We start from the raw sequence: 57,443 nt of genomic DNA, 5'->3' as shown, positions 1-57,443 counted from the left end.
TGTCGGAACGCTCGTGCAGCCTGTGCTCGCGCCCGTCGCCGAGGTCGTCCGCGACGTCGGCGGGGGTGGCGTCGCGCTGCCGGCCGTGCCGGGACTGCCCGGCGCCGGCGGAACCGCGGTTCCGGCCGAGCCCGCGAGCCCGGCGCCCGCCGTCGACACGGCCACCCCGGCCGCCGCCTCCGTGAGCGGCGCGACGAACCTGAAGCTCGCGCCAGTCTCCGCGGCCGCAGCCGGATCCGGCGCCGCCGACGCACCGCTGCTCGACCCGGCCGGCCTCGACATCCACGGCTCGCCCGCCGCCCTTCCCGGCGGCTCGGGCAGCGTCACCGTCTCGGCTGCCGGCGGCGCCTCCGCCGCGACGATCGCCGACTTCTCCGCTTCGGCCCGACTGGTCCTCCTCGACCTCGGCGCCCGCTACCTCGACGACGACGACCTCCCGTCGACGCCGAACTTCGACACCGACTCCTCGCCCGACTGATACCCGGCGGCAGCCGCGCCACGTCCCACTCTTCGCGGCACGCGTCCCCTCATCAGTCATGCACGGAACCCCTCATCTGGGATGCGGGTTCCGGCTAGGCAAGGAGCTGTATCTCCATGAACAGAATCGTCTCGAGAGGGCTCATGGGAGTCCTCTTCACCGGAGGCCTGATGGCCCTCGGCTGCGGCGTCGCGAACGCCGCGGAACAGCCCTCCACCGACGGCACGGGCAGTGTCGCCGGCGGAACGCAGGCCCTGATCAACGTCGATCTGCCGATCGATCTCTCGGGCCTCTCCCTCTCCGTGCTCGGCGACTCGTCGTCGACCGGATCCACCAGCGCCCCGGCAGCTCCGGCGGCCCCGGCGGACCCCGCTCCGGCTGACCCGGCTCCGGCCGCTGACCCGGCCCCGGCCGCTCCGGCGCCCGCCGCCCCGGTCACCTCCGGCAGCGACTCGCTGCTCGGCGGAACGCAGGCGCTCGTCAACGTGGGCGTGCCGATCACCGTCTCGGGCAACAGCATCAGCCTCGTCGGCGACTCCGCCTCGAGCGCCGCCAGCACGGTCCCCGCACCCGCCCCGGTTCCGGCCGCGGCGAGCACGGACGGCAGTGACGGAGCCGCGTCGGGAACCCAGGCGCTCGTCGGTCTGAACGTGCCGATCACCGTCTCGGGCAACGCGATCAGCCTGCTCGGCGACACCGCATCCACCGGCTCGACCACGGGCGCGGGATCGGCTCCGGCGGCGGGCGAGCCCGCTGACGCGAGCGGCACCGCGGCCGGCTCGGCCCCGACGACCTCCGGATCGGACGGCATCGCGGGCGGCACGCAGGTCGTGCCGAACGTCGCCGCGCCGGTCACGGTCGGCAGCAACGCGATCAGCCTGCTCGGCGACAGCGCCGCCAGCGGTTCGGCGACCTCGGTCGGCTCCACGACCGCGGGATCCGGCGCAGACACCGCCGCGGCTCCGTCCACTTCGGGTGTGGACGGCATCGCGGGCGGCACGCAGATCGTGCCGAACGTCGCCGCTCCGGTGACCGTCGGCGGCAACGCGATCAGCCTGCTGGGTGACAGCAGCACGAGCGGCTCGACGGTCGGCTCCACGACCGCCGGCGCCGGGTCGGGCACGGCCGCCCCGACCACCTCGGGCTCGGACGGCATCGCGGGCGGCACGCAGGTCGCGCCGGACGTCGCCGCTCCGGTCACGGTCGGCGGCAACGCCATCAGCCTGCTGGGCGACAGCACCGCGACCGACTCGTCGACCGCGGTCGGCACCGGATCGGGATCGGATGCGGCTGACGCGACCGGCAACGCCGGTGGCGCGGTCAGCACCTCGGGTGACGACGGCATCCTCTCCGGCACGCAGATCGCCGGCGACGTCGCGGCTCCCGTGACGGTCGGCGGCAACGCGATCAGCGTTCTCGGCGACAGCGCCACGAGCGGTTCGACGGTCGGCTCCACGACCGCCGGCGCCGGATCGGGAGCGGCCTCGGCCGGCCCGGCCACCTCGGGTGCCGACGGCACTGCTTCGGGAACCCAGGTCGCGCCGAACGTGGCCGCCCCGGTGACCCTCGGCGGCAACGCGATCAGCGTCCTCGGCGACAGCGCGGTGACCGACTCGGCCACGACGGTCGGCACGGGCTCCGGCTCGGGCGCGACCGACGGAACCGACACGACGGCCGGCACCGGCGCATCCACCTCGGGTGACGACGGCCTCCTTTCCGGCACGCAGGTCGCCGGCGACGTCGCGGCTCCCGTGACGGTCGGCGGCAACGCGATCAGCGTTCTCGGCGACAGCGCCACGAGCGGCTCGACGGTGGCCAACACGACGGGAACCGGCACCGCCGGAACCGCGGGTGAGGGCACCGGTTCCGCCGGCGGCCCGACCACCTCGGGCTCGGACGGAACCGCCTCGGGCACGCAGGTCGTGCCGGAGGTCGGCCTGCCGATCACCGCAGGCGGCAACGCGATCAGCGTCGTCGGCGACAGCACCTCGACCGGCTCGGACGTGACCGGCGGCATCCCCGCCGGTGACGGCAGCACCGAGGGCGCGACCACCGACGGCACCGACGGTGTCGCTGGCGGAACGCAGATCGCGCCGTTCGTGCGATTCCCCATCCTGATCGGCGGCAACGCCATCTCGGTCGTCGGCGACTCCACCACGGAGGACACCACGACGACGACCCCCGGCGTTCCGGTGATCCGCATCCCCGTCATCCCGACGGACCCGACGGACCCGGGCACCCCGGTCGATCCGGGAACCCCGACGGTTCCCGGTGACGGCGGCAACGGCGGCGGCAACGGCGACGGATCCGGCAACGGCGGCGGCATCGTCGCCCAGGCCGACGGCGGCGTGCGTCAGCTCGCCTCCACCGGCGTCAGCGGATCCGAGATCGCCCTGACCGCGGTGGCCCTGCTGCTCGGTCTCGGCACGATCCTGCTGATGGTGGGCATCGCCCGCCGTCGCAGCGCCTGATCCGAGCGGATGCCGGGTCGGCCGCGCGGGGGTCTCCCCTCGTGTCGGCCGGCCGGCATCCCTCACCGCAGACACACCACGTCGCGGGCCATCGCGCCCGTGACGTGGTTGCTCGCCCGACCGCCTGGGAGTGGTCGGGTCAGTCGCGGCGACGGATCTGAGGGGACTCCAGCCGCGGCTTCGGGGGAGCGCCGCCGGGCAACACGGAGCGGGTCGACGATCGGCCCGTGAGCCCGGCGGCGCACTCGGAACCACGACGAGCACTCGGGGGAGTGCGAGTCATCCGAATCCCACGCGCTCGGGGGAGTGCATCCATCGGCACCGCAGCTCCGCTCGGGGGAGCGGATGCGGCGCCGCCCGCGCTCGGGGGAGCGCACGAAGAGGATCTGTGGAAAGGGCATCCGGCGGCGCGCCGCACGCGAAGAGGGCATTCGCGGCGCGTCGGCCGGACCCCTCCCCGCAGATCGGGATCGGCCGGGTCGACCGGATGCGCGGGGGCGCGACGGTCGGCTCGGCCGATCGGCGTGCCGCCTTGTCGCTGCGCGCGCGGCGCTCGTCGTCGCGCGCGCAGCCTCGGTGGCCCTCGGGAGAGCGGATGCGTCACTCGGGCACTTCGTATACGATCTGTAATACGAAATCGAGCGAAGGGGCTCCGGGATGAGTGCGACGTCAGATCAGACGATCGGCAGCGGCGAGAGCGCGCCGGATGCCAGCGCGGCCGACGCCGACGCGCCTGCGGTCGACACGGTCGATCCCCGCTTCGCCAGTCTGCCGCAGCGGCCCGGCAAGATCATCGCCGTCCACCTCAGCTACTCCTCGCGGGCCGATCAGCGCGGCCGCCGCCCCGCCGATCCCTCCTACTTCCTCAAGCCGTCGAGCTCGGTCGCCGCCTCGGGCAGCGCGATCGAGCGTCCTGCCGGCACCGAGCTGCTCGCCTTCGAAGGCGAGGTCGCGCTCGTGGTCGGCACCGAGGCCCGCGACCTGAGGCTCGAGAACGCCTGGGCGCACATCGGCTGGATCACCGCCTCGAACGACTTCGGCGTCTACGACCTGCGCGGCAACGACAAGGGCTCGAACGTGCGGTCGAAGGGGCGCGACGGCTTCACCCCGATCGGCCCCGAGCTGATCGACGCCCGCGCGGTCGACCCCGCCGCCCTGCGCGTGCGCACCTGGGTCGACGGCGAACTGGCGCAAGACGACACGACCGTCGACCTGCTCTTTCCGCTCACCCAGATCGTGGCCGACCTCTCGCAGCACCTCACGCTCGAGGTCGGCGACGTCATCCTCACCGGAACCCCCGCCGGCTCGTCGGTCGTCGCACCCGGTCAGGTCGTCGAGGTCGAGGTGGATGCGCCGGGCGCGCCCGGCTCGCCGAGCAGCGGCCGGCTGGTCACCCGAGTCGTCGCGGGCACGCACGAGTTCGACGCGAGCCTCGGCTCGCTCCCCGCGGTCGATGACACGCAGCGTGCCGAGGCCTGGGGTTCGCGGGAGGCTGCCGGGCTGCCGGCCGAGCAGCCGGCCCCCGCGACGGCGGGCGCCGAGGCGAGCGCCGCATCCGCTCGCCCGACCCTCGACCCCAGCCTGCGCGAGCGCCTCGAGCGCACCCCCGTCGCGGCCCTGTCGGGCCAGCTGCGCCAGCGCGGGCTGAACAACGTCACGATCGACGGGGTGCGTCCGCTGCACCCCGGCGCGAAGCTCGTCGGAGTCGCGACGACGCTGCGCTTCGTGCCGAATCGCGAAGACCTCTTCGCCAGCCACGGCGGCGGCCAGAACGCGCAGAAGCGCGCCTTCGACGCCGTCGGCGCGGGCGAGGTCATCGTCATCGAGGCGCGCGGCGAGGCCGGCTCGGGCACTCTCGGCGACATCCTCGCGATCCGCGCGCACGCCCGCGGCGCCGCCGGCATCGTGACCGACGGCGGCGTGCGCGACATCGACGCCGTCACGGCGGTGGGCATCCCGGTCTACACGCGCGGCGCGCATCCCGCCGTGCTCGGCCGCAAACACGTGCCGTGGGATGTCGACATCACGATCGGGGTCGGCGGCACGACCGTGCAGCCCGGCGATGTGATCGTCGGCGACGCTGACGGCGTGATCGTCATCCCGCCCGCTCTCGTCGAGGAGGTCGTGGATGCGGCCCTCGCGCAGGAGGACGAAGACGCCTGGATCGCGGCGCGCGTCGCCGAGGGGCATCCCGTCGAGGGCCTCTTCCCCATGAACGCGGACTGGCGCGCGAAGTACGACGCCGCCGTTCTCCGCGAGAGTACGCACTTTGCGCCCGCCGAGACCGCGGATGCACCGCAAAGTGCGTACTTTCGCGGAGCCCCCGAGAACGGAGACGCCCGATGAACAGCGCAGCCCCCGCCGAGGTCGGCAAGTCGGAGACCGCCTACCGCTGGCTGCACGAGCGCATCTCCCGTCACGAGTACGGCCCCGGCTACCGTCTCGTGCTCGCGCCGATCGCCGACGAGCTCGGCATGAGCGTCGTGCCCGTGCGCGAGGCGATCCGCCGGCTCGAGGCCGAGGGCCTCGTGACCTTCGAGCGCAACGTCGGCGCTCGCGTCGCGGTCGTCGACGAGAGCGAGTACGTGCACACGATGCAGACGCTCGGACTCGTCGAGGGCGCCGCGACCTCGCTCTCCGCGCCGAGCCTGACGAGCGCCGACCTCGACCGCGCCGCCGAGGTCAACGACCGCATGCGCCACCTGCTCGACCACTTCGACGCGCACACCTTCACCGTGCTCAACCAGCAGTTCCACTCGGTGCTGTTCGAGCCCTGCCCGAACCCGCACATCCTCGACCTCGTGCACCGCGGCTGGTCGCGGCTGTCGGGCATCCGCGACTCGACCTTCGCCTTCGTGCCCGGTCGCGCGCAGCACTCCGTCGACGAGCACGAGGTGATCCTCGACCTCATCCGGCAGGGGGCGGATGCGCTCGAGATCGAGCTCGCCGCCCGCAACCACCGCTGGAAGACCCTCGACGCCTACCTCGCGGCCCGCCGGGCCGCCCACTGATTCGTCTCACCCGCCAGGAGCTCTCATGACCGACACCGCATCCGCCACGACCTTCGTGCACGTTCCCGCCGACCTGCCGACGCGCATCCAGCACTACATCGACGGATCGTTCGTCGACAGCGTCGACGGCGACACCTTCGACGTGCTCGACCCGGTCACGAACGAGACCTACCTGCAGGCCGCCGCCGGCAAGAAGGCCGACATCGATCTCGCGGTCGCCGCCGCGCGCCGTGCTTTCGTCGAGGGCCCGTGGCCGAGGATGCTGCCGCGGGAGCGTGCGAAGGTGCTGCACAAGATCGCCGACCTCGTCGAGTCGCGGGATGCCCGCCTCGCTGAGCTGGAGAGCTACGACTCCGGCCTGCCGATCACCCAGGCGCTCGGCCAGGCGCGTCGCGCGGCCGAGAACTTCCGCTTCTTCGCCGACCTGATCGTCGCCCAGGCCGACGACACCTACAAGGTGCCCGGTCGCCAGATCAACTACGTCAACCGCAAGCCGATCGGCGTCGCCGGGCTCATCACGCCCTGGAACACGCCCTTCATGCTCGAGTCGTGGAAGCTGGCCCCGGCGCTCGCCACCGGCAACACGGTCGTGCTGAAGCCGGCCGAGTTCACGCCGCTGTCGGCATCCCTCTGGGCCGGCATCTTCGAGGAGGCCGGGCTGCCGCAGGGCGTGTTCAACCTCGTCAACGGCCTCGGCGAGGATGCGGGCGACGCCCTCGTCAAGCACCCCGACGTGCCGCTCATCTCGTTCACGGGCGAGTCGAGCACCGGGCAGCTGATCTTCGGCAACGCCGCCCCGTTCCTCAAGGGCCTCTCGATGGAGCTCGGCGGCAAGAGCCCCGCCGTCGTGTTCGCCGATGCCGACCTCGACGCCGCGATCGACGCGACCATCTTCGGCGTCTTCTCGCTCAACGGCGAACGCTGCACGGCCGGCTCGCGCATCCTCGTCGAGCGCCCCGTCTACGACGAGTTCGTCGAGCGCTACGCCGCGCAGGCGAAGCGCGTGAAGGTCGGCCACCCGCAGGACCCGACGACCGAGGTCGGCGCGCTCGTGCACCCCGAGCACTACGACAAGGTCGTCAGCTACATCGAGATCGGCAAGACCGAGGGCCGCCTCGTCGCCGGCGGCGGACGCCCCGCGGGCTTCGAGACCGGCAACTACGTCGAGCCGACCGTCTTCGCCGACGTCGACAAGGATGCGCGCATCTTCCAGGAGGAGATCTTCGGCCCGGTCGTCGCGATCACCCCCTTCGACACCGAGGAGGAGGCGCTCGAGCTGGCGAACGGCGTCAAGTACGGGCTCGCCGCCTACATCTGGACCAACGACCTCAAGCGGGCGCACAACTTCTCGCAGGCCGTCGAGGCCGGCATGGTCTGGCTCAACTCGAACAACGTGCGCGACCTGCGCACCCCCTTCGGCGGCGTCAAGGCCTCCGGCCTCGGGCACGAGGGCGGCTACCGCTCGATCGACTTCTACACCGACCAGCAGGCCGTGCACATCACGCTCGGCAAGGTGCACAACCCCACCTTCGGCAAGCAGAGCGACGCTGCTCACTGAGCGGCGCATCCGGCCTCCCACCTCGAACCACCCCGACCCAAGGACTCACCGATGAGCAACCACGCGGGCAAGACCCTCACCTCCTCCGGCTTCTACGTCAGCCAGGAGGCGCCCATCCACTCCGAGAACCCGATCGCGATCCCGACCGCGGAGGCGCCCGACATCCTGCGCTGCGCGTACATGGAGCTCGTCGTCACCGACCTCGCCGCGTCGCGCGAGTTCTACGTCGACATCCTCGGCCTGCACGTCACCGAAGAAGACGACCAGGCGATCTACCTGCGCTCGACCGAGGAGTTCATCCACCACAACCTGGTGCTGCGCCTCGGCCCCGTCGCCGCGGTCGCCGCGTTCTCGTATCGGGTGCGCACCCCCGAGGATCTCGACCGCGCCGTCGCGTTCTACACCGAGCTGGGATGCCGGGTCGAGCGCCGCGAGGGTGGCTTCACGAAGGGCATCGGCGACTCGGTGCGCGTGACCGACCCGCTCGGTTTCCCCTACGAGTTCTTCCACGCCACCGAGCACGTCGAGCGGCTGTCGTGGCGCTACGACCTGCAGATCCCGGGCGAGCTCGTGCGGCTCGACCACTTCAACCAGATCACGCCGGATGTGCCGCGCGCGGTCGGCTTCATGCAGAGCCTCGGCTTCCGCGTGACAGAAGACATCCAAGACGGCGAGGGCGTCGTCTACGCGGCGTGGATGCGGCGCAAGCCCACCGTGCACGACACCGCCATGACCGGCGGCGACGGCCCGCGCATGCACCATGTCTGCTTCGCGACGCACGAGAAGCACAACATCCTCGCCATCTGCGACAAGCTCGGCGCCCTGCGCCGCTCGGACGCGATCGAGCGCGGGCCCGGCCGCCACGGCGTGAGCAACGCGTTCTACCTCTACCTGCGCGACCCCGACGGGCACCGCGTCGAGGTGTACACGCAGGACTACTACACGGGCGACCCCGACAACCCGGTCGTCACCTGGGATGTGCACGACAACCAGCGCCGCGACTGGTGGGGCAACCCGGTCGTGCCGAGCTGGTACACCGACGGCTCGCTCGTGCTCGATCTCGATGGCGAACCGCAGCCGGTCATCGCCCGCTCCGACAGCTCGGAGATGGCGGTCACGATCGGCGCCGACGGCTTCTCGTACACGCGGGCCGGCGACGAGAAGGATGCGCTGCCGGTGTGGAAGCAGGGGGAGGGGGCGGGCGCCGCGGCGGTCTCGGGCTCGGACTCCGCTCCCGCAGCTCCGGCTGCGCCCCAGGAGTTCAAGCTCGGGAACCAGCTCTGACATGGCCGGCGCGCTGAACCCCGAGACGCTCGCGCAGATCGCCGACGAGCTGGCCGCCGCCGAGCGCGACCACACGCTCATCCCGCGCATCACGGCCCGCTGGCCCGAGGCGACGATCGACGACGCCTACGCGATCCAGGGTGCCTGGCGCGACGGACGCCTCGCCGCCGGACGCCGCCTCGTCGGACGCAAGATCGGCCTCACCTCGAAGGCGATGCAGGCCGCGACCGGCATCACCGAGCCCGACTACGGCGTCATGTTCGACGACACGGTCTGGCAGAGCGGGTCGGTCGTCCCCTTCGACGACTTCTCGAACGTGCGCATCGAGGTCGAGCTGGCCTTCGTGCTGAAGGCGCCGCTCGAGGGGCCGGATGTCACGCTCTTCGACGTGCTGCGCGCGACCGAGTACGTGACCCCGGCGCTCGAGGTGCTCAACTCGCACATCGAGCTCGAGGAGCGCACGATCGTCGACACGATCAGCGACAACGCGGCCTACGGCGGGCTCGTGCTCGGCGGCGCTCCGGTCGCGCCGGACGCGGTCGACCTGCGCTGGGTCTCGGCGCTGCTGTTCCGCAACGAGACGATCGAGGAGACCGGCGTCGCCGCGGGCGTGCTCGGGCATCCGGCCTCGGGCGTAGCGTGGCTCGCGAACAAGCTGCACCAGCACGGAGCGCGCCTCGAGGCGGGCGAGATCATCCTGGCCGGGTCGTTCACCCGGCCGGTGTGGATCTCGCGCGGCGACAGCGTGCTCGCCGACTACGGACCCCTGGGGACGATCTCATGCCGCTTCCTCTGACCTCGCTTCCCGCGACCTTCCGCGAGCGGCTGGCTTCGGCTTCGACTTCGGCTTCGGCCGGCTCGGCCGGCTCGGCCGGCTCGGCTGGCGACGGTCGTGCGCTCGCGGGCATCTGGGTCTGCTCCGGCAGCCCGCTCGTCGCCGAGATCTGCGCCGGATCCGGTCTCGACTGGACGCTCATCGACATGGAGCACTCGCCCAACGGCCTCGAGTCGGTCGTGGCGCAGCTGCACGCGGTCAGCGCGTATCCGATCACCCCGGTCGTGCGCGTGCCCGCACTCGATCCGGTCGTGATCAAGCAGGTGCTCGATCTCGGCGCGCAGAACGTGCTCGTGCCGATGATCTCGACGCCGGCCGAGGCCGCGCGGGCCGTCGCGGCCGTGCGCTACCCGCCCCGCGGCATCCGCGGTGTCGGCAGCGCGCTCGCCCGCTCGGCCCGCTGGAACCGCGTCGACGACTACCTGCAGAACGGCGACGAGCACGTGTCGCTGTTCGTGCAGATCGAGACGGCGGCGGGCGTGGATGCGGCGGCCGAGATCGCCGCGGTCGACGGCGTCGACGGCGTCTTCGTCGGGCCCAGCGACCTCGCCGCGTCGCTCGGTCTGCTCGGCCAGCAGACGCATCCGGATGTCGTCGCCGCGGTGACGCGGACGTTCGACGCCGTGCGCGCGGCCGGCAAGCCGGTCGGCGTGAACGCCTTCGTGCCCGAGCAGGCGCAGGACTACGTGGATGCGGGCGCGAGCTTCGTTCTCGTCGGCGCCGACACGGCGCTGCTCGCCCGCGCCTCCGAGGCGCTCGCCGCGCGCTGGTCGCCCGCCGGCGGCGGCGACGCCGCTTCCCGCGCGTCGTACTGAGCGACGCATCTCGCGATCGATGTCCGAGAGACGCTGCTGAACGCTCACTGCGACCTTCTGGGGCGAATCGACGACGCCTCGTGCCGTGTCAGCGCTGGTGAGCGGGCGATATGGACGCGACGCCCTTGTCGGACCTCCACCCGGTGATGAGCGCGGCATCTGTCAGCCTCTGCAAGAACTCCAACGGGGGAGCGGGCTCGAGGATCACGGTTGGGGAAGTGGCGGACGCCAGCTCAGACCAGGGCGCGCCCAGGGCCGACAGGCCTTCGAGCAGACGCGCATCAGATGTCGTCGCTGCCAGATAGAGCAGGGCGTCACGCCCTCCCGACGAGGCAGCGAGCAGACGGGCTTCGGAATCCAAGCTGGGTGACGTTGGCCAATCGCGCGCGGCCCGGAGAAGCGAATCCGCGCTCTCCATGTCAAGGGGCGCGGCGATCACGCCGACGTGCTCCATGAGTGGTCTGCGTAATCTCCGCCAGTTCGATGTCAGCAATCATGGTCAGGAGATCGGCCGGCGCCAGCTCGAACTCTTGCGGAGACCGTGCGAACGTCGTTGATCTCGCCAGGAAGGTGCGGCGGGACTCAGCGTCCGGAAGACCCGCGAAGCTTTTCGCCCCGTCGTCGAGTTGGCCGGTGGCGAGCAGCTCGTCGACGATCTCCGCCGCTTCAGAGGCGATCTCAGCACCTCGAATCGGGATGCCGGAACGTATGCCGAGAAGTGCGACGACTCGTTCGTGCGGTGTGAGCCGACCGCTGTTCAGGACACGAACGGCGAAAGCGTGGCGCGCGGTTGCGCCGACCTCCTCGATATCGAGCGGCCGAGTGGCCCGCAGCCGCTGTGCGAGAAGCTCGTCGACGCCATACCGGGTCGAGTAAGCCATCCAGTTGGAAAGCGTCTCGTTGACCCGCCCAGCAGACAATAGCTCCGACCACGAGGAGGGGACGGCGGCCTCGAGTTCGTGAAGCCTCGCTGCCGGGTCGGCCTTGAGCAGCAGCGGAAGCACCGCCGCGGGAATGATCGTCGTGATCCTCTCTGCCCATCCGTCGAGCGGTTCTTGGGCGATCGTAGGCACGGATGAAGGCAGAACATCGAGGTACTCGGCTCAGCGCGTGATCAGCTGGACCGACAGCTCAGTCGAACGAAAAGGAAGTAGATCGAGCGACCAAAGGGACGTATCCGCGCCAAAAGCCGTCGTGAAGTTCTCGACCGTGAAGTCGAAGCCACCGGATCCCGCGACGATCTGGCGAAGCGGGATCGACAGGTCGGCGAGACGAGGCACGGTCGTCCCCGACGCCCGCAGGAAGCGGGCGAGTGCAGGTGCCTGCGAAGGCTCGTGGTCGCGCAGCGCGCGTAGCTGACCGATGCTGGTCTCCAGCGTGGATCGGACGGCCGGTCCCACGCTGTAATGGCTCTCTTCGCTGAGTGCGCGCAATCCCAGATCCAGCAACGTGTTGATCTGCGCGGGCGGCAGGTCTCCGGATGCGGCTACGAACTCGAAGAACTCCGGCCATCGCGGCACAAGCAACTCGATAAGCCGGGGCAGTCGAGACCCGCGGAGCAGGTATGCCCTCAGGAACGCGTGGCCATCCTCTGCGTCCGACGTAATCCGCTGCAGGACCGGATCCAATCGCGCGTCGTCGAGAAGCGCGTCGACAAGGGCGATGTTGAGTGCGCTGCGGGTGCTCAGCAACTGGGGCCCCACTTCTCGCAACAGTGCTTCCGCGCCCTCGCGGCCATTCAGCGGAGCATCGAAATCGACGATGCCGGGCTGCGCCACATGCATCGCGAAGTTCAGCACGGCCGGAGCGGAGGATGCGCCGAAGTAGCGCGACGCGTACAGGCTGAAGTTCTGGTCGATGAAGCCGCCGATTATCAGGTCGACAGCTAGCGGAGACGGGAGCGCCGAAGCAATCGAGCTTTCCAAGTTCGCCGATCCGACTACCCCATCGATCCTGAGCAGCTCGGCGAGACTGGCTGATGCGACCCGATCGCGCTGCGTGTCGATCGCGGAGACTTCGTCGGCGGGTTGCTGAAGTCGACCCGGGATGACCCGGCGGAGCTCGGTGACCGTGACGCCCAAGATCGCTTCGAGGTCGTCGGCGGTCACATGAGCGATCTGCCCTTCGACATCGACGAAGAGACCTTCAGGCGCCTGAGCGAGATGCCACCAGAACATCAGGCCGGTCGCATCGTCACGCGAGTACGCGATGTCGCCGATCACGAGGGTGAATGACGGTTGCATTTCGCCTCGAGCAATGCGGAACGCCCGGTCGAGTCCAGAAAGAAGAGATGCGCCGAGCGCGGCTGACTGCGCATGACGGTCGCTCTCATAGCTGCCCCGCGAAGCGATGCGTCGGGCGCGATCGTCGAGTTCTTCGACGGTCGCCCTGATGGCTTCGCGACGGAGTGCCTCGACCGCGTCCAGGCAGCTGTCGCCTGATCGAATGCGTTCGAATTCTGCGGGATGCACGGCCTTGAACGCCATGAGTGCGAGGAGGGAGTCGTCGCGCAAGCGCAGGGGATTGCCGACGGTGCGAGCGGCCGCGAACACCTCGAATTCGTAGCAGATCGACCGAATCACCCTCATGTCTTGGATATACGTCGCAACCAGGGCGACGACTTCTACTGGCAATGAGACGCCCTGACGGCGGAGCTCGCGCTCCCAGAGGTCGAGTGCTGTGCGTCGTGTCGCGAACGGCACGACCGGGATGATCAGGTCGAAGAACTTTGCGCGCATGGACGCTGCACGCATCATCTGGTTCTCACCGGGGTCGCCTGCCGGGGTCGAATGGATCTCGAAGAGGCTGTCTCGCAGGGCGTATACGAACCGGAGAGGGCTCGTGATCTGCTCCGACGCGTTGAGCAACCCGTTCAGGTCGCGAAGCTCCTCGAAAATCTCGATTGCATCGAAGCGGTCTAGGTCCTCGAAGACGACCAATGTGTAGGCATGGCTGGCGAAGAAGTGGATGATCTCGTCCAGATGATGGTCGAAATAGCCCTCATCGGCTCCAGTCAGTTCGATCTTGGTCTTGCCAGACGAGAGTGCCGCTATCCGCACGCGGTTGTGGAAGAGGACTTGCACCGCGAAGGCGAGCGCGCCGACCACGGCGAAGGCGGAGATCCCAACGGCGGTTAACTTGATCGGGGATCCAGCTGCGAACGCTTCAAGACGCGACGAAGCCCCGGTGAAGAACGCGATCAGCAGCACGACGATGCTGGTCAGGGCAGCGAGGATGACGGCTCGCCATTGGTTGATCGTCTCCGAGCGACGAAACTGAGACGAACCGAGTACCGCCGGGCGGCGCACGTAGAGCAGGTGCTTGACGATCTCCTTCTGCAGCTCGTTCGACGTCTCGGCCTTTGCCGCGGCGGTGTCCGGTGAGGCGCTACCCCGTACGAACGAGCTGACCGAGATGCGCAGTGCCTGCTTCTTTGGGTATTCGGCGACAACTTGGTTGATCACGCTGCTCTTGCCGGAACCGTAGGACCCGGTCAGAGCGATATTGCGGGCCGGGGAATCTGGCCGAAGCGCCTGGGCGAGCCGCTCGACATACCCACGATGCTCGGACTCGACGAAATCCGCCGTGAGATACGGCGCATCTGGCCGGGTATCGGGCGACTTCACGTTCGCATTGTGGCAGGCGGCACAACGTCTCGCGCCGGCAAATTCTGGATCGTTTCGATTACACCTCTCCAGACCGTCGTGAGAGGAGGACGCTGGTGCCGATCTGCGGAGTTCCACGCACGCAGAGCCCGTGCGACGCTCGTCATATCCAATAGAGGAGTCGCGATGACGCACTACCTGATCTCGTTCCCCGGCTCGGCGATGCAGATCGCCGAGGAGGACTTCCCGACCGTGGTCGAGGAGTCGCATGCCGCGGTCGCCGCGGCGCGGGAGGCGGGTGTGCTCGTCTTCGCCGGCGGGCTGGATGAGGCGTCGCTGCTCGTGCGCGTCGCCGCCGACGGCAGCGAGCAGCTGGGCGCCTACCCGCAGACCGGATCCCTCGCCGGCGGGTTCACGGTGATCGACGTGCCGACCCGAGAGGATGCGGTGGCCTGGGCCGCGCGCATCGCCGCCGCCTGCCGCTGCGACCAGGAGCTGCGCGTCTTCGCCGACGGCTCCGCGACCTGAGGCGCGCAGCGCCTTCCTCCCAGACCTCAGACGCGGTTCCTGTCTCGCTCGCGCACGCGCGGGGCGGTCGCGCCCAGCGCGCATCCACGGCAGGGCGGGAGGATCGGGGCATGACGCTCTTCGACGTGGAACCCCGCACCCTCCCGATCGCCGGTGACGGCCCCTCGGCCACAGCCGAGCGCTTCCCGGTGCGGCGCGTCTACTGCGTCGGGCAGAACTATGCCGACCACGCGCGCGAGATGGGCTCCGACCCCGACCGTCAGGCGCCGTTCTTCTTCAGCAAGCCCGCGGATGCCGTCTATGCAGCGAGCGAGGGCATCCCCGCCGCCGAGGGCTTCGACGGCGTCGAGGCGGGCACGGCGCCGTACCCGCCCCTGACCGCCGACTTCCACTTCGAGGCCGAGCTGGTCGTCGCGATCGGCGCCGTCGCGGATGCGGTCACGCCGGAGTCGGCGCTCGACGTCGTGTGGGGCTACACGGTCGGCGTCGACCTGACCCGTCGCGACGTGCAGGGCCAGGCGAAGACGAGCGGGCGGCCGTGGGATCTCGCGAAGGGCTTCGACGCGTCCGGTCCGGTCGGCGAGCTGATGTCGGTCGAGCGCATCGGGCAGCACCCGGTGAGCGGACGCATCCACCTCGACGTCGACGGCGCGACCCGCCAGGACGGCGACCTCGACCAGCTCATCTGGAGCGTGCCCGAGCTCATCTCCCGCCTCTCGCAGGAGGTCGTGCTGCGCCCCGGCGACCTGATCTTCACGGGCACCCCGGCCGGCGTCGGCCCGCTTGAGCGCGGTCAGGGCGTGCGGGCCGAGGTCGCCGGCGTCGGGGCGCTCGAGTTCCGCGTGGTCTGAGCCGCCTCACTCACCAGGGGACGACGCCCGCATCCTCGAAGAAGCCGCCGCGCGGGCCGTCGTCGGGCAGCGTCGCCAGGCGGACCGCGGTCGCGGCGCCCTGCTCGGGCGTGCGGTCGCCGGCGAAACCGTTGAAGTCGGTCGCGACGAGTCCGGGGCAGGCGGCGTTGACGATGATGGGCGTGTTCTCGAACTCTCGGGCGTACTGCACCGTGAGCGAGTTGAGGAACGTCTTCGTCGGCGAGTAGAGCGCCATGATCGGGCCGGGGCGGCGCTCGAGCGAGCCCATGCTGCTCGAGGCGTTGACGATGCGCGGATGCGGCGCTCGCCGCAGCAGCGGCAGCACCGCGTTGGTCACGCGGATCACGCCGTAGACGTTGACGTCGACGACGCCGCGCAGCTGATCGAGGTCGACCGCGGTCGGGTCCTGCTGCCAGGTCGTCGGGTCGAAGGGACCCGAGATGCCGGCGTTGTTGACGAGCACGTCGAGGCGGCCGAAGCGCTGCTCGATCTCGGCGGCCGCGGCGGCGACGCTCTGGTCGTCGGTCACGTCGAGGCGCACGCCCTCGGCATCCAGCCCGCGCTCGCGCAGCCGGGCGACCGCCGCGTCGCGGGCCGCGTCGTCGCGGGCGCCGACGATCACGCGCAGCCCCTGGTGGCCGAGACCCTCGGCGATCGCGAAGCCGATGCCCTTGTTGGCGCCGGTGACCAGGGCGACGCGGGCGTCGGCGGTGGATGCGTCGGATGCACCGGTGGCGCCGGGCGAGTCAGCGGCGGGGGAGCTGGACGCGGATGCTGCGGGGGACGGGTTCGTGCTGTCGTTCATGCGCTCATGCTCTGCCCGGCGGGCGTCCCGCGTCCAAGACCGATCGAGTGCGCGCCCATACCCCACGGGTATCGACCCGGCGCGGAGCCGGTCGCCGGGGCTAGCCTCACGGCGTGCACGATCTGGAGACCCGCGAGCTGCGCTACTTCGTCGCCGTGGCCGAGGAGCTGAATGTCACGCGCGCCGCCGAGCGACTCGGCATCGCGCAGCCGCCGCTGTCGCGGGCGATCCGCCAGCTCGAGCAGCGGCTCGAGGTGCAGCTGATCGACCGGGCTCCGGGCGGCATCCGCCTCACGCCGGCCGGCGAGGTGCTGCTGCGCGAGGCCCGAGCGGCACTGCAGGCCGTCGGAGCCGCGGCGCTGCGCACCCGGCGGGCCGGACGCGAGGCCGAGACCGGCGACCGCGTGCTGACCCTCGCGACCAAGGCGGGCTCGTCGCACGAGCTGCTGCAGGCGATCCTCGACGCGAACGAGGCCGCGGGGCAGACTCGCATCGAGGTGCTGCTCTGCGAGATCGGCGAGCAGGCGACGCTGCTGCGCGAGGGCGAGGCGGATGTCGCGATCATGCACCGGCCGTTCGACGACCTGGCCGGGTTCGAGACCGCCGACCTGCTGACCGAGCCGCAGGTCGCGATCGTGCCGAGCTCGCATCCGCTCGCCGCCCGCAGCGAGGTCACGCGCGAGGAGGTCGCGAACGTGCCCGGGCTGCCGATCGCCCGGTGGCCGCGGCTCGACGGCACCTACCCCGAGGGGGACGGCCCCGAGGTGCGCTCGCAGACGCAGCTCGCCCAGCTCGTCGCGCTCGGACGCACGCTGCTCGTCATCCCGCGCTCGAGCCGCGCGTGGCAGTGGCCCGAGCACACGGCCGTGCCGGTGGTGGATGCGCCGCACTCGACGACCCTGCTCGCCTGGCCGCACGGGCGCGGCTCGGCCGACGTCGACCGGCTGGTCGCGACGGCCGAGCGGGTCGCCGGGCTCGCGGTCGCGCTCGGCTGAGCGGATCGCGAGGAAGTCCCCAGCGGCCGGCTCGCCTACACGTCGCTCGTGACGAGGTCGTCGCCGACGCGCTCCGGCGCGGACGCCGGGCGCTCGGTCGCCCCGGCGACGACCGGCGCCGCGATCGGGTACGCCCGCCACGACCCCGACGCGGGGCGCGCCCCGGCGAGGTGCTCGGCGATGCGCACGACCTGGTGGCTGTAGCCGAACTCGTTGTCGTACCAGACGTAGACGACGATGTGACGGCCGTCGGCGACCGTGGCGAGCCCGTCGACGATGCCGGTTTGGCGCGCGCCCAGGAAGTCGGTCGACACCGCATCCGGGCTCTCGACGTAGCCGACCTGACGGCGCAGCGGCGAGCGCACCGAGGTGACGCGGATCAGGTCGTTGATCTCGGCCGCAGTCACCTCGCGCGACAGCTCGAGGTTGAGGATCACGATCGACACGTCGGGCGTGGGCACGCGGATGGCGTTGCCGGTCAGCTTGCCCTCGAACTTCGGCAGCGCCTTCGCGACGGCCTTCGCGGCACCGGTCTCGGTGATGACCATGTTGAGCCCGGCGGCGCGGCCGCGGCGATCGGCCTTGTGGAAGTTGTCGATGAGGTTCTGGTCGTTCGTGAACGAGTGGATCGTCTCGATGTGCCCGCGCTCCACGCCGAAGGCGTCGTCGAGCACCTTGAGCACCGGGGTCACCGCGTTGGTCGTGCACGAGGCGGCCGACACGATCTGCGCCTCCCCGATGCTGTCGCTGTTGACCCCGTGCACGATGTTCGGCAGGTCGCCCTTGCCCGGTGCGGTCAGCAGCACGCGGGCGATGCCGGGCCGCTCGAGGTGCTGGCGCAGGCCCGCCTCGTCGCGCCAGCGGCCCGTGTTGTCGATGAGGATCGCATCCGAGATGCCGTGGGCGCTGTAGTCGACCTCGCGCGGGTCGTCGGCGTAGATGACCTGGATGAGCGTGCCGTTCGCGAGGATTGTCTCCGCGTCGTGGTCGACCGAGATCGTGCCCTCGAAGGGGCCGTGGATGCTGTCGCGGCGCAGCAGGCTGGCGCGCTTCACGAGGTCGTCGTCCGAGCCGCGGCGCACGACGATCGCGCGCAGGCGGGGTCCGCCGCCGCTGCCGGCGTGGTTGATGAGGATGCGGGCCACCAGGCGCCCGATGCGTCCGAAGCCGTAGAGCACGACATCCCGCCCGGCCGTCTGCGCGACGAGCTCGTCGGCGCTCGGGGCGGGCAGCTCGCGCTCGAGGAACTCGGCGAGCGTCAGCTGCGGCTCGGCGACACGCGCCTCGCGGTGGTCGGCGAGCAGGGCGGCCAGGTCGACCGAGAGCCCGCGGGTTCCGGCCTCGAGCAGCGCCTCGGCGAGCTCGACGGTCCGGTCGATGGGGATCTGGAACGCGTCGGCGTGCCGCCCGAAGCGGTGCGCCTTGACGACGTCGATCGCCGAGAGGTTGATCAGCCGGCGCCCGTAGAGCGAGGTGACGACGCCGCGCTCGCGGTGCAGTCGGCCGAGCAGGGGGATGAGGCGCTCGGCCTGCGACTGGGTGTCGGCCCAGGAGATGAGGGCCTCGTGACGGGCGGAGGGAGTGGAACGCTGCATGACGGTGGGTACGCCTTCGGGGTCGGTGGGATCGTGTCCCGGCCCCGCGGTGGCGACGCGGCCGTGTGCGTCCATTGTGACCGAGCCGCGGCATCCGCCGCCACCCGACGTCGTCCGGCTCACTCTGCCTGGGCGTTCACCCGACGTTATTCGTAACGACTCAAAACATCGGGCTAGGGTCGACGGCATGGACGACCTCGCAGTTCACGCCGAGCCGGCGGTCGACGCCGACGCGGCGGCGCTGCGATCGGCCGGGCTCAAGGTCACCCGCGGCCGGCTGGCCGCTCTGCGCCTGCTGCAGCGCATGCCGCACAGCGACGCCGAGACCATCCACCGCCACGCGGCGGCCGACGAGCCCACCCTCTCGGTGCAGTCGATGCACAACGTGCTGACCGACCTCACCAGGGCCGGACTTCTGCGTCGCATCGAACCGGAGCGCTCCGCCGCTCTGTACGAGCGCCGCGTGGGCGACAACCACCACCACGTGGTCTGTCGCACGTGCGGCAAGGTCGCCGACGTCGACTGCGTCGTCGGGCACGCCCCGTGCCTGGCGCCCAGCGACGCCGGGGGCTTCGCCATCGACACCGCCGAGGTCGTCTTCTGGGGGCTGTGCGCCGACTGCCGGTGACGGCACGTGCCGGTGAGTCCGCACCGGTTCGCGCCGCGATCGACGAAGGGATGCGCATCCCCACCGCCCCTGCCGGGTTCGGCCGGCAGGAGCTCGCTCCGAATGAAACGAGAGACACACGTGACCGACGCGAAGACCACGACCAACTCCGGCGCCCCCGTCGCCAGTGACCAGCACTCCCAGTCCGTCGGGCCGGACGGCGCGATCGCGCTGACCGACCACTACCTGGTCGAGAAGCTCGCCCAGTTCAACCGCGAGCGCGTGCCCGAGCGCGTGGTGCACGCCAAGGGCGGCGGCGCCTTCGGCACCCTGCAGGTCACCCACGACGTGTCGCAGTACACGCACGCGGCCCTGTTCCAGCCCGAGGTCGAGACCGAGCTGCTCATCCGCTTCTCCACCGTCGCCGGCGAGCAGGGCAGCCCCGACACGTGGCGCGACCCCCGCGGATTCGCGATCAAGTTCTACACGAGCGAGGGCAACTACGACCTCGTCGGCAACAACACCCCCGTCTTCTTCATCAGAGACGGCATCAAGTTCCCCGACTTCATCCGCTCGCAGAAGCGCCTGCCCGGCAGCCACCTGCGCGACAACGACATGCAGTGGGACTTCTGGACGCTGCAGCCCGAGAGCGCGCACCAGGTCACCTGGCTGATGGGCGACCGCGGCCTGCCGAAGAGCTGGCGCCACATGGACGGCTTCGGCTCGCACACCTACCAGTGGATCAACGCCGCCGGCGAGCGCTTCTGGGTCAAGTACCACTTCCGCACGAAGCAGGGCAACGAGTTCCTGCCGCAGGCCGAGGCCGACCGTCTCGCCGGCTCGGACGCCGACCTGCACATCCGCGACCTCTACGACTCGATCGAGAACGGCGACTTCCCGCAGTGGGATCTCAGCGTTCAGGTCATGCCCTACGACGAGGCCGCCGGCTACCGCTTCAACCCCTTCGACCTCACCAAGGTGTGGCCCAAGAGCGACTACCCGCTCATCCCGGTCGGAACGGTCACGCTGAACCGCAACCCCGAGAACTACTTCGCCGAGATCGAGCAGGCCGCCTTCGCGCCGTCGAACTTCGTTCCCGGCATCGCGGCCAGCCCCGACAAGATGCTGCAGGCCCGCATCTTCAGCTACGCGGATGCGCACCGCTACCGCGTGGGCACCAACCACGCGCAGCTGCCGGTCAACGCCCCGAAGAACGAGGCGCACAGCTACTCGAAGGACGGCGCCTCGCGCTTCGGCTTTGAGCACCCCAGCGTGCCGGTCTACGCGCCGAACTCCTTCGGCGGACCGCACGCCGACCCGGCCGCCCACGGCGACGACCGCGGCTGGCAGAACGACGGCGAGCTCGTGCGCTCGGCCGCGACCCTGCACGCCGAGGACGACGACTTCGGCCAGGCCCGCACCCTCGTCAACGAGGTGCTGGATGACGCGGCCCGCGAGCGCCTCGTCGGCAACATCGCCGGGCACGTCGGCAAGACGACGATCCCCGACATCCGCGAGCGCGCCCTGCAGTACTGGGACTCGGTGGATGCGGAGCTCGGCCGCCGCGTGCGCGAGGCCGTCTCGCCGATCGAGAACCCGCGCGAGACCCTCGTGCCGGCTCCGGTGCCGACCCCCGCGGGTCCCGCCCAGGGCTGACGCCCCCGGCTCCTTCGTGAGTTGCCCACTTCCGCGGTATCGCCTACGCGACAAGCCGCGGAAGTGGGCAACTCGCGTCTCCCCGAGCAGAGTTGCCCACTTCGGTCGGGCTCTCACCTTGGAACCCGGCGGAACTGGGCAACTCGCCGCTGTTTGCCGGGACGGTCAGGCGCGGAGGGGGCGCGGGGTGCGCGGGGGAGCGGGCGCGAGCACGTGGTCGGCGAGGCCGTAGGCCTGGGCTGCGGCGGCCGTGAAGACACGGTCGTGGTCGGTGTCGGCGCGCAGCGTCTCGACGGTCTGGCCCGTGTGGTCGGCGAGGATCTGCTCCATCTCCCCGCGCTGGCGCACCACCTCATCCGCCGCGAGGATCAGGTCGGGGATCGCCCCGCGCCCCTGCGCCGCCGGCTGGTGCAGCACGATCCGCGCGTGCGGCAGCACCGCCCGCTTGCCGGCCGCGCCCGCTGCCAGCAGCGCAGCGCCCACGCCGACGGCCTGGCCCACGCAGGTCGTCGCGACATCCGGCTGGATGAAGCGCATCGTGTCGTAGATCGCGAGCATCGCGCTCGGGTCGCCGCCCTCGCAGTTGATGTAGAGCTGGATGTCGGTGTCGGTGCTGTCGGACGCGAGGTGCAGCAGCTGCGCGATGAGCGCGTTCGCGACGCCCGCGTCGATGCCGGTGCCGAGGTAGATGATGCGCTCGGTGAGCAGGTGCGAGTAGACGTCCATGATGCGGTCGCCGCGCGCATCCCGGGCGATGACGTTGGGGATCGTGTAGCTGCTCATCGGGCGACCTCCGCACGGAACCCGGTGACGGCGGCGCGGTCGCGCTCGCCGGGACGGAACTCGTCGAAGCGGGTCACGATCTTGTCGATGAAGCCGTAGTCGAGCGCCTCCTGCGCCGTGTACCAGTGGTCGTGCAGCGAGTCGTCGAACACGCGCTCGCGCGGCTGGCCGGTGTCATCGCTGATGAGTCCGAGCACCGTGTCGCGGGTGTGGCGCAGATCGTGGGCCTGCAGCTCGACGTCGACCGCGGCGCCGCCGATGCCCGACGAGCCCTGGTGCAGCAGCACGCGGGCGTGCGGCAGGGCGCGCCGCTTGCCCTTCGTGCCGGCCGAGAGCAGGAACTGCCCCGCGCTGTAGGCGATGCCGAGCACGAGCGTCGACACGTCGTTCGGGATGGCGCGCATGACGTCGCGGATCGCCAGCATCGACGGCACCGAGCCGCCGGGCGAGTGGATCCAGAGGTCGATGTCGCGCGTCTCGCTCTCGGTCGCGAGCGCGATCAGCTGGGTCGCGAGCAGGGTGCCGTTGTCGTCGTCGAGCACGCCGTCGAGCACGAGCACGCGCCGCTCGTAGAGCTCGCGCCGCACACCCTGGTCGAAGACGGGGATCTTGTTCTCGGTCATGTCTACACCGTGCGCTCGCCGCGGCTCGGGCGGCGCGGAATCTGCCGTGCGCAGATCTGCTGTGGGCAGAGCGGACGCCGCGGCCGGGTGCGCGAGGCGGATGCGCGGGGTGAGCATGTCAGCGGGATCACCCTCGGGTGATGCCCGGGTTAACCCCGAGATGCCCGACAAGTGTGGCCCGAAATGGGGGCAATTGACGCGTTGTCAATAAAGAGGGGCCGACTTAGCGTGGATGTGCGCGGTCCCGAAAACCGCGCTCGGCCCGCGAACCCTTGGCGGGCAACCACCACTCGAACCGCTCGCGTCGCCCGAACGACCGCGACCTCCGCGTGCCGCGCCACCCTGCGCTACGCGCGCTCCGCGTCGTGCCGTCGATCGACCCATCCGCGAGCGCCTGAACCCGAAGCAGGACTCCGCCATGCGCAACAAGAAGAAGATCGCCGCCCTCGCGATCGCCGCCGCCCTCGTCGTCGGAACCGGCACCGCCGCGTTCGCGTACTGGACCACGACCGGATCCGGCACCGGCAGCGCCTCCACCGGCACCAGCGGCACGGTCACGATCGCCCAGACCAGCACGCACGCGAACCTCGCGCCCGGAGCTGCAGCGCAGACGATCTCCGGCACCGTGAGCAACCCCGCGGCCGCCAGCTCGTCGGTGTACGTCACCAAGGTGACCGTCTCGATCAGCTCGGTCACCAAGGCCGCGAACGTCTCCGGCACCTGCGACGCCACCGACTACACCCTCAGCAACGCCGACATGACCGTCGGCTCCGACATCGCGAAGGGCGCGAGCGCCAACTTCACCGGCGCCACCATCGCCTTCAAGAACAAGGCCGAGAACCAGGACGCCTGCAAGGGCGCGACGGTCAACTTCTCGTACGCCGCCAGCTGACCTGATCCGCTGACGATCGGCCGTCGAGGAGCCCTCTCCGCGGCCGATCCGGCAGCGCGTCGTTGCACCTGACGTCGCACTCGCCGCATCTGCGCTCGGCCGCCTCCGCCATCTCCCGTCACGTTCGACGTGGCGCGTCACGCGGCGCAGCCGAGGCGCGCATCCTCCCGCTCCGTGCTCCCCGCGCGGCGCGGGCCGGCCGACTCCCGATAGGCCCATGTCCTCCACCGCACCCTCGAGCGAGCCCGGCGACCCCGTCGTCGGCGCCGCCGACGGCACGCCGAGCGTGACCGACACCGCGACCGCGCCCCGGCGGCGCCGTCGCGTGGTCGCCGTCGCGCTGCCGCTGCTGATCGTCGTGGTGCTGGTGTGGCTGGCGTCGTGCGCGGCACTCAGCCTGACCTCGTCGAAGCAGCCGATCGGCGCCGGCGGCTCGGGTGGCGGACGTGCTGTCAGCTCCGACGCCTTCGCCGCCGGCTTCTCGGTCACGGGCGACGTCACGGTCGAGATCCGACCCGGCGTGGATGCTCCCATCGATGTGCGGGTCGAGAACCCGTACTCCGGGGCGCTGCGCGTCTCGGGCGTGCGGGTCGAGATCACCGGGGTCCAGACCACCGGGGTCGCGCCCGGCGTCGGCGCGGGGGCGCCGGATCCGGACGCGGGGGCGTCCGCCGGCGCGACTCCCGGTACCGCCGTCGACGGCGGGCGCGCGAGCGCGAGCGGATGCTCGGCCGCCGACTTCACCGTGGTGCAGTCGACGGCCGGGCTGCGGATCCCGGAGGGGGAGACCCGTTCGCTCTCGCAGCTCGACGTGCCCGTCGCCGACTGGCCGCGCATCGCCCTCGCCTCGGCGGAGCGCGCGCCCGACGCCTGCCGCGGCGTCACCCTGACCCTCGCCTTCCGCGCCGACGGGGAGGTGCGCTGATGCGCCCCCGCGCCGCCCGCCGCGCCCTCCCGACGGCGGCTCTCGTGCTCGCCCTCCTGGCCGTCGGCGGCGCCGCCTGGGCGTTCTTCACCGGAGCCGGCACCGGATCCGCGGCCGCATCCAGCTCGACCGGCAGCGCGGTGACCCTCACGACGGCGACCGTCACCACCGACCTGCTGCCCGGCGGCACGACCGCGCTCGCCCTCACCGCCGCCTCGGACGGCGGCACGGCGCGCATCCCCTCGCTCGTGCTCGACGGCGCCGCCGCCTCCGCGATCACCGTGGATGCGCAGCACAGCGCCGCCTGCCCCGCGAGCTGGTTCGCCTACACGGCGCAGAGCACCGGCTGGACCGTGCCCGCCGCTCCCGCGACGCTCGACATCACCCTGCCCGCCGCCCTCGCGCTCGCCGCCGACGCCCCGAGCGCCTGCCAGGGCGCGACCGTGACGGTCAAGCTGAAGGCGGGGTCGTGATGACACGCCGATCGATCTCCTCGCGCGGGCGCTCCGTCCTCGCCGCCGCCGGCATCGTCGCCGCGATGATGCTCGGCGCGATCGCCGTGCCCGGCATCGCGAGCGGGTTCTGGACGCCGACGTCGAGCTCGGGATCCGCCGCCGCGACGGCCGCGACCCTCGGCACGGGCGCGAAGCCGACCGTCTCGGCGTCCGCGCAGAGCGTGACCGTGAGCTGGACCGGATCCACCCCCGCCGACGGCTACGTCGTGACCCGCTACGGATCGGGTGGAACGCTGCAGACGATCCTCGCCGGCTGCGCGGGCACGATCACCGCGACCACCTGCACCGAGTCGGGCGTGCCCGCGGGCTCGTGGCAGTACACGGTGACGCCGCGCTACAAGAACTGGGTCGGCGTCGAGGGCGCGAAGAGCTCGATCGTCACGACCGCGGCCGCCGACACGACCCCGCCGGTGCACTCCTTCAGCCTCGGCTCCGTCACGGGCGCTGCCCTCGGCTCCGGCACGACGGCGAACACGATCTACTACCGCGGCGTCGTCGCCGGCTCCTTCACCCTGGTGGATGCGCTCAGCGACACCGGCTCGGGGCCCGCATCCATCTCGACCGGTCAGATCATGGGCACCGGCTTCACGCACAGCCAGTCGAACGTGACGAGCGGCCCGCCGTACACCTCGGCGCCCGTCTCGTGGACGGCCGGCACCACGGCGAGCCCGACGTGGGGCGTCGACGGATTCGACAAGGCGGGCAACCGCGCGCCCGCGACGCTCACCTTCGTCAACGACTCCGCTGCGCCGACCGGCGGTGCGATCTCCTACGCGAACGGCGTGACGCGCGCCTCGACCGTGGCCGTGCAGATCACCGCGGTCACGGACGGCAGCGGTTCGGGCCTCGCGACGCGCACCCTGCAGCAGAACATCGGGACCCTGACGGGCACGACCTGCTCGGCCTGGGGCGGATGGGACACGGCGCTCAGCTACACCGGTGACAACGCCTTCAGCTACGACATGTCGGTCACGACCGGCCGCTGCTACCAGTTCCGTTTCGTGGGCGTCGATCGGGTCGGCAACACCCTCACCACCACGAGCACCGCGGTGGTCAAGGCGACCGGCGCCTACGCGGCGACCGTGCTGTCGACCTCCGGTCTGCTGAGCCTGTGGCGTCTCGACGACAGCGGCAGCACGAGCTTCGCCGACAGCGCGGGCAGCAACACCGGCACCTACACCGGCACGACCGCGACGACGCCCGGCGCGACCGCCGATGGCGACGCCGGCCGCTCCTTCGCCGGCGGAGGCACCGGCACGGTCGCCCGCACGATCGCCGACGACTTCACGATCGAGTTCTGGATGAGGTTCTCGGGTGGCGTCGCCGGCTCGGGCAGCCAGTGGTTCAACGGCATCGGCCTCGTCGACGCCGAGACGCCGGGCATCGCGAACGACTTCGGCGTGGCGATCCTGCCGGGCGGCAGGATCGGCGCGGGCATCGGCGGCGGCTCGGTCAGCACCGGCGGCACCGGAGTCGACGTGACCGTGCCGAGCGCCTTCGCGGTCAACGACGGCGCGTGGCACCACGTCGTGATGACCCGCATCAAGTCGACCGGCGCGATCGCGCTGTACATCGACGGTGCCCTCTCGGGCTCGGCGACCGGATCCACCTCCTCACTCACCGCGAGCAATGTGCTCTCGATCGCGCAGCTGCAGACGAAGGTCAACGGCACCTTCACCGGCTCGCTCGACGACATCGCGATCTACAGCCGGGCGCTCACGGCGACCGAGGTGTCGTCGCACTATTCCGCCCGCTGAGCCAGCATTTGTGCTGACAAAGTCGCTAGCGTGGATGCGCGGCCTCGACACGACGACGCGGCCGCACTCTCGCACCGCGCGGCGCCGGCATCCCGAATCGGACCGGACCCGCGCATCCACGTCAAGGAGGACCCATGAGCGACGCGCTCGCGCCCCGCACCCTGAACGACGGCCACAGCATCCCCGCGATCGGGTTCGGCAGCTACCCGCACCACGGCGAGGACAGCGACGAGATGGTCACCAACGCGCTCGACCTCGGCTACCGCCTGATCGACACCGCCCTGCGCTACGAGAACGAGGTCGAGGTCGGCGCCGCGATCCGCCGCAGCTCCGTTCCGCGCGACGAGATCGTCGTCACCTCGAAGCTCGCCGGCCGCCACCACGGCGCCGCGGAGGCGCGCGATGGTGTCGCCCAGTCGCTCAAGAACCTCGGGCTCGAGACGATCGACCTGTTCCTCATCCACTGGCCGCTGCCGAAGCAGGGCAAGTTCGTCGACACCTGGAAGACGCTCGTCGAGCTGCGCGACGAGGGCAAGCTGCGCTCGATCGGCGTCTCGAACTTCACGCCGCAGCACCTCGAGCAGATCATCGACGCGACCGGCGTCGTGCCGGCCGTCAACCAGGTCGAGCTGCACCCCGCGTTCACGCAGGTGGAGCTGCGCAAGGTGCACGACGAGCTCGGCATCGTGACCGAGGCGTGGAGTCCGCTCGGCCGCGGCACGGGCCTGCTCGACGAGCCCGTCATCCGCGACGCCGCCGAGAAGTACGGGGTGACGACCGGGCAGATCGCGCTGCGCTGGCACGTGCAGCAGGGCATCGTGCCGATCCCGATGTCGTCGAACCCGGTGCGCCGCGCCGCGAACCTCGAGCTCGCCGGCTTCGAGCTGACGGATGACGAGGTCGCCGCGATCTCGGCTCTCGACCGCGGCCGCATCTGGGGCCAGGACCCGGACGAGCACGAGGAGTTCTGACCCTCGGTCTCGTCCTGGTCTCCACGAGGCCCGGCGTCTGACGCGGATACTGGCGAGCGGCGCATCCGGAACCCTGGGCGGGCGCGGGTGGGCGTCTCGCCAGTATCGCGTGGCGTCGCGCCAGTATCCCAGGGTGCGGATCTCAGAGCAGCGGCGGCTCCGGCTCCTCCTCGCGGTCCATGACCACGAGGTTCGGCATGGTCGTGGTGATGAGCGAGCCGTCGGTGCGCTGCATCCCCTCGAGGTCGCTCGTCGACGGCTCGCCGGTGAGCAGCGCGCCGTGGTGCTCGAGCGACACCGTGACCGGGGCGTCGGCGCGCACCGAGACGGCGGTGCCGCGCACGAAGACATCGGCGCCGCGGCCGGTCTCGACCGTGAAGGAGATCTCCGAACGGGCGACGCGCACGCGCAGCCGCGAGCCGCGCAGTGTCAGCGGGAACTCGATCGCCTCCCACTCGACCGGCAGGCGCGGGTCGAACGAGATGCGCCCCGCGTGGTCGCGCATCCCCGCGAAGCCGTAGACGAGCGCCGTCCACACCCCGCCGGTCGAGGCGACGTGGATGCCGTCGCTCGTGTTGCGGTGCAGGTCGGCGAGGTCGACGAACGCGGCCGAGTAGAAGTAGCGCAGCGCGAGGGCGTTGTAGCCGACCTCCGCAGCGACGGCCGACTGCACGACCGCCGACAGCGTCGAGTCGCCGGTCGTGAGCGCGTCGTAGTACTCGAAGTCGCGGCGCTTCTCGTCGGCCGTGAACTCGTGACCCTGCAGCAGCAGGGCGAGCACGACATCCGCCTGCTTCAGCACCTGGTGGCGGTAGATCACCAGCGGGTGGAAGTGCAGCAGCAGCGGCCGCTGCGAGTCGGGGGTGTTGTCGAGATCCCAGACCTCCTTCTCGAGGAAGGCCTGGTCTTGGGGGTGGATGCGCATGCCGGCGTCGTAGGGGATGTGCATCGCGTCGGCGGCCGCATCCCAGTCGAGCACCTCGTGCTCGCCCAGCCCGAGCCGCGCGACCATGCGCGCGTAGGCGTCGACGTCGGTCGCCTTGAGCCGGGCGACGGCGGCGACGGCGTCGCGGAGGTTCGCCCGCGCCATGACGTTCGTGTACAGGTTGTCGTTGACGACGGTCGTGTACTCGTCCGGTCCGGTGACGCCGTGGATGTGGAACGCGGTGTCGCCGTTGCTGCGCCAGAAGCCGAGATCGGCCCAGAGGCGGGCGGTCTCGACGAGGATGTCGACGGCGCCGGCCGCGAGGAAGTCCTCATCCCCGGTGGCCGACACGTACTGCTGCAGCGCATGCGCGATGTCGGCATCGATGTGGTACTGCGCCGTGCCGGCCGCGTAGTACGCGCTCGACTCGAGGCCGTTGATGGTGCGCCACGGGAACAGCGCGCCCTTCTGGTTCATCTCGGCGGCGCGGTCGCGGGCGGCCGGCAGCATCCCCTCGCGGAAGCGCAGCGCGTTGCGCGCCGCGATCGGGCGCGTGTAGCTGAGGAAGGGGAGCACGTAGACCTCGGTGTCCCAGAAGTAGTGCCCGCCGTAGCCGGATCCGCTGACGCCCTTCGCGGCGATGCCGCCGCCGTCCGTGCGGGCGCTGGCCTGGATGAGCTGGAACATGTTCCAGCGCGTGGCCTGCTGGATGTCGGGCGCACCCTCGACGACGACGTCGGAGTTCTGCCAGAAGTCGGCCAGCCAGCCCTGCTGCGCGGCGTAGTGCTGCTCGAGGCTGAGCTCGTTCGCGCGGTCGAGGGTGCGGTCGCAGCGGTCGGCGAGCTCGCGCACGGGAACGCCGCGCGAGGAGTGGTAGGTGATGCGCTTCTCGAGCTTGACCGGCACGTTCGCCTTCGCCCGCACCCGGAAGACCTGCTTGGCGATGTCGTCGCTGATCGTCGACGAATGATCCCAGTCGTTCTCGGTGACGAGCACGTGATCCATGGCGGCGGCGATCGTCATGCCCGAGTTGGTGGTGCGGTAGCCGAGCAGCGAGCGGTGCTCCTGCTCGCGCGCGAGGCGCGGCTGCAGCACGCGCTCGGTGAACGCCTCGCCCTTGCGCGGGTCGAAGGCGGTCGCCGCGGCGGCGCCGTTGTGGAACTCGTCGACGCCGTCCTGCCGGTTCAGCAGCTGGCTCGACAGCAGCACGGCGGCATCCGCGTCCAGCAGCGTCACCTCGTACTCGACGATCGCGAGGTGGCGCTCGGTGAACGACACCATGCGGCTCGAGCGGATGCGCACGCGCTTGCCGGTGGGGGTGCGCCAGATCAGCTCGCGGGTGAGTCGGCCGTCGCGGAAGTCGAGGCGGCGGCTGTAGCGGTCGAGGTCGGCCTCGGTGAGGATGAACGGCTCGTCGTCGACGTAGAGGCGCACGACCTTCGCGTCGGGCACGTTGACGATGGTCTGGCCGACGCGCGCGAAGCCGAAAGCCTCCTCGGCGTGACGGATCGGCCAGGTCTCGTGGAAGCCGTTGATGAAGCTGCCGTGCGTCTCGGCGTCGCGGCCCTCGTCGAGGTTGCCGCGCAGGCCGAGGTAGCCGTTGCCGACCGCGAAGAGCGTCTCGGTGCGGCCCTGGATGCGCGGGTCGAAACTGGTCTCGACGAGCGCCCAGTCGTCGAGGGGGAAGCGCCCGCGGTCGAGCGGGTCGTGAGGCTCGGTGAGCTGCATCAGGCGTTCTCTCCGTGGATGGTCGGGCTGCAGTGGAAGGGGTTCGGAGACCCCGAGAGAAAGTAGTTCATCGAAGTTCTTCGCCCGAATCGGCACCGCCGGCCGGAACCGCGGCGACGTCGGCGGCGAGCTCGCCCAAGTCGGCGACGACGAGGTCGGCGCCATGCTCGAGCAGCGCCTCGGCTCCGACGCCGCGGTCGACGCCGAGAACGAGCCCGAAGTCGCCGGCGCGGCCGGCCTGCACGCCCGACTCGGCGTCTTCGACGACGACGCAGTCGGCCGCGGTGAGTCCGAGCCGCTCGGCTCCGGCGAGGTAGGTGTCGGGGGCCGGCTTGCCGGGCAGCCCCTCGCGGGCGGCGACGGCTCCGTCGACGACGATCTCGAAGCGGTCGGCGATACCGGCGGCGGCGAGCACGGCGGGGGCGTTGCGCGAGCTGGAGACGACGGCGACCTGGTAGCCGGAGGCCTGCACCGCATCCAGGAAGGCGATCGAACCGGGGTAGGCGGTGACGCCGTGCTCGGTCAGCTCGGCCGTGAAGAGCGCGTTCTTGCGGTTGCCGAGACCGCCGACGGTCTCGAGCTCGGGGGCGTCGTCGACCGTGCCCTCGGGCAGTTCGATGCCGCGCGAGGCGAGCAGGTCGCGCACGCCGTCGAAGCGCGGCTTGCCGTCGATGTGCCGGAAGTAGTCGGCCTCCGTGTACGGCGCGGCTCCGCGCGCATCCAGCTCGGCCGTGAACAGCCGCGACCAGGCGCGGCGATGCACCTCGGCCGTCGGCGTGAGCACGCCGTCCAGGTCGAAGAGGAAGGCACGCACGGAAGCCAGGCGCGAGCGGAACATGAGACCCCTTTGTGGTGGATTCGCGTCCGCTCGTCACGCGTCCGCACGTCGAGCGTAGAACCGTCAGGGGGTCGGATGCACGTCCCCTGTGCGGTGAACACTCGGACGGGGCACGCGGCGCATCATGTGCTCATGGCACACAACGCAAGCGGCAACCAGTCCGGCGACTCGGCACAGACCTGGGATTCGGTGAACTCGGGCCAGTCGGACGATATCGAGAGCAGCCTCACCGGGCAGGGCACGAGCGACCGCGAGATGGTCGCCGACACCCAGCGCGACGAGGCGGACGAGCGCGAGAGCGACACCCCCGAGATCAGCTGAGGGCGGATCCCGCCCGCACCGACGACAGCGCGCATCCCCGCACCGCGGAGTCTTCTCCGGTGCGGGAATGCGCGCTCGCGTCGTCCTGCGGCGTCAGCTCGCGGTGGTGTCCGCCTCCGCGTTCGCGTCGGCGCCCGCCTCCGCGTCGCCGCCCTGCTCGGCGCGCACGTCGAGCGCCCAGATCACGCCGAAGCGGTCGCGCAGCTGGCCGGCGAGCGGCGACCAGGCCGACGCCCCGAGCGGCTGGCGGATCTCGGCTCCGTCGACCAGGCCGTTCCAGATCGCGGTGATCTCGTCGGCGTCGTCGCCGCTGAGGTAGACGTAGAACGCGTTCTCGCCCTGGTCGTAGCCCTGGTGCGGCCAGACGTCGAAGGCCATGACGCGCACGCCGCTCGAGGTCTCGACCTGGCCCCAGACGATGCGGTCGGCCCACGCCGGATCCTGCGAGGCGCCCATCTGGCCGTAGGTCATCATCGCCGGCGCGACGCCGAGGGCGGTGCCGTAGAACTCGAGGGCAGCACGGGCGTCGCCGTCGAAGTTGAGGTGCGGGGTGGTCGTGATCGACATGTCGTCTCCTTGGGGTGTGACCTTGTTGAGGTGACTCTCTCCGCAGATCAGGCCAGATCCTGACCGCTACTTCGGCGAGAATCGAGAACATGACCGATCCCTCGTCGCGGATGCTCGAACTGCTCTCGCTGCTGCAGGTGCGCCGCGAGTGGGCGGGCGAGGTGCTCGCGGAGCGGCTGAACGTGAGCCCGCGCACGGTGCGCCGCGACGTCGACCGCCTGCGTGAGCTCGGCTACCGGGTCGAGGCGGCGCGCGGTCCGGCCGGCGGCTACCGGCTCGAGGCCGGATCCGACCTGCCGCCGCTGCTCTTCGACGACGAGCAGGCGATCGCCGTCGCGCTCGCGCTGGCCGTCGCGCCCGCCTCCGGCGCCGACATCGCCGAGGCCGCGACCCGGGCGCTCGCCACCGTCCGGCAGGTGATGCCGGCGCGGTTGCGTGGTCGGGTGGATGCCGTCGCGGTCACGCCGACGACCGCCGGCACGGCTGTCGACCCGGATGTGCTGGTGGCCGTCAGCGAGGCGACCCGTGCACATGAGGTGCTGCGCTTCGACTACGGCTCGGCGTGGGGCGAGGCCGCCGACCGCCCCGCGCGCCGGGTCGAGCCGCACGCCGTCGTCGCGCGGAACGGGCGCTGGTACCTGCTCGCCTGGAACGCCGAGGTCGGAGAGGCCGGCGACTGGTCGACATACCGCATCGACCGGATGCATCCGCGCGCGCCCACGCGGCTGCGTTTCACGCCGCGCGCGATCCCCGGCGGCGATCCGGTCGCGTTCCTCGCGGCGCGGTTCCGCGGATCGAACGTGGAGGCGGGGGCGGGCTCTGGTGCGACCTCCGGCTGGCCCTGCGTCGGCACGGTCGAGATCGCGGCGCCCGCGCGGCGGATCGCGCCGTTCGTCGGGGCCGACAGCGGCGGCGGCATCGGCGGGAGCGCTGGCGGCGACGCCGACACCGTGCTCGTCGAGATCGACGCCGAGACCTCGCGGCTCACGCTCGGCTCCTGGTCGTGGCGCGCGCTCGCGGCGCGGTTCGCGGGGCTGGATGCCGAGTTCCGCATCCAGGGCCCCGCCGAGCTGAGCGCGGCCGCGCGCGAGCTCGCTGCTCGACTGGCTTCCGCTGCTCCGGCGGGCTAGAAGCGCTCGGGACCGGCGGCGGCGGCCGGCTGCACGCGCAGCCAGGCGAGATGCCGCGGCTCGAGCACGATCCCGCCGCCGAGGCTCACGACGCGGCTCGTGATGAGCTCGGTCGCGATCGGCGCGAACCCGCTGAGCACCTCGGCGCTGATCTCCGCATCCTCGTCGCCGAAGTTCGCGAGCACCAGCACGGTCGAGCCGGTCGCATCCGAGCCGTCGCCGGCACCGTCGCCGAGGGCGGATGCCGAGTCCGCCGTGCGCTGGAACGCCAGCACGTGCGGCGAGCGCGCGTCGAAGGGCAGCAGCGTCGTGCCGGCCAGCTCGGGCGTCGCCTGGCGCACCTCGATGAGCCGGCGCATCCAGCGGTGCAGCCAGCCGGCGACCGTGCGCTCGTCGTCGCGGCTCGCGTAGGCCTCGGCCGGGTACTCGGGCCGGTTGACCCAGCGGCTGTCGCGCGCGCGCTCGGGATCGTCGGCGTAGCTGTAGTCGTTGAGCTGCCCGACCTCGTCGCCGAGGTAGATCAGCGGCACGCCGCCGGTGCTGAACGCGATCGAGTGCGCGAGCACGACGCGCTGCACGCCCGCCGGGTCGCGGGCCTCGACGCCGGCGAGGGAGGCGGTGGTGCCGGCCACGCGGGCATCCCCGGTGCGCGGGTTCTCCTGAAAGAGCACTCCCCGCGCGAAGCTGCCCTCGAAGCGGCCGGAGTAGAACTCGTTGAGGAAGCGGCGGTGGGCGCCGGCGTCGATGCCGAGCTCGGCCGCATCCTCGTCGGCGAAGGTCCAGCCGATGTCGTCGTGTCCGCGCACGTAGTTGACCCACGCCGTGCCGTCGGGCAGCGTGTGCCGGCGCTCGAGCGCCTGGCGCAGCAGCCGCGGGTCGCGCGTCGCGAGCGCCTCCCAGGTCAGCGCCATCTGCAGCGGGTTGTAGCTGAGGCGGGCCTCGTCGGTCGAGATGTAGTCGACGACCTCGTCGGGATGCACGATCGCCTCCGACAGGAACACCACGCCCGGCGCGGCGATCGCGAGCACCGCGTTGAAGGCCTGCAGCAGCAGGTGCGCTTCGGGCAGCGACTCGCTCGGCGTGCCGAGCTGCTTCCAGATGAAGGCGACCGCATCCATGCGCAGCACGTCGACGCCGAGGTTCGCGAGAAACAGCATCTCGCCCGCCATGGCACGGAACACGGTGGGGTTCGCGTAGTTGAGGTCCCACTGGTAGTGGTGGAACGTCGACCAGATCCAGCGGCCGTCGGGCAGCTGGATGAAGCTGCCGGGGTGGTCGTCGGGGAAGATCTCGCGCACCGTCTGCTCGTAGCGATCGGGCAGCTCGCGGTCGGGGAAGATCAGGTAGAAGTCCTCGTAGCCGGGCTCGCCGGCCACGGCCTTCCGCGCCCACTCGTGGTCGCTCGCGGTGTGGTTGAAGACGAAATCGAGCACGAGCGACAGGCCCGCCTCGTGCAACTCGGTCGCCGTCTGGCGCAGGTCGGCGATCGTGCCGAGCGCGGGATCGACCTCGCGGTAGCTGCTGACCGCGTAGCCGCCGTCGTCATCCCCCTCGGGCGTGCGGAACAGCGGCATGAGGTGCAGCCAGCCGAGCCCCAGATCCTTCAGGTCGGGGATGCGGGCGCGCATCCCCGCCAGGTCGCTGGCGTAGCGGTCGACGTAGGCGACGCCGCCGACGAGCCGGTTGTCGGCGAACCACGGCTGCTTCGGGGCGCCGGACGTGACGCTGAGGGTGTCGGAGGTGCCGCTGTCGGCGTGCGACTCGGAGGGCAGCTCGCGCTCGGCGTCGCGATCGCGCAGGGGCTGGGCGCGCGCATCCCAGCTCTCGCCGGCGATGAGGATCGTGTCGCGCAGCGCCTCGAAGCCGTCGGCGCGGTCGCCGTAGAGGCGGAAGAAGAGGGCGTGCAGGCGCGGGAAATGCTCGTCGAGGCGGCGATCGAACTCGCGGTCGCCGCCGAGCAGCGCATCGCGGATCGTGTCGAGGTCGCGGGCGGCATCGGCGTTCAGTGCGGGCATGTCGATCCTCCTTCCGGCACCGTCGTCGGTGTGCTCAGCCTAAGTCTCAGGCGTAGCGCAACCCGTCCGGCGGGCCGGGGGTGGTGGATGCGGGTGCTCGGCTGGTAGGGGAGGGTTGCGTCGCGCTCGCGCCCGGCCCGGGTCGCGCGGGTAGCGTCATCCGCATGACCTACGTCGCTCATCCCGACCGCTACGACTCGATGCCGTACCGCCGCACCGGACGCTCCGGTCTCGACCTGCCGCTGCTGTCGCTCGGCTACTGGCACAACTTCGGCGACGACCGCGCGTTCGAGTCGCAGCGCGCGATCGCCCGCCGCGCCTTCGACCTCGGCATCACGCACCACGACCTGGCGAACAACTACGGCCCGCCCTACGGCGCCGCCGAGGTCAACTTCGGCCGTCTGATGCGCGAGGACTTCAAGCCCTACCGCGACGAGATGGTCATCTCGACGAAGGCCGGCTGGGACATGTGGCCCGGCCCGTACGGTCAGGGCGGCGGCTCGCGCAAGTACGTGCTCGCCTCGCTCGACCAGTCGCTCGAGCGCATGGGGCTCGACTACGTCGACATCTTCTACTCGCACCGACTCGACGCCTCCACCCCGCTCGAGGAGACGATGGGCGCGCTGCACACCGCGGTGCAGCAGGGCAAGGCGCTCTACGTGGGCATCTCGTCGTACGACGCGGAGCGCACCCGGCAGGCGGCGGCGATCCTGCGCGAGCTCGGCACCCCGCTGCTCATCCACCAGCCCTCGTACTCGATGCTGAACCGCTGGATCGAGACCGAGGGCCTGCTGGATGCGGCGGCCGAGGTCGGCGCGGGCGTCATCGGCTTCACCGCCCTCGCGCAGGGCCTGCTGACCGGCAAGTACCTCGACGGCGTGCCCGCCGACTCCCGCGCCGCCGCGGACAAGTCGCTGGATGCTGGGTCGATCACGCCGGAGCTGGTCGAGCGTCTTCGCGCCTTGGATGCGATCGCCTCGCGTCGCGGCCAGTCGCTCGCGCAGCTCGCCCTCGCGTGGGCGCTGCGCGACGAGCGCGTCACCTCGCTCGTGGTCGGCGCCTCCCGCGTGGAGCAGCTGGAGCAGAACGTCGCCGCCCTGCAGAACCTGACGTTCACGGATGCGGAGCTCGCCGAGATCGACGCCTTCGCCGGCGACACGGCCGGCGTCGACCTCTGGTCGGGCGCCCGCGTCGGCGACGTCTGAGGCCGCCCCTCTCGCTTCTCGCTCGCTCGGTTGTCTCGCGCGTCTCGCGCCGTCGAGCGGCCAGAGATGCAGATCACGCCCGGCGTGTCATCCGCATCTCTGGCCACTCGACGCGCCCGGCTCGTCGCGCGCTCGCCGGAGTGGTCACGAGCACCCCTCCGGCGCTGTTATAGTCGTCAGGTTGCTTCGCGGCTCCGGCCGAGAGGGACATGCGCCCGTAGCTCAACGGATAGAGCATCTGACTACGGATCAGAAGGTTGGGGGTTCGAATCCCTCCGGGCGCACAGAGAAACCCCTGGTCCGCCGGGGGTTTTCGCGTATCTCTACGCGACACACGGTAGGGCCGCTCCGGAATAGCTCCGGACTACTTGGCCGCGTTCGGCGCGGTATTCGCTGGCGCTGATTGAAGTGCTGTCGTGTCGGACCGCACCTCTTGCGCGGTCCACTCGCTGTCGAACTTGAGCTCCGAGCACTCGCGGTGAATCGCGGCGGCGTCGCCGACGATCAGGGTGACCGGAAGTTGAGTCCACCGACTCGAACTCTCAGAACGGTCCATTGCGTCTTCCCAGAGGCTCCCGAGATTCACTTCCTCTCGGTAGATGTCAGGGAGGGGGGCGCCTACCGACCACAGCGTGATTGCGGCTCTCTCGGATTCGGCCAGGGTTGCTGTGACCTCTAGGCTGGCCTGTGCCTCGTACTCCTGCTGCGTGAGGTTCGCGCTTTCGTCTCTCGCCAGGCGCAACGCCTCGTCTGAAAGCTCCAGCGATCGACGGAGCCCGGTTGGGGCTACCGCGAACGTCATCGAGCTGAGATACGGAGCGTTCCGGGTGGTCAATCGCAGGGCAGCTCCATAGGAGAGGCCTTCTCGTCTCAGGAGTGCCGAGAGCGAACTTGGATGGCGCGCGACACGTTGTTCCAGAGCGCTTGCCATCACCCAGGACGCACTGCCGTAGTTGCTCGGTCCGACCCCGAGACGCAGCACATGCGCGAGATTCCCTGCGCCGCTGTCGATGAGTCCGAGGAACGGCCGCGACGGGGATCCGTAGACCGGCGCGGCGAGGTCAGGCAGTGCCCCGGGGAAGTAGCCCCTCGGCCCGATCTGGGTGCGACGCCCCGAGGCGAAGGTTACGACCTCCCTATTTGGTCGGATCGACAGAGTCCTTCGCGAGTTTGAGTCTGCCGTTTCGACGATGCGGCGTCCAATCTCTTGCGCAGCACGGAGCGGATCTCTCGGGGCAGAGTCGTTCGAGCGAATGTCGAGGTCGGCCACAGCGATTGGCGGTGGTGTGAAGTCGACCAACACCCGGCGTAGTTCTTCCTGATGGTCGGCGGGGACTGTGAACGCCAAACCGAGACGGTCCGGTTCTTCGACGAGCGAGCGATGGGCACCGAGGGCCTCGAGCCGTCGGTCGAGAGGCGCCGATGGATTGAACGGGCGAGTCAGGTATCGGCCGATCGCGGGTCGAAGGCGGACGTCGAGATCATCCGCGTCAAGGATTTCGATGCTGACAACCGATGTCGCGGTCAATAGTTGTTCCGCCATGCGATTAGCACCTATTCGGAGCGGGACGTTGAGATTGTCCCCGCCGCTAGATGCCATGGACGTGTACCGCCGAGATCAAATCGGAGAATGCTTCGGGTATCGGGGGGCGCGGCATGACCAGTTCCTCGACGCTACCTTCACCTGTCCAGTTCTTTTGGACGAAGTCGATCGCGCCGCTCGGCGTGGAGACCGAACGGAGGTTCGCAGTGCGTCCGTGCGCCCTCCACGCGTTCGCGCGGTGGTGGGCTGACGAGGCAAGTCGTCGGGCTGCTTCGCGGAACGAATCGGAGACGCGACGCGGTTCGTGGTCGACGGTTAGACGCAGTTGAATGTGTCCGAGGCTTCGAGCGCGCCAATGCGATTGAGCCGTGAACCTGAGCTCGTCAATGGCGACGCCGCAATCGTCGAGATGTCTCTGGAAATCGGAAAGCTCCGGGCTGAACGCGGCGCTGAGTAGTCCAGCTGACAGGGTCGCCGGCAACGGCGATGCCAGCGCTTGGGGCATGGTGAAGTAAGCGTCGAACGCGAGCCTGCCGGGCCGCGGCTTCTCGTGATGTAGTGCTTCGGCGGGGCGCCGTTCGAGCGGCGGAGCCGAAGGCGGAAGCCAGCCGCTGGCCCCTTCGCCGATGAGGCGTTCGATGAGATGACGCCGGTCGCTTCCCGAATGGAGGACCACAATCACCGGCGGGGGAGATGCCTGCTCGGGTTCGGGAACGAAGCGCAGATCTTCGTAACCGAGGTTGGATACATCTGTCGGCGTCCCAGCTGGGGGCCTCACGTATGGAGAGTCCGTTCCGAACAAGTGCCTGAATCCGGCCTCGGTTGAGGTCGGCCGGGAGTGCGCGAGTTCGGCGAGGACCACTCTTCGCTGCTCCTCGATCAGTGCGTTCGGAGCATCGGCGCACCTGGCCGTCAACTCCGACAGCGAGGCGACGGCATCGAGCCCTGTGCGTCGCTCTGCGGCAAAGATCATGGTGTCGCGGCGAGTACTCGCCGCGGTCAGCCGATCCGAACGAGCTGACATCCCGGTCAGCACATGCTCGCGAACATGCGCGAGGCCATGATGGCCCAGGGGGTCATCCACGGAGCCGTGATGGATCAGCAATCCCGCGTGGACCGCCGGGCTCGACTCGCGTTCGACCGAGACGACGACGGTGCCTTGGGCCGTCTTCAACGCGGTGATTTCCACCGGGCACCCCTATTGTGAGCACGGGGTGCGGCATCTAGTGGGTGCCGCACCCCGCTTCGTACTGCTTAGTAGCAGTGGTTGCGGCTCTCCCAGCTGCTCGTCCACGCCGAGCAGTGATCGAAGCTGGCCCAGCTGAACTGGGCCTCGTTCATGTCGGCTTCTTCCTCGACGGCGACCGTCTGGAGCTCAAGGATCTTCTGCATTTCTTTCACCTCCTCTGGAGATCGTTTGGGTTCCCCGTCGCGTTCGCGTCGGGAAGTCTCATAGGTCAAGTAGTTGCGCGCTTCCGCGCTCCTGCAGATCGAGCGCGTGCAGGATGCCGGCGCCGCCTGTAGCGACATCCGTTGTGATGCGCAGCCCGCTGTCTCCCGCGAAGACGATTCCTGACTCCGAACGGATGGCGAAGAGCGCGAGATTTCTGGCCAGGACCTCGGGGCCGTCGAGCGGAACGTCAAGGAAACGCTGAAGGCCCAGTCGGCCGACTGCGAGGCCTGCGGCTCCTTCGAACAATCCCGGGAAGACAGTGAGAAGGGGTCGTGTCGCGTTGAGCAACGCGGGCGCGGCCTCAACGATCGTCGGGTCGAGATCCGCGCGCTCGAGCCTCTCGAGAACAACGCCGAACCCGGCGCTTCCGCTCGCGAGGTAAGGGATCGAGCGATTTCCTTCTCGCAACTGCAGCGTGACGGATGTCGGGTCGTAGTCGTACCCGGCGAGCTCTTCGAGGAGCGCGCGGTTGCACGCGTCGAGCGCTCGGGAGTCGCCGAACAGCGTCCATGCGCGGCTCATCAACCACGCGACACCCAGATGCCCGTACAGAAGGCCCGACGTGAAGTGCTCGGGCCGGTTGCCCTTGTTGGTGCGGTTCTTTCCCCGTGGTGCGAATAGGCCGGGTGAATCGACATACTCCGTAGCGATCGACATCACAGCATCCTTGGATGCCGCCTCTTGATCCGGATCCAGAACGCCCTCTCGGGCCATGCCGATGAGAGCGAGTAGCGTGCCCGGGCGACCGTCGTAGAGACGGCGCCCGGGTGCCGAGATCATTCGATCGAAATCGCTCGCCGCGAGCACGAACTCGGCCGGCTGAGCGCGGAACTTCGCCCAGATGTCTCCAGCGTTACCGTCGAAGAGACCGTGTCTCGCAGGCGCCCCTTCTCGCTCCGTGATGCGCTTGATCAACGCCTTCGTGTAGCCAGAGAGATCATGCGCGGAACGGGAGGTGCGCGCGGTGAACACGGTGACGAGACCGGCCGCACCGTAGCTCAGCCCGAGGCCTCGGTGGGGAAGGCCATGCGGGTGCGAGCTGGAGGCCGGATCATCCGAGCGGGCGCGAGTCTCGGCGAGACCGCTCGCGACCGACTCTGCCCACGAACTCGGTTCGTCCGAGGTCGCGAGGGCGCTCAGACGCCAGTGATCAGTCGATTCCGCCCGATCGGTGGGCGCCCCTACGTGCGCGCGGCGGTCGAGCTCCGCCAGCAGTGCCAGCAGGGAATCGACGGCAGCGATCCTCAGGCCGCTCCGTCGCAGGTGCTCCGAGAGGAAACGCCGCGTTTGGAACGAGTAGTCGGTCACGAGTTCCGACTGCACGATCAACGGAACGGTGACGAACGCCAGAATCTGCCGTGCGCCGTACCAGTCGATCTGCTCGGGCGTACGCAGGCCCGGCGCCCTGAAACCTGATCCGGCGATCACATGCTCACGTTCGCCGGAACTTGTTCGAGCTGCGCACTCGAAGTCGATCAGGGCCACCGAGAGATCCTCGGCGACAAGGATGTTGTCAGGGTGTACGTCCTGATGTGCCCACCCTGCCCCGTGCATCTGCTCGAGCGCTTTGATCAGGTTCTGTGCGACGAGGAGCGCGCCGCTGAAGTAGCGTTCGAAGTCGTCGGCGCCGGACGCGTAAGCCGGATAGTTGCCGATCACCCATTTGCGAAGAACTAGCCCTGGGCGCTCGTCGAGGGCGACGAAGTCGTTCTCCCAGAGTCGCCCGCGCCACCGAACAGTCGGGACCGCTTCTACTTCGGAGAGTTCGGCAAGGGCGTCGGCCTCATTGGCGAGTCTGTCGCTCGCTGAGCGTCCCATGAAGTCGTGCCCGCTGTGGGCGCGCGCCTCTTTGATGATCACGGGGCGGTCGGCGTGACTACCCCGATAGGTGCCGCCCGCCGTAGAGAACTTCACGGCGCGACTGATCTCGAATGGAAGCTCGATGTCGTCGGAGTTGCTGCGAGCGAGCCAGGCCTCGATGAACGGTGGGTTCTCGAGCCATTCCGGAACATGGAACGCGACAGTGCGCTCATCGGCTTCCCGACTCCCGTCGGCGCCGTTCAGGTAGGCGACGAGACCAAGAGGCGTCTCCTCCGCATCTCGCGGCACGAAAACTCCGTAGCGGAGGTAGACGGGCGACGAGGCCCATCGACGGTCGCTGAGGATGTACGGGCCGCTCTGCCCCGCTAGAGCGGACTCCAGTCCAATCAGCATCGACTCGAGCTGAGCTTCGGTCGGATAGCAGGTGACGAACTTGCCAGCATGCTGACGCGGCGTCGTCTTGCCATTGCGAGCGAGCAATCGCCCCTCGGTCGACAGGTGTTTGAACGGAACACCTTCGCGGAAACAGAACTCCGCGACCAGATCGAGAGTTCGTCGCGCATCAGAGGGGGTCGTCGAGACGTGGATCTTCCAGCCCTGGGTCGGTAGGACGGCGCTGGGGTTCACCAGGTGCGTCCACTCGAAACCCGTCTCGCGGCGCCATCCGGCCGGAACCTGCAGCTCGAACTCCGGGGTCGTGTCGACAGCCAGATCCGGCTCCCGGAAGAAGAAGGGGTCGACGCCGGCGTAGATCTCGAGCTGTCCGTCCACAGGCTTCTCCCCTCGTTTCGTTCTGCTGCGCCCCGTGTCTTCGGGTGACCTCGGAGACCATATCCACGAATCAGAGTTTTTGTCTATACTCGCCGTGACCTTCAGTAGACAGAACTTTCCGCTCCCCCGTACGGGGGCAGAAGAATGGGGCTTTGCATGGCGGCGGAAGAGTCGGCTGACGAGTCGAAAGTCGCCGTCGGGGGCCGCTCTGGGTTGCGCGATCTGTGGCCCTTCGTGGCCTCCCATCGGCTTGCGCTCGGCTTCGGCGCGCTGCTCTCGCTTGCCTCCGCCGGGCTCTCCGTGGCGCAGCCGCTCATGGTTCAGCGGCTTGTCGATGCGGTGTCTCGGTCGCAGCCGCTGGTCTGGCTGGTCGTCGCGCTCGTCGCCGTGACGCTCGGAGAGGCGATCGCAACCGCGGTTAGATCGTGGGTGCTTCAGCGCACGGGTGAGCGAGTCGTGTTCGGCATACGAAAAGCTCTCATCGACAAGGTTTTCTCGATGCCGATCGCCGTTCACGATCGGCGGAGCGCGGGTGATACCGCGTCGCGGTTGACTGGCGATACGGCGGTGATCCGTTCGATGGTGACGGCCGGCTTGTTCGAGCTCGCGTCCTCCGCAGTGATGTTCATCGGAGCTGTTGTCCTGATGATCCTGATGGATCCGTTGCTCTTCGGGATCATTCTCATTGCCATCGCAGTCGGTGCCACTGGCGTGCTCGTTGCAGGACGCCGACTCCGCCAGCTCAGCTTCGGGGCGCAGACCTCGCTCGGCTCGCTGACTGCGGATGTCGTGCGGGGTATTTCTGGGATCCGTACGATCCGGGCATCGAACGCCGGTGATCGTGAAGCGGGTCGAGTGATCGCTCAGGCCAGCGGGGTTCTCGACGCGGGACTTCGCATCGCCCGTCTAGCGTCGCTGATACGTCCACTGATGTCCCTGTGCATCCAGGGCGCCTTCGTCATCGTCTTGGCAGTTGGGGGCGCCCGGGTCGCCGACGGCTCGATGACCCTCGGCAACCTCGTGGCGTTCATCCTCTATCTCTTCCTGTTGATCCAGCCCATCTCGCAGGCATCGGGCGTCTTCACCGAGTACCAGGCGGCAATGGCGTCCCTCGACCGCGTGAAAGGCGTGCTGGCAATCCCCAGCGAAGCGTCGGGTGGCGAGAAGCCGACCGCGTCCTGGGAAATCGAGACCGGCACGAACGTGCCGCTGCTGGAGTTCGACGATGTCGTGTTCTCATATGGCGAGGTACCCGTCCTGGATCGAGTGTCATTCGCGGTCCGTCGCGGAAGCAGAAGTGCGATCGTTGGCCCATCCGGGGCCGGCAAATCGACCGTGCTCGCACTGCTGGAGCGCTTCTACGAACCTGACAGCGGGGAAATACGAATCGACGGCGAAGCGCTCCGCGGCCTCGACCGCGACGCTATCCGCGCCCGAATCGGCTTCGTTGAACAGGATTCGCCCGCGCTGGCTGGCACACTCGCGGACAATCTCCGGCTCGGCGCGAATCACGCGACCGACGACCAGTTGCTCGACACGCTCGAGCGGGTTGGTCTGTCATCTCTCGTTCCGCAGGGTGCGCGTGACCTCGATCGGGATGTCGGCGATTCCGGAGTGATGCTGTCCGGAGGGCAAAGGCAGAGAATCGCTTGGGCTCGAATGCTCCTCAAGGACCCCGAGATACTCCTGCTCGACGAGCCCACCTCGAGCGTCGATGCCCGGACAGAGGCGGCACTGCAGCGTCTTCTCGACGAAGAGTCGCGGCACCGCACGGTGGTGGTCGTCGCTCATCGCCTCGCGACCATCAGCAAGTCCGATCAGATCATCGTCGTCGATGGTGGCCGGGTTGTCGCGGTCGGCGATCACGCGACATTGCTCGATTCCAGTGAAATCTATGCTGACTACGCCGCTAAACAGGCCTTGGCGGTGTGATCCAGATGCAGCTCTCGATCACAGTGCCCGGTCAGATCAACGAGGCGGGTGCGGTCCGCTCGACGGTGTCGCTCGTCAACAAGTCGCCGGCGGCGCGTCTCTGGATCGGGCAGTCGTTCCTCCTCGACGGAATGCAGACTCTCGCCTACGTCGCGGGGACAGGGGCGAGTTGTCCGGTCGGTGTCGGGGTCTCCTTGGCGGCTATGCGCTCACCGTACGAATCGGCCCTCCAGGTGCGAACGCTCGCTGCGCTGTCCGGCCAGCCGGTGTCGGCAGGATTCGGAGCGGCCCAGCCTGGATTTGTACGAGCCGTCTCTGGTGAGGAGTGGAGCGCGCCGGGTCAGGCCCTCCTCGACTATGCAGCGGCCGTGAAAGACGCGTTCGATCCCTCGGCCCAGCCTCGGGATAGTGCCCGATTCACCTCACCCGCATTGCCGCCGCTCGCGGATGCACCCGCGATCGAGGTGGGGGTCGGAGCCGTCCGCCCGTGGCTTTTCTCGCGCGGGCTACAACAAGCTGACTTCGTCGCCACTTGGTTGGCGCCGTCCCACTACGTCGCCACCCAACTCGAACAAACATCGGCCTCTCGCGCCCGCCTAGTCTGCATCGCCCCATTGGCTGTCAGTCGGATTGGCCGCAGCATCATGGTCATCGCTCGTGAAGCCGTAGGCCATCACATTCGACAACCGCACTACGCCGAGATGCTCAGCCACTCTGGCTTGCTACGGGAGTCGGAGGAATCGACGGTGAAGTCGCTCCTGGATAGTGGCACCGTCCTCAACGGCCATCTCGCCTCGGTGATCGACCAGCTTCGGACGCTCGAGACGGCTGGAGTCGACGAGGTCGTTCTCGACGCCACGGCAGTGAGGTCGCTCCGTTCGCACGACGAAGCGCTGGATGACTATGAGGCAGTGCTCAACGCCTGGAGCAATCGAAAGGGATCCCCTGAATGACTGTGATCGAGGCTTCGGCCCTGACGAAAAACTTCCCCCGCCCCGGCGGAGGGATCTCGACAGTTCTCTCCGGCATCGACCTCGCTATCGCAGAGTCTGAGCGTGTCGCGATCGTAGGCGCATCCGGGTCGGGGAAGTCGACCTTGCTGAACTGCCTGAGCGGTCTGGAACCGGTGACCAGCGGTGTCGTCCGCCTTCTCGGCAACGACCTGACTTCGATCAGAAGCAGCGCGATGGCTCGTCTGTATCGAGAGCAGGTCGGCTTCGTGTTCCAGCAGTACAACCTCGTCGCGGCGCTGAGCGCCTTCGAGAATGTCGCTCTCCCGTTGCGGCTCGGCCGGAAGAAGGTGGATTCTGCGTTCGTGCAGGAATCGCTTCGTCGGCTCGGGCTTGCCGATCGCATCCGATCGCGCCCTGCTCAGCTGTCGGGTGGAGAGCAGCAGCGCGTCGCGATCGCGCGCGCCATGGTCACCGATCCGCGCATCATCTTCGCGGATGAGCCGACCGGAGCTCTCGACACGCAGAACGGCGAGCTCGTGATGAGCGCCCTGGAGGCAGTCAAGCAGCGAGGCACTGCGCTGGTGTATGTGACCCACGATCCGGTGTTGGCGGCGCGCGCTGATCGAGTCGTCCTCGTGCGCGACGGGCGTGTCGTGAGCGAGACGACCGGCACGACCGCGGAGCAGATCGTCGAGTCGCTGCGGAACGCGGAGACGAGGTCGTGATCCGACTCTTGTGGGCCTCCATCGTGCGAGAGCCTCGCGCAACGATCGGGCCGGGGATCGTGTTCTTCGCATCGGGCGCCTTCGTCGCGCTCTGCCTCTACATCGTCGTCTCGGCCGCATCGCCGGAGGGTCAGGAGGCGCTTCGAGCCGGCCCCCCGGGAAGCCAGTCCGTCGTCGCGCAGATTGCGATCTTCCTGATGGCTCTCGGCATCGGCGTCCCGACCTGCTTCGTCATCGCGACCGTCGCGACGACAGCGCTGACGCAAGAACGCCCTCGGCTCGCAGCGTGGCGGTTGGCGGGGGCATCGCCGTCGCAGGTCAAGCTGATTGTGCTCGGCCGACTCATCTGCACAGCGATCGTCTTCGCCGTCGTCGGGGCCGTTCTCTCGGCACCGCTCGCGCAGGTCGCGATCGACTTCCTTCTCTCGGTGACGACTGTCGGCGTTCCCCTCCCGGCGCACGTCGATGCTGGTGCCGGCGCGGTGGCCGTCGCGATCGTGGCCTTACTGGCGGTCGTGGGCGGCATCCGACCTGCTGTCCTCGCCGGACGTGTGCCCCCGGTCGAAGCCGTCCGCGAGCGTCGCGAGGCATCGCGTCGTCTCGGGGTCGGACAGTGGATCCTGGCTGGCATCGTCGTCGCTGCAGCGGTATTTCTCGCTTCGGGTGTCGTCGCGCAGCGCACGCCCGGCGCGGCGTCCACGCTCGCTCTCGGGCTGGCTTTCGCTGTAGCCCTGGGGCTGGCGCTTCTCGCTCCCGTGTACGTTGGACCGCTCCTCGCGCTCTGGAGCCGACTGGTGCCGGCCTCCGCCATCCCGGCATGGTGGCTGGCCCGAGCGAGCGCATTGCAGAGGCTCACGACGACATCGGCATCCGTCGCGCCACTCACCATCGCCATGATCGTGCTCGGCACCTACTTCAGCGCATCGCTCACCTGGGAGCTCGCAACCGACTCTCGCCAGCAGGCCGCCGTCAACGCGCAGCAGGGCCTCGTGCTCTTTGCTCCCGGCGCTGCAATCGCGATCCTGGGCAGCGCCGTCGTGTTGTTCGCTATCGGGGGGAACCGCGCTCGGGAGCGGGCACAGTATCGAACTGTCGGCGCGACGACGCTAGTGCTGGCCGCCGCGGCACTGATCGAGGCGGCGATGTACGTGGTCACCGCGACGATCGTGTCGGTGATCGCCATCCTCGGCATCGTCCAGCTATTCGTCGCGGGCCTCGCTGCCGCTAACATCGCCGCGAGCATCCATCTCGACTGGACGGCGCTGGGCGCCTGCATTCTCGTCGGGTTCATCGCGATCGGCGCGACCACAGTGCTGCCGGTATTCAGCGGTACTCGAGACGGCGACGCCGCGGCTCTCGTCAGAGACGCATGACCGGCGGGGTCCACGTTGCCGGCCGGGATTCGAGCCGATTCCAGAAGGTTGGGGTTGAATCCCTCCGGGTGCACAGCAAACCCCCGCTCAGGCGGGGGTTTTCTCGGTTTCGAACGACGTGCTGCAGCCCGACGTGCACCGCGTCGGCGGCATCACCGAGCTGCGCCGGATCGCGCAGATGGCCTCGGGTGCCGGCATCGACGTCATCCCGCACGTCTACTCACAGGCGACTCTGCACGTCGTGCTCTCGCAGCCCAACTGCGGCTGGATCGAGCACCTCACCAACCCCAGCTACTGGGGCCTCCAGCGAGTGTCGCCGCTGTTCCTCGGGGAGTCGCCCGTCGAAGACGGCGTGCCGGCGCTGCCGACGGCGCCCGGTATCGGCCTCACCATCAACACGGATGCGGTGCCCGAGCTGGCCGACTGGAACTGACCGGCGGTCGCCGACGAACCCGCCGGCCCGCATCCGCTCGTGGTGGTCGGATGCGGGCCGGCGCTCTGCGGCCGGACCGTGTCTCTCAGCCTCGACCCGGCAAGCCGAGGTGTGCGCGCAGAGTGTCTGCCTCGTAATCGCGGCGGAAGACGCCCCGTTTCTGCAGTAGGGGGACGACCCCGTCGAGGAACGCGCTGGCGTTGGCGACGGCAGGGATCACCACGAAGCCATCGGCGGCGCCGCTCGCGTGCCATTCCTGAAGCAGGTCGGCTACCGATTCCGGGGTGCCGACGACGATCTTGTGGCCTGCGGAGATGACCTGCTCCTCGACGAGCTGACGCACCGTGTAGCCGTGCGCGAGCGCGAGGCGTCGGAAGAGCGCCGGACCGCTCTGACGTCGACCCAGGGCCCTCTCGTCGAAGGCGAGCCGCTCGGCCGGGATGCGCTCGTCGAGTCCGATGCCCGACAGGTCGACGAAGCCCATGACCTTCTCAAGATCGGCGCGCCCGGCCTCCGCGTCGATGAGATCTCGCAGTTCGCGGTTCAGTGCCGCTGCTTCGCGTTCGGTCTCGGCGACGATCGTCTTGATGCCCGGCAGCACGACGAGGTCGTCGGCGGAGCGGCCGGCGGCGACGGCCAGTTCGCGGATGTCGGAGCGGAACTCACGAGCCTGGTCTGCTGACTGCGCCGCCGTGAAGATCAACTCGGCGAAGCCGGCGGCGAAGGCTCGTCCGGGCCCGGACGCGCCGGCCTGGACGAGCACGGGCTCGCCCTGCGGGCTTCGCGGGATGTCGAGGGGACCCTCGACCTGGAAGAACCGTCCGCGGTGATCGAGACGATGCACCCTGTCGGGGTCTGCGAACACGCCCGCCCGACGGTCGACGCGCCAGGCGTCGCGCTCCCAACCCGACCAGAGTCCGCGCGCGACGTCGACGAACTCGGCCGCACGCGCGTAGCGCTCTTCCTGGGAGGGCAGCTCATCGAGCCGGAAGTTGCGCTCGCCGAACGCGGAGGTGACGACGTTCCATCCGACGCGCCCGCCGCTGAGGTGGTCGAGTGTGGCGAAGGTGCGGGCCACGTTGTATGGCTCAGAGAAGCTCGTCGAGACAGTGCCGACCACGCCGATGTGTCGGGTGACGGCCGCGACGGCAGAGAGCAGGGTGGTCGGCTCGATGCCGATGCCGATGCCGATGCCGATGCCGATGCCGGCGGTGTGGCGGATGCGGTCGGGGTTGAGGTAGGGCACGTCGGCGCGGAAGACCGCGTCGATCTTGTGCTATTCGGCGAGCTTCGCTACCGAGGCGTAATAGTCGAGGGGAACACTTCCGATGAGCACGGCGCCGGTAGGCGGCTCGAACGTCAGGCTGAGGATGGCATCGACCTGTCCGGTTGCGGCGCCGTGCTCCAGCTCATGGGACTTGCCCAGGGCGAGGGTGAAGCGGCGCTCCACCACCCGGTTGCGATCTCGGACAATGCCTCGCGGGGGAACTCGTTGATCACGAAGTCGGTCACTTCCCATGTCGGCATGGAGTCGGCGCGCGTGTGGAACTGTCCGAGCGTCTCGTCGGTGAGTGCGACGAGTGCGACCGCGCGGTGCAGGAATCGCTCCCCAGCCTCGCTGATCGAGGTTCCGTCGGGGCGGCGTTCCAGAAGGGTCACTCCGAGTCGACGTTCCAGTGCGGCGATATGCGCGCTCGCAGTGGACTGGCTCAGATGCTCGCGCCGAGCTGCGCGAGTGAAACTCCCTGTCTCGGTCACGGCGATGAAGCTGCGGAGATGCTCAGTGTCCAGGGGGGGGGGGGGGGGGCGGTCATCAGGCGGACACTAGAGAGATTCGAAACCGCGATGGTGGGGTGCCGTCACACGCGGAAACAGGTGTCCGCTGCGGTCGGTCGAGCCCATCATTCGGAGCCGAGATGTGCGAGGAGTCGATCGCGGGCGTGCTCGAGGTGCTCACGCCCGAGTCGATCGGCCAGATCGGCATCGCCCGCGCGGATCGCCTTGAGCACTCCGCGATGCTCGCGCTCGATCACGGCGGGGTCGAGCAGGTGATGCACCTGCACCTGCGCCAGGCACAGGCGCATCTGGTTGATCAGCTTGTCGTGGATGGCCGAGAGGCCGGCGCTTCCCAGCAGATCGACGAGCTCTCGATGAAACCGCACGTCAGCATCCACCAGCTCGATCAGATCGCCCCGCGCGGTGGCGGTGTGAAGGCGCGTGATCTCGCTCTCGGCGCGTGCGTAGTCGTGGTCCTGCTCGGTCAGACGGCGATACGCCGACGATTCGATGACCGCCCGCGAGAGGTACATGTCGTGCAGCGTCTCGGCACGCAGTGTGAGCACTCGCGCCGCGTGATGGGCGGTGCGCTCCAGTAGTCCCTCGCCGATCAGTCGTTCGACCGCGACGCGGGCGCTGGGGCGTGAGACGCCGAACTGCTGGGCGACGACCGCTTCGGCGACCCGATCTCCGGCCGCGATCTGCTGCGTGAGGATGCGCTCGCGCAGCGCATTCGTGAGCGAGTCGGCGACCGACACCACGGCGAGCTGGTTGTCCTCCATGGCCTCAGGATAGACAGAATCGCCACTTGTGTAATGACTGCACACATGTATTACATTCTTGCTTACTGGCTCGACGGGGAGGAATGGGATGCGCGTGCTGATCGCGATGGACAAGTTCAAGGGCACAGCCACTGCTGCCGAGGCCGGCGAATCGGTTGCCCGTGGACTGATCACAGCGGTCCCTTCGCTGAAGGTCGAGGTCATGGCTCTGGCCGATGGTGGCGATGGCACGCTCGCGGCACTCCTCGGCGCGGGATACGAACGCGTCGACATCGACGTGCCCGATGCCCGTGGCGTCGTCGAGAGTGCGCCGGTCGCGCATCGTAAGACCGAATGGATCATCGAGGTCGCTGCCATCTGCGGCCTCGGTGCCGCTCGACCGACACCCCGGATGGCGGAGACGGCTGACTCAAGCGGCATCGGGGCCGCGATCGAGGCGTCGCTTGACCGGGGAGCGACCGAGATCCGCGTCGGACTCGGCGGCACGGCGACCAGCGATGGCGGCGCCGGGATGCTCCGCCGCCTCGGCGTCCGATTCCGTGACGCGCAGGGCGGCGACATCCCGCCGGGCGCAGCCGCTCTGCGGCAGCTGGCCTCGATCGACTGGTCGGGTCTCGACCCTCGTCTGGCAACCGCCAGGATCATCGGCCTCTGCGACGTCACCTCTCCGCTGCTCGGTCCGACCGGCGCAGCAGCAGTCTTCGGGCCGCAGAAGGGCGCCGATGCGACGACCGTGGACCGGATCGAGAAGGGCCTCACCCGCCTTGCGGCGGTCTCGGCCGAGAACCGGCCTCCGGCGGGGCCACTCGATGCTGCGACCGCCGGCGCCGGTGCCGCTGGAGGGCTCGGGTGGGCGCTCCTCGCGATCGGCGGTGCGCTGGTCAGCGGCGGCGAGCTCATCGCTCAGACGCTCCAACTCGACCGGTCGGTCGAGGTCGCCGATCTCGTCGTCACGGGTGAGGGGCGTCTCGACCCACAGTCGCTTTCCGGCAAGGCTCCCGCGATCGTCGCCGCGTCTGCGCGGCGAGCGCGGGTCCCGGTCGTCGCGGTCGTCGGCCAGGACCAGCTCGGCGACGACGCGCTCGCGCTCGGACTCACCCACGTCATCGCGCTGGCGGATCTCGCCGCGGGAACCGATCGCGACCCGGCCCTGACCCTCCGCACTCTCGAACTCGCCGGCACTCAGCTCGCCACCCGGCTGCGCCTCGCAGGTGCGGCATCAGCGGCAAATCGCTGACCACGAACCACCCGATCATCGAAAGGACGACGATGTCACTCAAGGATCTCCGCCGCAGCTTCCGCGGCCCGGAGGCGTCGATCGACGACCAGGTCGAGAGCTACTCGACCTCGCGCGTTCCCGCATCCCAGCGCTGGCCCATCCCCGCGATCAGCCTCGTGCTGCTCGGCAACGCGACCGCCATGTTCTTCTTCTCGTTCGGCGCCCAGCAGCTGTTCGCGGTCGGCTGGCCTCTCATGCTGCTGCCGATCGGCTACTTCTTCATCGGCGCGCTCGTCATCGGCGCTCTCACCATGCGCATGGCCAGCCGAGAGGGACTCTCGCAGGGGCTCCTCTCGCGCGGGCTCGGCTTCGGCGCGCGCGGCGCCGCGGTGACCTCGTTCATCTACGCGGTCAACTTCGTCTTCTACTTCCTGTTCGAGGGCACGATCGTCTCGCACGCGATCGCCTACTCGCTCGGCATCGACATCGGATCGATCGGCGGGATCGTGATCTTCGCGCTCGTCGGTCTGGTCACGATCGCGCTCGTCTGGCGCGGCATGTACGCCATGTCGGTCATCCAGACCTGGGGCTTCCCGATCTTCGTGCTGCTGCTCATCTGGGCGATCGTCGCGATGGCGAATCAGCCGGGTGGCGGCGCGGCGTTCGACTGGGGGCCGATCGGCGTCGGCGGAGGCGCCGGCCTCGCCGCGGCCATGAGCCTCGCCAACGGCCAGATGATCTTCCAGGGCCTCATGGCCACCGACTACGGCCGCTTCGCCGCGCAGAAGATCCGATACCGCGGCACCGGCGCGATCATGCTGCTCGAGCTCATCCCGATGTTCGCCGTCATCGGCCTCGGCGCCTTCTTCGGGGCAGGTCTGGTCGGCGCGTTCGGTGCTGAGAAGGCTCAGGACCCGGGCTTCGTCTTCGTGCACCTGATGGGAATCGGCGGCGTGATCTTCGTCGTCATCACGCAGATCCGCATCAACGTGATGAACCTCTACGGCGGCTCGATCACCCTCGCCGCCGGCTTCGATGTGATCGCCCACTTCCGCCCGGGCCGGCCTTGGTGGATGTTCGGCGTCTGGCTCGTCGGCGTGGTCTGCTACGCCTTCAACGTGATCAACCACCTCGGCACCTTCCTCGCCATCACCGGTGTGCTCACCAACACCTGGGTGCTGGTGCTCCTGGCCGACTACTTCGTCTGCCGTCGACTGCTGAAGCTGGGGCGCACGCACGACATCGAGTACGAGGAGGGGAACGTGCGCGCTTGGAACCCGTGCGGTCTCGTCTCGCTGGGTGTAGCCGTGGCCGTCGGGGCGGCGGGGATCGTCGGTGTCTATCCCCTGGAGTACGCGTCGTTCGTCGCGATGATCGTGGGCCCGGTGCTGCACGTGATCCTCACGGCGGCCACTGGCGGCCGGTTCTATCGGCCGAAGGCGGGAGCGTCGATCGCCGAGGAGGTCGCCCGATGATCCGAACCGCAGCCGCGGGAGTGCCGCAGTCGGTCTGGTCGCCGTCGTGGAGCTGCGACTCCGCGGTGGCCACCCCTGCCGGTTCGGCCACTGGCGTGACGATCTTCGGCAAGAACAGCGATCGCCCCGCCGGCGAGGCGCAGCCGCTGCGGCAGCGTGCCGCCCGCCCCGAGGCCGGCAGCACGGTGCGACTCGCGCAGATCGAGATCGATGATGCGCCCGCTTTCGCGCACCTCGGATCCGCCCCGTTCTGGTGCTGGGGATACGAGTCGGGCGTGAACGAGCACCGGGTCGCCATCGGCAATGAAGCCCTGTTCACCCGTCCTTTGCGCGCAGCCGTCGACGCGGCCGGACGAGGGCAGGAGCCCGAGCCCGGAATCCTGGGCATGGAACTGGTGCGACTCGGGCTCGAACGGGCGGCGACCGCGCACGAGGCGGTCGCCGTGATCACGGGTCTGCTCGAGCGCCACGGGCAGTGGGGTTCCGGCAAGTTCGGCGAGAGCGCCGCGACCGGCGCCTACGACAACTCCTTCCTCATCGCCGACCCGAACGAGGCCTGGATCGTCGAGACGGCCGGTCGAGAGTGGGCCGCGCGACGTGCGGGCGCTGTCGACAGCATCAGCAACGAGCCGTCGATCCGCACCGCCGCCGACCTGCTGAGCGACGGAGCGACGGACCTCGCGCGCGGATTCGGCTGGGCGGAGCCGACTCCTCTCGACTTCGCCGCGGCATTCGCCGATCCGTTGGTTCCGTTGCAGGTCTCGCACATCCGCCGGGCACGTTCCGCCGAGCTGCTCGAACGCGGACGCGCGGCTGGCGGCGTGGACCTGGCGGGGATGCGGGGCGTGCTGCGCGACCACCTCGAGGACTCGTTCCTCGGCGGGCCGTACTTTGACGCCGCGAACCCCGACTTCCTCACCCTGTGCATGCACGAGGCGCCATCAGGATTCACCTGGGGCAACACCGCCTCATCGATGATCGCCGAGCTCAGCACCGATCCGGCCGATCTCGGCGTCGTCTGGTGGGGCGCCGTCACGCCGTGCACGACCGCCTACGTGCCGGTGTTCCCGGCGGCGGTCCTCCCGCCCGACCTCACGACGCCCGCCGCGCGGCCGGCTGCGCCGCCGTCGACCTTCGGGCAGGACCGCTTCGACCCGGCGTCGTTCTGGTGGCGCACGCAACGAGCACTCGACTCGGCCCGTGCCTCCGGGCACTTCGCCGAGGTGCAGGCGGCATTGCGCGCGCGGCTCACGCCGGTCGAGGCTGAACTCGAGGCCAGGGTCGCCGAGCTCCGGGAGCTGTGGCGCGACGAGCCCGGCGCCGCCCCGCTGGTCGAACGGGCGGCGACGCTGACGGCCGATGCCGTCGCCTCGATCGACCGCGAGACCGAGGCGGGTCTGCGCGACGCGGGTGCCGAGTCGCGAGTCGACTCGCGCTGGTACTGACCCGCGGCATCAAACGGAACCCGCTCTGTCGCGGTGGTAACGACAGAGCGGGTTCTTCTCTCAGCGTCGTCGCATCGCGCTTCTCAGTGCTCGCGCCCTAGCCGTGGCTGCGGGCAGCGAGTAGAACGGGGACGTGTCGACGCAGGCGGATCGCCCGGTCGCGATCGCGGGGCCGCGCGGTCGGCTCGTCGCCGTGCGGCGACCGCGCGCGGTCACCGCGGCCGCGCTGCTCGTCACGGTCGGGGCGGTGATCGCGGCGGTGTCGCTGCTGCTCGACGCGCTCGGCGGTACCGCCACCTTCGTCACGCATCCCGTGAGCGTGATCGCGCAGGGCGGGTCGGCCGTCGGCGTGGCCCTGCTGGCCGCGCGCCGTGCCGGCCTGGGCGACCGTCGGGGCGGCTGGTGGATGCTCGCGCTCGCCGCCGCGCTGCTCGGCTACCTCGCGCTCGGCGCCGTCGCGACGCGCACCGCCGCATCCGCGTCGCCGGCCGTGGTCGCCGTCGTCGTCGGGCTGTGGAGCGTGTGGTGGGCCGTTCCGTCGACGCTCGTGCAGCTCGCCGCGCTCGACGCCGCCGGGCTCCGTCGACGGTCGACCGCGGCGATCGGCGCCCTCGTCGCGCTCATGATCGGCCTGGCCGCGTTCGTCACCGACTCGGTCGCCCCCTTCGCCGGAGTCGCCCCCGCCGCGCCCGGCGCCTGGCGCTCGAGCGGACTGCTGGATGCGTTGACGATCGTGCAGGGCGTGATCGCGCTGGCGATCCCGGTCGGGCTCGCGGTGCGGGCCGTGCGGCTGCGGCGCGTGGTCGATGTCGGGGCTGCCGCGCGACGCCGCCCACGCGACGCCGGGATGCGGTCGCACTCCGCCGCGCTGCTGCTCGCGGCCGCGGCGGCCATCCCGCCCCTGCTCGTCGTCGTCTGCATCGGGCTCGCGATCGCGCGCGACCCGGGCGCCGTCGACCCGGCCGTCGGCAGCGTCGGCTATCTCGTCGCGCTGTCGACCGGATGCCTGCTGGCCGCCGGCTGCCTCGGGGCGGTGCGTCCGGCATCCCCCGCCGTGGTCGGCCGCCTGATCGCCGGCGTGCTCGGCGGCTACGCGCTCGTCGCGCTCGTGATCGCCGCGACGCTGCTCGGGTCTGCTCTCGCCCCGGCCGGACCGCTCGCGGTCGCCCTCGTCGGAATCGTCGCCACCGCGCTCGCCGCGGCCGCCTGGTGGATCGCCTGGCGTCGCCTGCTCGCCGGGATCGCCGCGAACGAACCCGCGCCGGCGAGCGCGCCGCGCTTCGCGATGCTCAGCCCGCGCGAGCACGAGGTGCTGGCGCTGCTCGCCGACGGCGCGCGCGATGCCGAGATCGCCGCGAGACTCCACCTCTCGGAGCGCACGGTCGAGTCGCACCTGAACCGCGTCTTCGCGAAGCTCGGGCTCGACGCGGCCGACGGGCGCAACCGGCGCATCCTCGCCGTGCGGGCCTGGGCCGAATCGGGGGCTCCGGCGCCGCCGGCGAACGGATTACGGGAAAAGCCGGATACCGCGGCGGGGCCCATCGGTCGAGCGTAGGGGCGGCGGGAGAGCCCCGCCTCCGACCGAAAGGCCCCCGATGTCGTCGACAGCCCCCGCGTCAGCGAACAGCCTCGCAGCGACCTCCGCGTCCTCAGCCCCCGGCACCCGCATCGACACCGATCCCGACACCGACGCGATCGGGGGAGTCGATCCGTCGGCGGCGGAATCCCCGTCGCATCCGCAGCCGAACGCACCTCGCACAGCCCTCCCACTGGGCCGCGCGCGCATCCCCGTCGCCGTGGCGCTGCTCGCCGCCGGGGTGGTGACCTTTCTCGTGATCGACCCCCTGCTCGCCTGGGACGAGCAGAACCCGTGGCTCGGCCGCGGCCGCCTGTTCCTCTATTTCACGACGCAGTCGAACGCGCTCGCCGTCGCCGCCTACGCGGCCTTCGGCGTCGCTCTGCTGCGCGGCCGACGACCCGGCCGCGCGCTCGAGCTGCTGCGCGGACTCGCGACCGTCGACATGGCGATCACCGGCATCGTGCACGGACTCGTGCTCGCCGATCCGTCCGCACCGTGGAGCTTCTCGGAGTTCGTGCTGCACCAGGCCGGCCCGATCCTCATCGCGCTGTGGTGGATCGCTCTGCCGCCGAGCCCGCGGCTGTCGTTCGCGGCCGTTCCGCTGTGGCTCGCGCATCCGCTGATCTGGACCGCCGGCGCCCTCACCTACCGCGCCGAGTCGAGCGATGGATGGGCGCCCTACTTCTTCCTCGACCCGACCCAGGTCGACGGCTGGGGCGGGGTCGCGACCTTCGTGGCCGTGATCCTCGTCGCGCACGCCGTGCTCGGCGCCGGCGCGGTGCTCGTGTCGCGGGCGCCGTGGGCACGGCGCGGCTGACGGGAGTCGGTGACCGTGAGCGGGTCCGCGCTGCCCCTCACCGCACGAGCAGGTACAGCGCCCCGACCACGGTGAGCACCAGCACGATGCGGGTGAACTGGGTCTGGGTGAGGCGGCGGGCCAGCCAGCGGCCGCCGAGGGCTCCGAGCAGCACGGCGGGGGCGAGGCAGAGCACGAGCAGCGCCGACTGCCAGCTCAGCAGGCCGAGTCCGATCACGATGGGCAGCTTCGCCAGGTTCACGCAGGCGAAGAACCAGGCGGAGGTTCCGAGGAAGGTCAGCACGTCGAAGCGCAGCGCCAGGAAGTAGAGCGACATCACCGGGCCGCCCGCGTTCGCGACCATCGTCGTGAAGCCGCCGAGGGCGCCGAAGGCGATCGCCTCGGCGCGGCGGGCGCGGGATGCGGTCGCAAGAGTGGTGCCGGAGGCGGAGGCCCCGACGCCCGACGAGCCGACGGCCGAGGAGCCGCCTGCAACGCCGGACGCGGCGCCGCCGGCCGCAGCGAGCGCGACGCGCGACCGCCGCCGCGACCACAGCGTGATCGCCACGAGCAGCAGCAGGATGACACCGATCACCTTGCGGGCGATGCCGTCATCCACCAGGAGCAGGAAGATCGCGCCGAGCGCGATGCCGGCGACGACCATCGGGATCAGGCGCACCAGCAGCCGCCACTCGGCGTGACGACGGTAGCTGAGCAGCGCGGTCACGTCGCCGACGATCAAGAGCAGCAGCAGGCACGCGGTCGCCTCGCGGGCGGGGACGACGGCGGCGAAGATCGCGACGGCGACGGTCGTGGCTCCGGAGGTCGCGGTCTTCGCGATGCCGACGACGAGGGCGGCGACGACGAGCAGGGCCCACGCGGCCGGCGCCAGATGCTCCACCGTTCCGCCTTCCCTGCCGTCGCCGCGATCGACCCCGCACAACTCTGGCACCCGGCTCGGGCATGCTGGCACCGATCAGCACTCGCGTCAACCGGTTGCCAACTACCCGTGACGCGACCTCAGTGCCAGCGCGGTTTGTCTTGCGCTGTCAGTGAT

The 57,443-nt window shown here is 70.0% G+C and carries 49 protein-coding genes, 1 tRNA gene and 1 pseudogene (1 of these 51 cut by a window edge); 32 read left to right on the top strand and 19 right to left on the bottom strand.

All coding sequences use genetic code 11. The annotated features are described in order from the left end of the window. The 8 genes from BJ979_RS01835 to BJ979_RS01800 form a co-directional block, all read left to right on the top strand. On the top strand, positions 1–478 hold the final stretch of the coding sequence (locus BJ979_RS01835; RefSeq protein WP_179564638.1) for a hypothetical protein. It extends 770 nt beyond the left edge of the window; the window shows 478 of its 1,248 coding nt (coding positions 771–1,248); its start codon lies off the left edge, out of view; it ends in the stop codon at positions 476–478. 116 nt (positions 479–594) lie between these two features. After that, positions 595–2,949, top strand: a complete 2,355-nt coding sequence (locus tag BJ979_RS01830) for a beta strand repeat-containing protein (protein WP_179564636.1) — start codon at positions 595–597, stop codon at positions 2,947–2,949. A gap of 657 nt (positions 2,950–3,606) precedes the next feature. Further along, positions 3,607–5,295, top strand: a complete 1,689-nt coding sequence (locus tag BJ979_RS01825; protein ID WP_179564634.1) for a fumarylacetoacetate hydrolase family protein — start codon at positions 3,607–3,609, stop codon at positions 5,293–5,295. Beyond that, positions 5,292–5,960, top strand: a complete 669-nt coding sequence (locus tag BJ979_RS01820; protein WP_179564632.1) for a GntR family transcriptional regulator — start codon at positions 5,292–5,294, stop codon at positions 5,958–5,960. The genes BJ979_RS01825 and BJ979_RS01820 overlap by 4 nt, the downstream gene beginning before the upstream one ends. A 25-nt stretch (positions 5,961–5,985) precedes the next feature. Beyond that, a complete protein-coding gene (gene hpaE / locus BJ979_RS01815) occupies positions 5,986–7,518 on the top strand; it encodes a 5-carboxymethyl-2-hydroxymuconate semialdehyde dehydrogenase (protein WP_179564630.1) in 1,533 nt (510 codons plus the stop codon). A gap of 51 nt (positions 7,519–7,569) precedes the next feature. Next, on the top strand, positions 7,570–8,802 hold the full coding sequence (gene hpaD, locus BJ979_RS01810) for a 3,4-dihydroxyphenylacetate 2,3-dioxygenase (RefSeq protein ID WP_179564628.1): 1,233 nt from the start codon (positions 7,570–7,572) through the stop codon (positions 8,800–8,802). A gap of 1 nt (position 8,803) precedes the next feature. After that, positions 8,804–9,598 carry a 2-oxo-hept-4-ene-1,7-dioate hydratase gene (gene hpaH, locus BJ979_RS01805; protein WP_179564626.1) on the top strand — a complete coding sequence of 265 codons (795 nt, stop codon included), beginning with the start codon at positions 8,804–8,806 and terminating at the stop codon, positions 9,596–9,598. Continuing rightward, the gene (locus BJ979_RS01800; protein ID WP_179564624.1) at positions 9,583–10,452 is read left to right on the top strand and encodes an HpcH/HpaI aldolase family protein; all 870 of its coding nucleotides are present in this window, start codon (positions 9,583–9,585) and stop codon (positions 10,450–10,452) included. Before hpaH ends, BJ979_RS01800 begins: the two co-directional genes overlap by 16 nt. A 419-nt stretch (positions 10,453–10,871) precedes the next feature. Here the strand turns inward: BJ979_RS01800 and BJ979_RS01795 are convergent, their stop codons facing one another. Both BJ979_RS01795 and BJ979_RS01790 read right to left on the bottom strand, forming a co-directional pair. After that, a complete protein-coding gene (locus tag BJ979_RS01795) occupies positions 10,872–11,525 on the bottom strand; it encodes a hypothetical protein (protein ID WP_179564622.1) in 654 nt (217 codons plus the stop codon). A 30-nt stretch (positions 11,526–11,555) separates the two neighbouring features. Then, positions 11,556–14,078 carry a YobI family P-loop NTPase gene (locus tag BJ979_RS01790; RefSeq protein WP_179564620.1) on the bottom strand — a complete coding sequence of 841 codons (2,523 nt, stop codon included), beginning with the start codon at positions 14,076–14,078 and terminating at the stop codon, positions 11,556–11,558. A 165-nt stretch (positions 14,079–14,243) separates the two neighbouring features. On the opposite strand from BJ979_RS01790, the gene BJ979_RS01785 reads away from it, so the two are divergent. Both BJ979_RS01785 and BJ979_RS01780 read left to right on the top strand, forming a co-directional pair. Continuing rightward, positions 14,244–14,585, top strand: coding sequence for a YciI family protein (locus BJ979_RS01785; RefSeq protein WP_179564618.1), 342 nt, complete (start codon positions 14,244–14,246; stop codon positions 14,583–14,585). Positions 14,586–14,695: 110 nt separating this feature from the next. Beyond that, on the top strand, positions 14,696–15,436 hold the full coding sequence (locus tag BJ979_RS01780; RefSeq protein ID WP_179564616.1) for a fumarylacetoacetate hydrolase family protein: 741 nt from the start codon (positions 14,696–14,698) through the stop codon (positions 15,434–15,436). A gap of 10 nt (positions 15,437–15,446) precedes the next feature. Here the strand turns inward: BJ979_RS01780 and BJ979_RS01775 are convergent, their stop codons facing one another. Continuing rightward, positions 15,447–16,262, bottom strand: a complete 816-nt coding sequence (locus BJ979_RS01775) for an SDR family oxidoreductase (protein ID WP_179564614.1) — start codon at positions 16,260–16,262, stop codon at positions 15,447–15,449. Between the two features lie 113 nt (positions 16,263–16,375). Here BJ979_RS01775 and BJ979_RS01770 point away from each other — a divergent pair, with 113 nt between their 5' ends. Further along, positions 16,376–17,257, top strand: a complete 882-nt coding sequence (locus BJ979_RS01770) for a LysR family transcriptional regulator (RefSeq protein ID WP_179564613.1) — start codon at positions 16,376–16,378, stop codon at positions 17,255–17,257. A 35-nt stretch (positions 17,258–17,292) separates the two neighbouring features. On the opposite strand, the gene BJ979_RS01765 is transcribed toward BJ979_RS01770, so the two are convergent. Beyond that, the gene (locus tag BJ979_RS01765; protein ID WP_246286659.1) at positions 17,293–18,852 is read right to left on the bottom strand and encodes a glyceraldehyde-3-phosphate dehydrogenase; all 1,560 of its coding nucleotides are present in this window, start codon (positions 18,850–18,852) and stop codon (positions 17,293–17,295) included. 187 nt (positions 18,853–19,039) lie between these two features. On the opposite strand from BJ979_RS01765, the gene BJ979_RS01760 reads away from it, so the two are divergent. After that, on the top strand, positions 19,040–19,480 hold the full coding sequence (locus BJ979_RS01760; RefSeq protein ID WP_179564609.1) for a Fur family transcriptional regulator: 441 nt from the start codon (positions 19,040–19,042) through the stop codon (positions 19,478–19,480). 102 nt (positions 19,481–19,582) lie between these two features. After that, positions 19,583–21,115, top strand: coding sequence for a catalase (locus tag BJ979_RS01755; RefSeq protein ID WP_179564607.1), 1,533 nt, complete (start codon positions 19,583–19,585; stop codon positions 21,113–21,115). 165 nt (positions 21,116–21,280) lie between these two features. Here the strand turns inward: BJ979_RS01755 and BJ979_RS01750 are convergent, their stop codons facing one another. Together BJ979_RS01750 and BJ979_RS01745 are read right to left on the bottom strand one after the other, a co-directional pair. Beyond that, positions 21,281–21,898, bottom strand: coding sequence for a ClpP family protease (locus BJ979_RS01750; RefSeq protein WP_179564605.1), 618 nt, complete (start codon positions 21,896–21,898; stop codon positions 21,281–21,283). Beyond that, positions 21,895–22,521, bottom strand: coding sequence for a ClpP family protease (locus tag BJ979_RS01745; protein ID WP_179564603.1), 627 nt, complete (start codon positions 22,519–22,521; stop codon positions 21,895–21,897). The genes BJ979_RS01750 and BJ979_RS01745 overlap by 4 nt, the downstream gene beginning before the upstream one ends. 418 nt (positions 22,522–22,939) lie before the next feature. On the opposite strand from BJ979_RS01745, the gene BJ979_RS01740 reads away from it, so the two are divergent. The 5 genes from BJ979_RS01740 (at position 22,940) to BJ979_RS01720 (ending at position 27,581) form a co-directional block, all read left to right on the top strand. Further along, positions 22,940–23,413 (top strand): hypothetical protein, encoded by a 474-nt coding sequence (locus BJ979_RS01740; RefSeq protein ID WP_179564601.1) that lies wholly within the window; start codon positions 22,940–22,942, stop codon positions 23,411–23,413. A 217-nt stretch (positions 23,414–23,630) separates the two neighbouring features. Then, positions 23,631–24,338, top strand: coding sequence for a hypothetical protein (locus tag BJ979_RS01735; RefSeq protein WP_179564599.1), 708 nt, complete (start codon positions 23,631–23,633; stop codon positions 24,336–24,338). After that, positions 24,338–24,811, top strand: a complete 474-nt coding sequence (locus BJ979_RS01730) for a hypothetical protein (protein ID WP_179564597.1) — start codon at positions 24,338–24,340, stop codon at positions 24,809–24,811. The genes BJ979_RS01735 and BJ979_RS01730 overlap by 1 nt, the downstream gene beginning before the upstream one ends. Continuing rightward, positions 24,811–26,610 (top strand): LamG-like jellyroll fold domain-containing protein, encoded by a 1,800-nt coding sequence (locus BJ979_RS01725; protein ID WP_179564595.1) that lies wholly within the window; start codon positions 24,811–24,813, stop codon positions 26,608–26,610. Before BJ979_RS01730 ends, BJ979_RS01725 begins: the two co-directional genes overlap by 1 nt. A gap of 134 nt (positions 26,611–26,744) precedes the next feature. Continuing rightward, a complete protein-coding gene (locus BJ979_RS01720; RefSeq protein WP_179564593.1) occupies positions 26,745–27,581 on the top strand; it encodes an aldo/keto reductase in 837 nt (278 codons plus the stop codon). Between the two features lie 142 nt (positions 27,582–27,723). Here BJ979_RS01720 and BJ979_RS01715 read toward each other — a convergent pair whose 3' ends face one another. Next, the gene (locus BJ979_RS01715; protein WP_179564591.1) at positions 27,724–30,234 is read right to left on the bottom strand and encodes a glycoside hydrolase family 65 protein; all 2,511 of its coding nucleotides are present in this window, start codon (positions 30,232–30,234) and stop codon (positions 27,724–27,726) included. 67 nt (positions 30,235–30,301) lie between these two features. Beyond that, positions 30,302–31,072 (bottom strand): HAD family hydrolase, encoded by a 771-nt coding sequence (locus BJ979_RS01710; protein WP_179564589.1) that lies wholly within the window; start codon positions 31,070–31,072, stop codon positions 30,302–30,304. Between the two features lie 132 nt (positions 31,073–31,204). Here BJ979_RS01710 and BJ979_RS01705 point away from each other — a divergent pair, with 132 nt between their 5' ends. Continuing rightward, on the top strand, positions 31,205–31,393 hold the full coding sequence (locus BJ979_RS01705; RefSeq protein WP_179564587.1) for a hypothetical protein: 189 nt from the start codon (positions 31,205–31,207) through the stop codon (positions 31,391–31,393). Between the two features lie 93 nt (positions 31,394–31,486). Here the strand turns inward: BJ979_RS01705 and BJ979_RS01700 are convergent, their stop codons facing one another. Beyond that, positions 31,487–31,960, bottom strand: coding sequence for a VOC family protein (locus BJ979_RS01700; protein ID WP_179564585.1), 474 nt, complete (start codon positions 31,958–31,960; stop codon positions 31,487–31,489). Between the two features lie 89 nt (positions 31,961–32,049). Here BJ979_RS01700 and BJ979_RS01695 point away from each other — a divergent pair, with 89 nt between their 5' ends. Beyond that, the gene (locus BJ979_RS01695) at positions 32,050–33,090 is read left to right on the top strand and encodes a helix-turn-helix transcriptional regulator (protein ID WP_179564582.1); all 1,041 of its coding nucleotides are present in this window, start codon (positions 32,050–32,052) and stop codon (positions 33,088–33,090) included. Here the strand turns inward: BJ979_RS01695 and BJ979_RS01690 are convergent. Then, positions 33,087–35,105, bottom strand: a complete 2,019-nt coding sequence (locus BJ979_RS01690; RefSeq protein ID WP_179564580.1) for an alpha-amylase family protein — start codon at positions 35,103–35,105, stop codon at positions 33,087–33,089. The two genes, BJ979_RS01695 and BJ979_RS01690, sit on opposite strands and share 4 nt — an antisense overlap. 164 nt (positions 35,106–35,269) lie before the next feature. On the opposite strand from BJ979_RS01690, the gene mgrA reads away from it, so the two are divergent. After that, a complete protein-coding gene (mgrA, locus tag BJ979_RS01685) occupies positions 35,270–36,310 on the top strand; it encodes an L-glyceraldehyde 3-phosphate reductase (protein ID WP_179564578.1) in 1,041 nt (346 codons plus the stop codon). 211 nt (positions 36,311–36,521) lie between these two features. Continuing rightward, a tRNA-Arg gene (locus BJ979_RS01680) sits at positions 36,522–36,594 on the top strand. A gap of 80 nt (positions 36,595–36,674) precedes the next feature. Here BJ979_RS01680 and BJ979_RS01675 read toward each other — a convergent pair. The 4 genes from BJ979_RS01675 to lanKC all read right to left on the bottom strand — a co-directional run bounded on the left by BJ979_RS01675 (position 36,675) and on the right by lanKC (position 41,898). Further along, positions 36,675–37,853, bottom strand: a complete 1,179-nt coding sequence (locus tag BJ979_RS01675) for a hypothetical protein (protein ID WP_179564576.1) — start codon at positions 37,851–37,853, stop codon at positions 36,675–36,677. Between the two features lie 46 nt (positions 37,854–37,899). Continuing rightward, entirely contained in the window at positions 37,900–39,042 is a 1,143-nt protein-coding gene (locus BJ979_RS01670; RefSeq protein ID WP_179564575.1) for a peptidase M16 family protein, read from the bottom strand. Between the two features lie 65 nt (positions 39,043–39,107). Then, positions 39,108–39,245, bottom strand: a complete 138-nt coding sequence (locus tag BJ979_RS01665; RefSeq protein WP_179564573.1) for a hypothetical protein — start codon at positions 39,243–39,245, stop codon at positions 39,108–39,110. A gap of 58 nt (positions 39,246–39,303) precedes the next feature. Beyond that, entirely contained in the window at positions 39,304–41,898 is a 2,595-nt protein-coding gene (gene lanKC / locus BJ979_RS01660) for a class III lanthionine synthetase LanKC (protein ID WP_179564571.1), read from the bottom strand. 156 nt (positions 41,899–42,054) lie between these two features. On the opposite strand from lanKC, the gene BJ979_RS01655 reads away from it, so the two are divergent. The 5 genes from BJ979_RS01655 (at position 42,055) to BJ979_RS01635 (ending at position 47,314) form a co-directional block, all read left to right on the top strand. Then, a complete protein-coding gene (locus BJ979_RS01655; RefSeq protein WP_179564569.1) occupies positions 42,055–43,830 on the top strand; it encodes an ABC transporter ATP-binding protein in 1,776 nt (591 codons plus the stop codon). A gap of 5 nt (positions 43,831–43,835) precedes the next feature. Next, a complete protein-coding gene (locus tag BJ979_RS01650; protein WP_246286854.1) occupies positions 43,836–44,783 on the top strand; it encodes an LLM class flavin-dependent oxidoreductase in 948 nt (315 codons plus the stop codon). Beyond that, entirely contained in the window at positions 44,780–45,508 is a 729-nt protein-coding gene (locus tag BJ979_RS01645) for an ABC transporter ATP-binding protein (protein WP_179564565.1), read from the top strand. The genes BJ979_RS01650 and BJ979_RS01645 overlap by 4 nt, the downstream gene beginning before the upstream one ends. Beyond that, complete coding sequence (locus BJ979_RS01640; protein ID WP_179564563.1) at positions 45,505–46,881, top strand: FtsX-like permease family protein; 1,377 nt, start codon at positions 45,505–45,507, stop codon at positions 46,879–46,881. Before BJ979_RS01645 ends, BJ979_RS01640 begins: the two co-directional genes overlap by 4 nt. 118 nt (positions 46,882–46,999) lie before the next feature. Further along, the gene (locus tag BJ979_RS01635) at positions 47,000–47,314 is read left to right on the top strand and encodes an enolase C-terminal domain-like protein (RefSeq protein WP_179564561.1); all 315 of its coding nucleotides are present in this window, start codon (positions 47,000–47,002) and stop codon (positions 47,312–47,314) included. Positions 47,315–47,399: 85 nt separating this feature from the next. Here the strand turns inward: BJ979_RS01635 and BJ979_RS01630 are convergent, their stop codons facing one another. From BJ979_RS01630 to BJ979_RS01620, 4 genes and pseudogenes are all read right to left on the bottom strand, one after another. Next, positions 47,400–48,584 carry an NtaA/DmoA family FMN-dependent monooxygenase gene (locus tag BJ979_RS01630; RefSeq protein ID WP_343046757.1) on the bottom strand — a complete coding sequence of 395 codons (1,185 nt, stop codon included), beginning with the start codon at positions 48,582–48,584 and terminating at the stop codon, positions 47,400–47,402. A 6-nt stretch (positions 48,585–48,590) separates the two neighbouring features. Continuing rightward, on the bottom strand, positions 48,591–48,764 hold the full coding sequence (locus BJ979_RS18040) for a hypothetical protein (RefSeq protein ID WP_343046553.1): 174 nt from the start codon (positions 48,762–48,764) through the stop codon (positions 48,591–48,593). A 167-nt stretch (positions 48,765–48,931) separates the two neighbouring features. Continuing rightward, positions 48,932–49,105, bottom strand: a pseudogene (locus tag BJ979_RS18035) (LysR family transcriptional regulator); the annotation flags it as partial. 110 nt (positions 49,106–49,215) lie between these two features. Continuing rightward, the gene (locus BJ979_RS01620; RefSeq protein WP_179564557.1) at positions 49,216–49,986 is read right to left on the bottom strand and encodes a GntR family transcriptional regulator; all 771 of its coding nucleotides are present in this window, start codon (positions 49,984–49,986) and stop codon (positions 49,216–49,218) included. Here BJ979_RS01620 and BJ979_RS01615 point away from each other — a divergent pair. The 5 genes from BJ979_RS01615 to BJ979_RS01595 all read left to right on the top strand — a co-directional run bounded on the left by BJ979_RS01615 (position 49,961) and on the right by BJ979_RS01595 (position 56,407). After that, complete coding sequence (locus tag BJ979_RS01615) at positions 49,961–51,109, top strand: glycerate kinase (protein ID WP_179564555.1); 1,149 nt, start codon at positions 49,961–49,963, stop codon at positions 51,107–51,109. The two genes, BJ979_RS01620 and BJ979_RS01615, sit on opposite strands and share 26 nt — an antisense overlap. 32 nt (positions 51,110–51,141) lie before the next feature. Further along, complete coding sequence (locus tag BJ979_RS01610; protein ID WP_179564553.1) at positions 51,142–52,566, top strand: purine-cytosine permease family protein; 1,425 nt, start codon at positions 51,142–51,144, stop codon at positions 52,564–52,566. Continuing rightward, the gene (locus tag BJ979_RS17290; protein ID WP_218853410.1) at positions 52,563–54,011 is read left to right on the top strand and encodes a C69 family dipeptidase; all 1,449 of its coding nucleotides are present in this window, start codon (positions 52,563–52,565) and stop codon (positions 54,009–54,011) included. The genes BJ979_RS01610 and BJ979_RS17290 overlap by 4 nt, the downstream gene beginning before the upstream one ends. 133 nt (positions 54,012–54,144) lie before the next feature. Continuing rightward, positions 54,145–55,566 (top strand): LuxR C-terminal-related transcriptional regulator, encoded by a 1,422-nt coding sequence (locus BJ979_RS18030; protein ID WP_218853409.1) that lies wholly within the window; start codon positions 54,145–54,147, stop codon positions 55,564–55,566. 241 nt (positions 55,567–55,807) lie between these two features. Further along, the gene (locus BJ979_RS01595) at positions 55,808–56,407 is read left to right on the top strand and encodes a Pr6Pr family membrane protein (RefSeq protein ID WP_179564550.1); all 600 of its coding nucleotides are present in this window, start codon (positions 55,808–55,810) and stop codon (positions 56,405–56,407) included. 37 nt (positions 56,408–56,444) lie between these two features. Here the strand turns inward: BJ979_RS01595 and BJ979_RS01590 are convergent, their stop codons facing one another. After that, positions 56,445–57,287, bottom strand: a complete 843-nt coding sequence (locus tag BJ979_RS01590) for a sulfite exporter TauE/SafE family protein (protein ID WP_179564548.1) — start codon at positions 57,285–57,287, stop codon at positions 56,445–56,447. Positions 57,288–57,443: the final 156 nt, after the last annotated feature.

Origin of the sequence: Schumannella luteola, from assembly GCF_013408685.1 — a bacterium.
Lineage (GTDB): Bacteria > Actinomycetota > Actinomycetes > Actinomycetales > Microbacteriaceae > Schumannella > Schumannella luteola.
Note: the sequence above shows the minus strand (reverse complement) of the source record. Positions and strands in the feature narration are given on the sequence as shown.

Coding starts and splice junctions, on each gene's coding strand:
- BJ979_RS01720 (WP_179564593.1), top strand. CDS start 26,745: ATGAGCGACGCGCTCGCGCCCCGCACCCTGAACGACGGCCACAGCATC.
- BJ979_RS01780 (WP_179564616.1), top strand. CDS start 14,696: ATGACGCTCTTCGACGTGGAACCCCGCACCCTCCCGATCGCCGGTGAC.
- BJ979_RS01745 (WP_179564603.1), bottom strand. CDS start 22,521: ATGACCGAGAACAAGATCCCCGTCTTCGACCAGGGTGTGCGGCGCGAG.
- BJ979_RS01775 (WP_179564614.1), bottom strand. CDS start 16,262: ATGAACGACAGCACGAACCCGTCCCCCGCAGCATCCGCGTCCAGCTCC.
- BJ979_RS01750 (WP_179564605.1), bottom strand. CDS start 21,898: ATGAGCAGCTACACGATCCCCAACGTCATCGCCCGGGATGCGCGCGGC.
- BJ979_RS01615 (WP_179564555.1), top strand. CDS start 49,961: ATGCGCGTGCTGATCGCGATGGACAAGTTCAAGGGCACAGCCACTGCT.
- BJ979_RS01690 (WP_179564580.1), bottom strand. CDS start 35,105: ATGCCCGCACTGAACGCCGATGCCGCCCGCGACCTCGACACGATCCGC.
- BJ979_RS01715 (WP_179564591.1), bottom strand. CDS start 30,234: ATGCAGCTCACCGAGCCTCACGACCCGCTCGACCGCGGGCGCTTCCCC.
- BJ979_RS01765 (WP_246286659.1), bottom strand. CDS start 18,852: ATGCAGCGTTCCACTCCCTCCGCCCGTCACGAGGCCCTCATCTCCTGG.
- BJ979_RS01825 (WP_179564634.1), top strand. CDS start 3,607: ATGAGTGCGACGTCAGATCAGACGATCGGCAGCGGCGAGAGCGCGCCG.
- BJ979_RS01820 (WP_179564632.1), top strand. CDS start 5,292: ATGAACAGCGCAGCCCCCGCCGAGGTCGGCAAGTCGGAGACCGCCTAC.
- BJ979_RS01610 (WP_179564553.1), top strand. CDS start 51,142: ATGTCACTCAAGGATCTCCGCCGCAGCTTCCGCGGCCCGGAGGCGTCG.
- BJ979_RS01800 (WP_179564624.1), top strand. CDS start 9,583: ATGCCGCTTCCTCTGACCTCGCTTCCCGCGACCTTCCGCGAGCGGCTG.
- BJ979_RS01695 (WP_179564582.1), top strand. CDS start 32,050: ATGACCGATCCCTCGTCGCGGATGCTCGAACTGCTCTCGCTGCTGCAG.
- BJ979_RS01725 (WP_179564595.1), top strand. CDS start 24,811: ATGACACGCCGATCGATCTCCTCGCGCGGGCGCTCCGTCCTCGCCGCC.
- hpaD (WP_179564628.1), top strand. CDS start 7,570: ATGAGCAACCACGCGGGCAAGACCCTCACCTCCTCCGGCTTCTACGTC.
- BJ979_RS01830 (WP_179564636.1), top strand. CDS start 595: ATGAACAGAATCGTCTCGAGAGGGCTCATGGGAGTCCTCTTCACCGGA.
- BJ979_RS01755 (WP_179564607.1), top strand. CDS start 19,583: ATGAAACGAGAGACACACGTGACCGACGCGAAGACCACGACCAACTCC.
- BJ979_RS01650 (WP_246286854.1), top strand. CDS start 43,836: ATGCAGCTCTCGATCACAGTGCCCGGTCAGATCAACGAGGCGGGTGCG.
- BJ979_RS01785 (WP_179564618.1), top strand. CDS start 14,244: ATGACGCACTACCTGATCTCGTTCCCCGGCTCGGCGATGCAGATCGCC.
- BJ979_RS01700 (WP_179564585.1), bottom strand. CDS start 31,960: ATGTCGATCACGACCACCCCGCACCTCAACTTCGACGGCGACGCCCGT.
- BJ979_RS01735 (WP_179564599.1), top strand. CDS start 23,631: ATGTCCTCCACCGCACCCTCGAGCGAGCCCGGCGACCCCGTCGTCGGC.
- BJ979_RS01675 (WP_179564576.1), bottom strand. CDS start 37,853: ATGGCGGAACAACTATTGACCGCGACATCGGTTGTCAGCATCGAAATC.
- hpaE (WP_179564630.1), top strand. CDS start 5,986: ATGACCGACACCGCATCCGCCACGACCTTCGTGCACGTTCCCGCCGAC.
- hpaH (WP_179564626.1), top strand. CDS start 8,804: ATGGCCGGCGCGCTGAACCCCGAGACGCTCGCGCAGATCGCCGACGAG.
- BJ979_RS01645 (WP_179564565.1), top strand. CDS start 44,780: ATGACTGTGATCGAGGCTTCGGCCCTGACGAAAAACTTCCCCCGCCCC.
- BJ979_RS01730 (WP_179564597.1), top strand. CDS start 24,338: ATGCGCCCCCGCGCCGCCCGCCGCGCCCTCCCGACGGCGGCTCTCGTG.
- BJ979_RS01740 (WP_179564601.1), top strand. CDS start 22,940: ATGCGCAACAAGAAGAAGATCGCCGCCCTCGCGATCGCCGCCGCCCTC.
- BJ979_RS01705 (WP_179564587.1), top strand. CDS start 31,205: ATGGCACACAACGCAAGCGGCAACCAGTCCGGCGACTCGGCACAGACC.
- BJ979_RS01665 (WP_179564573.1), bottom strand. CDS start 39,245: ATGCAGAAGATCCTTGAGCTCCAGACGGTCGCCGTCGAGGAAGAAGCC.
- BJ979_RS17290 (WP_218853410.1), top strand. CDS start 52,563: ATGATCCGAACCGCAGCCGCGGGAGTGCCGCAGTCGGTCTGGTCGCCG.
- mgrA (WP_179564578.1), top strand. CDS start 35,270: ATGACCTACGTCGCTCATCCCGACCGCTACGACTCGATGCCGTACCGC.
- BJ979_RS01710 (WP_179564589.1), bottom strand. CDS start 31,072: ATGTTCCGCTCGCGCCTGGCTTCCGTGCGTGCCTTCCTCTTCGACCTG.
- BJ979_RS01760 (WP_179564609.1), top strand. CDS start 19,040: ATGGACGACCTCGCAGTTCACGCCGAGCCGGCGGTCGACGCCGACGCG.
- BJ979_RS01655 (WP_179564569.1), top strand. CDS start 42,055: ATGGCGGCGGAAGAGTCGGCTGACGAGTCGAAAGTCGCCGTCGGGGGC.